The sequence below is a fragment of the Methylobacter sp. genome, from assembly GCF_036845245.1.
Lineage (GTDB): Bacteria > Pseudomonadota > Gammaproteobacteria > Methylococcales > Methylomonadaceae > Methylobacter_A.
This window is the reverse complement of record NZ_DAIUEH010000011.1, coordinates 1-57,671: the sequence shown is the minus strand read 5'-3', so window position 1 is coordinate 57,671 and position 57,671 is coordinate 1. Positions and strand designations below refer to the sequence as shown.

51 protein-coding genes (1 of these 51 running past the window's edge) are annotated in these 57,671 nt (G+C 47.1%); 28 read left to right on the top strand and 23 right to left on the bottom strand.

Features of this window, described 5'->3' with window-relative positions; genetic code table 11:
• A protein-coding gene (gene clpA / locus V7051_RS06855) for an ATP-dependent Clp protease ATP-binding subunit ClpA (protein WP_333874198.1) crosses the window boundary here: on the bottom strand, positions 1-1,823 show its 5' portion. Its footprint begins 451 nt before the window's first position; the window shows 1,823 of its 2,274 coding nt (coding positions 1-1,823); it begins with the start codon at positions 1,821-1,823; the stop codon falls past the left edge of the window.
• A 14-nt stretch (positions 1,824-1,837) separates the two neighbouring features.
• The gene (gene clpS, locus V7051_RS06850) at positions 1,838-2,161 is read right to left on the bottom strand and encodes an ATP-dependent Clp protease adapter ClpS (protein WP_333874197.1); all 324 of its coding nucleotides are present in this window, start codon (positions 2,159-2,161) and stop codon (positions 1,838-1,840) included.
• Positions 2,162-2,360: 199 nt separating this feature from the next.
• On the opposite strand from clpS, the gene V7051_RS06845 reads away from it, so the two are divergent.
• From V7051_RS06845 to V7051_RS06805, 9 genes are all read left to right on the top strand, one after another.
• Positions 2,361-2,822: an NUDIX hydrolase gene (locus tag V7051_RS06845; RefSeq protein WP_333874196.1), complete on the top strand. Its 462-nt coding sequence runs from the start codon at positions 2,361-2,363 to the stop codon at positions 2,820-2,822.
• The gene (mnmA, locus tag V7051_RS06840) at positions 2,815-3,909 is read left to right on the top strand and encodes a tRNA 2-thiouridine(34) synthase MnmA (RefSeq protein WP_333874195.1); all 1,095 of its coding nucleotides are present in this window, start codon (positions 2,815-2,817) and stop codon (positions 3,907-3,909) included. The genes V7051_RS06845 and mnmA overlap by 8 nt, the downstream gene beginning before the upstream one ends.
• Before the next feature lie 47 nt (positions 3,910-3,956).
• Positions 3,957-5,321 (top strand): adenylosuccinate lyase, encoded by a 1,365-nt coding sequence (gene purB / locus V7051_RS06835; RefSeq protein ID WP_333874194.1) that lies wholly within the window; start codon positions 3,957-3,959, stop codon positions 5,319-5,321.
• Positions 5,322-5,390: 69 nt separating this feature from the next.
• Positions 5,391-6,620 (top strand): O-antigen ligase family protein, encoded by a 1,230-nt coding sequence (locus tag V7051_RS06830; protein ID WP_333874193.1) that lies wholly within the window; start codon positions 5,391-5,393, stop codon positions 6,618-6,620.
• Positions 6,621-6,842: 222 nt separating this feature from the next.
• Positions 6,843-7,178, top strand: coding sequence for a small metal-binding protein SmbP (gene smbP / locus V7051_RS06825; protein ID WP_333874192.1), 336 nt, complete (start codon positions 6,843-6,845; stop codon positions 7,176-7,178).
• A 206-nt stretch (positions 7,179-7,384) separates the two neighbouring features.
• Complete coding sequence (locus V7051_RS06820; RefSeq protein WP_333874191.1) at positions 7,385-8,218, top strand: RibD family protein; 834 nt, start codon at positions 7,385-7,387, stop codon at positions 8,216-8,218.
• A 26-nt stretch (positions 8,219-8,244) separates the two neighbouring features.
• Positions 8,245-8,952 carry a rubredoxin-like domain-containing protein gene (locus V7051_RS06815; RefSeq protein WP_333874190.1) on the top strand — a complete coding sequence of 236 codons (708 nt, stop codon included), beginning with the start codon at positions 8,245-8,247 and terminating at the stop codon, positions 8,950-8,952.
• The gene (locus V7051_RS06810; RefSeq protein WP_333874189.1) at positions 8,952-9,962 is read left to right on the top strand and encodes an ornithine cyclodeaminase; all 1,011 of its coding nucleotides are present in this window, start codon (positions 8,952-8,954) and stop codon (positions 9,960-9,962) included. The genes V7051_RS06815 and V7051_RS06810 overlap by 1 nt, the downstream gene beginning before the upstream one ends.
• Positions 9,963-10,134: 172 nt before the next feature.
• Entirely contained in the window at positions 10,135-10,470 is a 336-nt protein-coding gene (locus V7051_RS06805) for a 4a-hydroxytetrahydrobiopterin dehydratase (RefSeq protein WP_333874188.1), read from the top strand.
• Here the strand turns inward: V7051_RS06805 and V7051_RS06800 are convergent.
• Complete coding sequence (locus V7051_RS06800; RefSeq protein WP_333874187.1) at positions 10,465-11,331, bottom strand: arginase; 867 nt, start codon at positions 11,329-11,331, stop codon at positions 10,465-10,467. The two genes, V7051_RS06805 and V7051_RS06800, sit on opposite strands and share 6 nt — an antisense overlap.
• Positions 11,332-11,360: 29 nt before the next feature.
• Between V7051_RS06800 and V7051_RS06795 the strand changes: the two genes are divergently transcribed.
• A complete protein-coding gene (locus tag V7051_RS06795) occupies positions 11,361-11,732 on the top strand; it encodes a thiol-disulfide oxidoreductase DCC family protein (protein ID WP_333874186.1) in 372 nt (123 codons plus the stop codon).
• Here the strand turns inward: V7051_RS06795 and acnA are convergent, their stop codons facing one another.
• Positions 11,733-14,534, bottom strand: a complete 2,802-nt coding sequence (gene acnA, locus V7051_RS06790; RefSeq protein WP_333874185.1) for an aconitate hydratase AcnA — start codon at positions 14,532-14,534, stop codon at positions 11,733-11,735.
• A 501-nt stretch (positions 14,535-15,035) separates the two neighbouring features.
• On the opposite strand from acnA, the gene nhaD reads away from it, so the two are divergent.
• The 3 genes from nhaD to V7051_RS06775 are packed head-to-tail and all read left to right on the top strand — an operon-like array spanning position 15,036 to position 18,813.
• Positions 15,036-16,499, top strand: coding sequence for a sodium:proton antiporter NhaD (nhaD, locus tag V7051_RS06785; RefSeq protein WP_442919633.1), 1,464 nt, complete (start codon positions 15,036-15,038; stop codon positions 16,497-16,499).
• A 35-nt stretch (positions 16,500-16,534) separates the two neighbouring features.
• A complete protein-coding gene (locus tag V7051_RS06780; RefSeq protein WP_333874184.1) occupies positions 16,535-18,112 on the top strand; it encodes a DUF4118 domain-containing protein in 1,578 nt (525 codons plus the stop codon).
• Positions 18,109-18,813 carry a response regulator gene (locus V7051_RS06775; RefSeq protein ID WP_333874183.1) on the top strand — a complete coding sequence of 235 codons (705 nt, stop codon included), beginning with the start codon at positions 18,109-18,111 and terminating at the stop codon, positions 18,811-18,813. The genes V7051_RS06780 and V7051_RS06775 overlap by 4 nt, the downstream gene beginning before the upstream one ends.
• Before the next feature lie 45 nt (positions 18,814-18,858).
• Here the strand turns inward: V7051_RS06775 and V7051_RS06770 are convergent, their stop codons facing one another.
• Positions 18,859-19,002 (bottom strand): hypothetical protein, encoded by a 144-nt coding sequence (locus V7051_RS06770; RefSeq protein ID WP_333874182.1) that lies wholly within the window; start codon positions 19,000-19,002, stop codon positions 18,859-18,861.
• Between the two features lie 517 nt (positions 19,003-19,519).
• Here V7051_RS06770 and V7051_RS06765 point away from each other — a divergent pair.
• The 9 genes from V7051_RS06765 to fumC all read left to right on the top strand — a co-directional run bounded on the left by V7051_RS06765 (position 19,520) and on the right by fumC (position 28,541).
• Positions 19,520-20,086: a hypothetical protein gene (locus V7051_RS06765; protein ID WP_333874181.1), complete on the top strand. Its 567-nt coding sequence runs from the start codon at positions 19,520-19,522 to the stop codon at positions 20,084-20,086.
• Between the two features lie 124 nt (positions 20,087-20,210).
• On the top strand, positions 20,211-21,965 hold the full coding sequence (locus V7051_RS06760) for a tetratricopeptide repeat protein (RefSeq protein ID WP_333874180.1): 1,755 nt from the start codon (positions 20,211-20,213) through the stop codon (positions 21,963-21,965).
• 9 nt (positions 21,966-21,974) lie between these two features.
• Positions 21,975-23,360 (top strand): hypothetical protein, encoded by a 1,386-nt coding sequence (locus tag V7051_RS06755; RefSeq protein WP_333874179.1) that lies wholly within the window; start codon positions 21,975-21,977, stop codon positions 23,358-23,360.
• Positions 23,361-23,365: 5 nt separating this feature from the next.
• Positions 23,366-24,274 carry a DUF2971 domain-containing protein gene (locus V7051_RS06750; protein ID WP_333874178.1) on the top strand — a complete coding sequence of 303 codons (909 nt, stop codon included), beginning with the start codon at positions 23,366-23,368 and terminating at the stop codon, positions 24,272-24,274.
• A gap of 97 nt (positions 24,275-24,371) precedes the next feature.
• A complete protein-coding gene (locus tag V7051_RS06745) occupies positions 24,372-24,527 on the top strand; it encodes a hypothetical protein (RefSeq protein ID WP_333874177.1) in 156 nt (51 codons plus the stop codon).
• Positions 24,528-24,555: 28 nt separating this feature from the next.
• Positions 24,556-24,753 carry a CopG family transcriptional regulator gene (locus V7051_RS06740; RefSeq protein WP_333874176.1) on the top strand — a complete coding sequence of 66 codons (198 nt, stop codon included), beginning with the start codon at positions 24,556-24,558 and terminating at the stop codon, positions 24,751-24,753.
• Positions 24,740-25,246 carry a DNA-binding protein gene (locus V7051_RS06735; RefSeq protein ID WP_333874175.1) on the top strand — a complete coding sequence of 169 codons (507 nt, stop codon included), beginning with the start codon at positions 24,740-24,742 and terminating at the stop codon, positions 25,244-25,246. The genes V7051_RS06740 and V7051_RS06735 overlap by 14 nt, the downstream gene beginning before the upstream one ends.
• Before the next feature lie 16 nt (positions 25,247-25,262).
• Positions 25,263-26,936, top strand: coding sequence for an NUDIX hydrolase (locus tag V7051_RS06730; protein WP_333874174.1), 1,674 nt, complete (start codon positions 25,263-25,265; stop codon positions 26,934-26,936).
• A 201-nt stretch (positions 26,937-27,137) separates the two neighbouring features.
• Positions 27,138-28,541, top strand: coding sequence for a class II fumarate hydratase (gene fumC / locus V7051_RS06725; RefSeq protein WP_333874173.1), 1,404 nt, complete (start codon positions 27,138-27,140; stop codon positions 28,539-28,541).
• Between the two features lie 217 nt (positions 28,542-28,758).
• Here fumC and V7051_RS06720 read toward each other — a convergent pair whose 3' ends face one another.
• The 10 genes from V7051_RS06720 to V7051_RS06675 form a co-directional block, all read right to left on the bottom strand.
• Positions 28,759-29,247 carry a nucleoside triphosphate pyrophosphohydrolase family protein gene (locus tag V7051_RS06720; protein WP_333874172.1) on the bottom strand — a complete coding sequence of 163 codons (489 nt, stop codon included), beginning with the start codon at positions 29,245-29,247 and terminating at the stop codon, positions 28,759-28,761.
• Positions 29,248-29,426: 179 nt separating this feature from the next.
• Positions 29,427-29,633, bottom strand: a complete 207-nt coding sequence (locus V7051_RS06715) for a DUF6494 family protein (protein WP_333874171.1) — start codon at positions 29,631-29,633, stop codon at positions 29,427-29,429.
• Positions 29,634-29,987: 354 nt separating this feature from the next.
• The gene (locus tag V7051_RS06710) at positions 29,988-33,551 is read right to left on the bottom strand and encodes a PAS domain S-box protein (protein WP_333874170.1); all 3,564 of its coding nucleotides are present in this window, start codon (positions 33,549-33,551) and stop codon (positions 29,988-29,990) included.
• Between the two features lie 7 nt (positions 33,552-33,558).
• Entirely contained in the window at positions 33,559-33,999 is a 441-nt protein-coding gene (locus tag V7051_RS06705) for a response regulator (RefSeq protein WP_333874169.1), read from the bottom strand.
• Positions 34,000-34,001: 2 nt separating this feature from the next.
• A complete protein-coding gene (locus tag V7051_RS06700) occupies positions 34,002-35,612 on the bottom strand; it encodes a sensor histidine kinase (protein WP_333874168.1) in 1,611 nt (536 codons plus the stop codon).
• Between the two features lie 91 nt (positions 35,613-35,703).
• Positions 35,704-38,682, bottom strand: a complete 2,979-nt coding sequence (locus V7051_RS06695) for a PAS domain S-box protein (protein ID WP_333874167.1) — start codon at positions 38,680-38,682, stop codon at positions 35,704-35,706.
• Positions 38,683-38,865: 183 nt separating this feature from the next.
• Positions 38,866-39,963: a response regulator gene (locus V7051_RS06690; protein ID WP_333874166.1), complete on the bottom strand. Its 1,098-nt coding sequence runs from the start codon at positions 39,961-39,963 to the stop codon at positions 38,866-38,868.
• Between the two features lie 133 nt (positions 39,964-40,096).
• A complete protein-coding gene (locus tag V7051_RS06685; RefSeq protein ID WP_333874165.1) occupies positions 40,097-41,653 on the bottom strand; it encodes a bifunctional aminoglycoside phosphotransferase/ATP-binding protein in 1,557 nt (518 codons plus the stop codon).
• A gap of 109 nt (positions 41,654-41,762) precedes the next feature.
• The gene (gene rlmA / locus V7051_RS06680; protein WP_333874164.1) at positions 41,763-42,596 is read right to left on the bottom strand and encodes a 23S rRNA (guanine(745)-N(1))-methyltransferase; all 834 of its coding nucleotides are present in this window, start codon (positions 42,594-42,596) and stop codon (positions 41,763-41,765) included.
• Between the two features lie 125 nt (positions 42,597-42,721).
• Positions 42,722-43,054, bottom strand: a complete 333-nt coding sequence (locus V7051_RS06675; RefSeq protein ID WP_333874163.1) for a hypothetical protein — start codon at positions 43,052-43,054, stop codon at positions 42,722-42,724.
• Positions 43,055-43,342: 288 nt separating this feature from the next.
• On the opposite strand from V7051_RS06675, the gene V7051_RS06670 reads away from it, so the two are divergent.
• The gene (locus tag V7051_RS06670; protein WP_333874162.1) at positions 43,343-43,537 is read left to right on the top strand and encodes a hypothetical protein; all 195 of its coding nucleotides are present in this window, start codon (positions 43,343-43,345) and stop codon (positions 43,535-43,537) included.
• A gap of 53 nt (positions 43,538-43,590) precedes the next feature.
• On the opposite strand, the gene V7051_RS06665 is transcribed toward V7051_RS06670, so the two are convergent.
• The 7 genes from V7051_RS06665 to V7051_RS06635 all read right to left on the bottom strand — a co-directional run bounded on the left by V7051_RS06665 (position 43,591) and on the right by V7051_RS06635 (position 50,940).
• Positions 43,591-43,998, bottom strand: coding sequence for a ketosteroid isomerase-related protein (locus V7051_RS06665; protein ID WP_333874161.1), 408 nt, complete (start codon positions 43,996-43,998; stop codon positions 43,591-43,593).
• A gap of 162 nt (positions 43,999-44,160) precedes the next feature.
• Complete coding sequence (locus tag V7051_RS06660; RefSeq protein WP_333874160.1) at positions 44,161-45,825, bottom strand: glutamine--tRNA ligase/YqeY domain fusion protein; 1,665 nt, start codon at positions 45,823-45,825, stop codon at positions 44,161-44,163.
• Between the two features lie 230 nt (positions 45,826-46,055).
• Entirely contained in the window at positions 46,056-46,898 is an 843-nt protein-coding gene (locus tag V7051_RS06655; protein WP_333874159.1) for a 23S rRNA (adenine(2030)-N(6))-methyltransferase RlmJ, read from the bottom strand.
• A 14-nt stretch (positions 46,899-46,912) separates the two neighbouring features.
• Positions 46,913-47,707 carry an RMD1 family protein gene (locus V7051_RS06650; RefSeq protein ID WP_333874158.1) on the bottom strand — a complete coding sequence of 265 codons (795 nt, stop codon included), beginning with the start codon at positions 47,705-47,707 and terminating at the stop codon, positions 46,913-46,915.
• A gap of 115 nt (positions 47,708-47,822) precedes the next feature.
• On the bottom strand, positions 47,823-48,245 hold the full coding sequence (locus V7051_RS06645) for a hypothetical protein (protein ID WP_333874157.1): 423 nt from the start codon (positions 48,243-48,245) through the stop codon (positions 47,823-47,825).
• 118 nt (positions 48,246-48,363) lie between these two features.
• Positions 48,364-49,668, bottom strand: coding sequence for a flavohemoglobin expression-modulating QEGLA motif protein (locus V7051_RS06640; protein WP_333874156.1), 1,305 nt, complete (start codon positions 49,666-49,668; stop codon positions 48,364-48,366).
• A gap of 30 nt (positions 49,669-49,698) precedes the next feature.
• Positions 49,699-50,940 (bottom strand): SLC13 family permease, encoded by a 1,242-nt coding sequence (locus V7051_RS06635; RefSeq protein WP_333874155.1) that lies wholly within the window; start codon positions 50,938-50,940, stop codon positions 49,699-49,701.
• Between the two features lie 197 nt (positions 50,941-51,137).
• Here V7051_RS06635 and V7051_RS06630 point away from each other — a divergent pair, with 197 nt between their 5' ends.
• Positions 51,138-51,842: a YcbK family protein gene (locus V7051_RS06630; RefSeq protein WP_333874154.1), complete on the top strand. Its 705-nt coding sequence runs from the start codon at positions 51,138-51,140 to the stop codon at positions 51,840-51,842.
• A 135-nt stretch (positions 51,843-51,977) separates the two neighbouring features.
• Here V7051_RS06630 and V7051_RS06625 read toward each other — a convergent pair whose 3' ends face one another.
• Complete coding sequence (locus V7051_RS06625; protein ID WP_333874153.1) at positions 51,978-53,726, bottom strand: L,D-transpeptidase family protein; 1,749 nt, start codon at positions 53,724-53,726, stop codon at positions 51,978-51,980.
• A 305-nt stretch (positions 53,727-54,031) separates the two neighbouring features.
• Here V7051_RS06625 and V7051_RS06620 point away from each other — a divergent pair, with 305 nt between their 5' ends.
• The 4 genes from V7051_RS06620 to V7051_RS06605 all read left to right on the top strand — a co-directional run bounded on the left by V7051_RS06620 (position 54,032) and on the right by V7051_RS06605 (position 57,481).
• Positions 54,032-55,432 (top strand): MBL fold metallo-hydrolase, encoded by a 1,401-nt coding sequence (locus V7051_RS06620; protein WP_333874152.1) that lies wholly within the window; start codon positions 54,032-54,034, stop codon positions 55,430-55,432.
• A 257-nt stretch (positions 55,433-55,689) separates the two neighbouring features.
• Positions 55,690-55,989, top strand: coding sequence for a nucleotidyltransferase domain-containing protein (locus V7051_RS06615; RefSeq protein WP_333874151.1), 300 nt, complete (start codon positions 55,690-55,692; stop codon positions 55,987-55,989).
• Positions 55,986-56,399: a hypothetical protein gene (locus V7051_RS06610; protein WP_333874150.1), complete on the top strand. Its 414-nt coding sequence runs from the start codon at positions 55,986-55,988 to the stop codon at positions 56,397-56,399. Before V7051_RS06615 ends, V7051_RS06610 begins: the two co-directional genes overlap by 4 nt.
• 137 nt (positions 56,400-56,536) lie before the next feature.
• The gene (locus tag V7051_RS06605; protein WP_333874149.1) at positions 56,537-57,481 is read left to right on the top strand and encodes a DUF808 domain-containing protein; all 945 of its coding nucleotides are present in this window, start codon (positions 56,537-56,539) and stop codon (positions 57,479-57,481) included.
• Positions 57,482-57,671 lie beyond the last annotated feature (190 nt).

Below are 57,671 nucleotides of genomic sequence, written 5' to 3'. Positions count from 1 at the left end.
GCATTGGTGGTCATAACCAGGATAATGTTACGGAAATCCGCTTTGCGTCCGTTATTATCGGTTAATGAGCCGTGATCCATAACCTGTAATAATAGGTTAAATACATCAGGATGGGCTTTTTCCAATTCGTCCAGCAGCAGTACTGCATGAGGATGTTTGGTAACCTGCTCAGTCAATAAGCCGCCCTGATCAAAGCCTACATAGCCTGGAGGCGCGCCTATCAGTCTGGAAACAGTATGCCGCTCCATGTACTCTGACATGTCAAAGCGAATCAACTCTACTCCCAGCACTTTAGCCAGTTGCCGCGTGACTTCGGTCTTACCTACGCCGGTAGGCCCTGCAAAAAGAAATGAACCGATAGTCTTCTGCGTATCCCTAAGTCCTGCACGGGATAATTTTATTGCGGATGCCAGCGCCGAAATGGCCTCGTCTTGTCCAAAGACCAGCATTTTCAGGTTTTTCTCCAGGTTACCCAGCTTGTCGATATCGTTTGAAGATACCGATTTTGCAGGTACTCGGGCTATTTTGGAGACTATTTCTTCTATTTCAGCAATATCAATGATCTGTTTGCGATCCGCTTCAGCAGTCATGCGTTGTTTAGCGCCTGCTTCATCAATAACATCAATGGCTTTATCGGGTAAATGCCGATCGGTAATATAGCGATCCGATAACTCCGCCGCTACACGTAATGCATCAGAAGAATATTTAACATCATGATGTTCTTCAAAACGTGATTTAAGGCCTTTTAGAATCAGGATGGTGTCCTCAACGGAAGGCTCAAGTACGTCAACTTTTTGGAATCTTCGCGCAAGAGCGTGGTCTTTTTCAAAGACGCCGCGATACTCTTGATAAGTGGTGGAACCTATGCAACGTAACTGGCCGGAAGCCAGGGCAGGCTTAATCAAATTGGATGCATCCATCACGCCGCCGGAAGCTGAACCTGCTCCGATAATGGTGTGAATTTCATCAATAAACAGAATTGAATCAGGTTCTTTGTTGAGTTGATTTAACAGTGCTTTAAGCCGTTTTTCAAAGTCTCCCCGGTATTTAGTACCGGCAACCAGTGCGCCCAAATCCAGTGAGTAAATCACACTGTTCATCAGAACCTCCGGAACTTGCTCCTCAACAATCCGTTTCGCCAAGCCCTCTGCGATAGCTGTTTTGCCAACACCCGCCTCACCAACGAGTAAAGGGTTATTTTTGCGACGACGGCAAAGTGTCTGAATAGTGCGCTCAACTTCCATGTCTCTGCCGATTAACGGGTCGATTCGGCCTTTTAGGGCTTCTTCATTGAGATTGGTGGTGTATTTATCCAGCGGACTGCCCGCAGCTTCAGCGTCAGGGTTGTTTGATTCCGGTGACCGGCTAGTTGACGAATCGTTCTCAGGATCAATTTTTGAAATGCCGTGAGCCAGATAATTGACCACATCCAGCCTTGAAATATCCTGTTTATTTAACAAATAAACAGCGTGGGAATCTTGTTCGCTGAATAAGGCTACAAATAGATTAGCACCGGAAACTTCTTTTTTGTCAGATGCTTGCACATGAAAAACAGCGCGTTGAAGCACTCGCTGAAAGCCCAAAGTAGGTTGAGTTTCCCGTTGGATACCTACCGGAATAAGCGATGTGGTTTCATCAATAAATTGCGTCAGCTGGCCGCGTAGCGCCTTAATATCGCAACCGCATGCTATCAAAATAGGCTGCGCAGAAGCATTTTCGAGCAATGCCAGCAGCAAATGCTCAACCGTGATAAATTCATGCCGTTTATCATGTGCATTTTTAAAGGCATTATTTAACGTAATTTCAAGTTCTTTACTTAACATACATTCTCCACAACCTAGACTTCTTCCATTGAGCACATCAAAGGATGATGATGTTCTCGTGAATAGTCGTTAACTATATATACTTTGGTTTCAGCAACATCTTTAGAATACATTCCGCATACACCGACACCTTGCGTATGTACTTGCAGCATCACCTGGGTCGCCTTTTCTTCGGACATAGCAAAAAAGTCCATCAAAATCTCAATTACAAAATCCATGGGCGTAAAATCATCATTTAACAAGATAACCTTGTATAAAGGCGGTCTCTTCAGTTTAGGTTTAGCTTCCTGGATAGCCAAACCGCCATCTCTATCTTTGAATGGATCAAAATCAGACATAATTACAGTAATAAAATATTTAGGCCTCTAACATAGTGGCAATCTTAGTGAATTTCAACTCTTATGTTTATAACAAAATAAACAAGATCTATGCGACAGCTTAACAAATGCCTCGCACCTTTCTTCCTAAGTCTTTTTTACCAGCATAATATCTCCAAATCTAGTAAAATATTAACTTTAATTATGTCGGAATTCAGTAATGGTTTGGAAACCAAATGTCACAGTTGCCGCAGTGATTGAACAGGACCAGCGATTTTTAATCGTAGAAGAAGAAACCGGCAATGGACTCCAATACAATCAACCTGCTGGGCATCTTGAAGAAGGTGAGGACCTGATTTCTGCAGTCAAGCGTGAAGTACTGGAAGAAACCGCTTGGCAGTTTGAGCCTGAGCACATTGTTTCCATTCAACTTTGGCGAAAAAATCCTGATTCCCTCAGCTTTCTCAGAGTCTGTTTTTCCGGTCGTTGCCATTCACATAACCCAACACAACAATTGGACAATGGCATTATTGCCGCTCACTGGTTAACACGCGATGAAATCGAAAATCAGCGGCATCGTTTGCGTAGTCCATTGGTGCTTATCAGTATAGACGATTATCTTAGCGGGCAACGCCACTCATTATCCTTGCTTAAATCATTTATCGATCTTGACCATGAGTAAAAAAATAATCGTCGGCATGTCCGGCGGTGTCGATTCTTCGGTAACCGCGTTGCTGCTTTTGGAACAAGGCTATCAAGTTACCGGTTTATTTATGAAAAACTGGGAAGAAGACGACGGCACCGAGTATTGTACGGCAATGGAAGACCTCGCCGATGCCCAACAGGTTTGCGATACGTTGGGTATCGAATTAAAAACAGTAAATTTTGCCTCCGAATACTGGGATGAGGTATTTGAAGTATTCTTGTCTGAATTTAAAGCTGGGCGCACGCCTAATCCCGATATTCTGTGCAATAAACACGTTAAATTCAAAGCTTTTCTGAATTATGCGATTGAAGATTTGGGCGCGGAATATATCGCTACAGGTCACTATGCGCGAGTAGCCGAGAAAGATGGCGAATATTTTTTGTTAAAGGGTTTAGACCCGAATAAAGAGCAAAGCTACTTTCTTTACACATTGGGACAAAAACAATTATCACGTACCCTGTTTCCGATAGGGCATTTGCATAAACCTGAAATACGGGCAATGGCGGATAAAGCCGGTTTTGCCAATAGCCGTAAAAAAGACAGCACCGGTATCTGTTTTATCGGCGAGCGCAAGTTCACTGAATTTTTGCAACGCTATTTGCCCTCTCAGCCCGGCGAAATGCGTACTCCAAAAGGACAGTATATTGGCAAACATCACGGCTTGATGTATTACACGTTGGGGCAACGTCAGGGTTTGGGCATAGGCGGCGTTAAAAATGCGCCGGATGAGCCGTGGTATGTACTGGAAAAAGATTTAGAAAATAATATCCTGATTGTCGGCCAAGGGCACGATCACCCGTTGATGTTACATGACACGCTGGAAGCCAGCCAACTCGACTGGTGCAATAACCAGCCGTTGACCAAACCGATACGCTGTGCCGCTAAAACCCGCTATCGCCAAGCCGATCAACCCTGCTATTTGGAACCGATAGGCAGCGACAGATGCAAAGCTGTTTTCGATCAGCCGCAAAGAGCCATTACGCCCGGCCAATCCGTCGTTTTTTACGATGGTGAAATATGCTTGGGCGGTGGCATTATCGAATCCAAAGCTTCCTCTCGATAGGCAAAGCTAACGAATAACAACATACACTTAAATACTCGGACAAACCTATGACCAATTTTGCCCTCACCGCTATTTCTCCTATTGATGGCCGCTATGCTGATAAAGTGGCTGCATTGCGGCCTATTTTCAGTGAATACGGCCTGATTCGTTTTCGAGTGCTTGTTGAAGTACGTTGGCTGCAAGCCTTGGCTAATCATCCGCTGATTACCGAAGTCAGCCCGTTTAGCGAGGCGGCGACACAGCTGTTAAATAACATCGTCAGCGATTTTTCAGAAACCGATGCGCAACGCGTCAAAGACATCGAAAAAACCACGAATCACGATGTCAAAGCCGTTGAATATTTGTTGAAAGAAAAAATTGCCGGTTGTGCGGAACTGGAAAAAGTCAGTGAATTTATCCATTTTTCCTGCACCTCCGAAGACATCAATAACCTGTCTTATGCGCTAATGCTCAAAGAAGGCCGTGAAGTCATCCTGGCGCAAATCGGCGACTGCATCACGGCGCTTAAAACCATTGCTGTGGAAACCGCGGACCAGCCGATGTTGTCGCGCACCCACGGACAATCAGCTACACCTACGACTACCGGCAAGGAGTTCGCCAACGTCGCGGCGCGCATGCTACGCCAGCAAGACCAACTGCAAGCGGTAGCTTTGTTAGGCAAAATAAACGGCGCAGTGGGCAATTATAATGCGCACTGCGTGGCTTATCCTGATGTGGATTGGGCTGAGTTCGGCCGGAGCTTTGTTGAATCTCTGGGGCTGCAATTTAATCCCTACACCATCCAGATCGAACCGCACGATTACATTGCCGAATATTTTCACGCTTTATCTCGTTTCAATACCATTTTGCTGGATTTTGATCGCGATATCTGGGGTTATATTTCGTTGGGTTACTTTAAACAAAAAACCGTCGCCGGTGAAATCGGTTCTTCTACGATGCCGCATAAAGTCAATCCGATTGATTTTGAAAACTCGGAAGGTAATTTAGGCTTGGCCAATGCGATATTCGGTTTTTTAGCCGAAAAACTGCCGGTGTCACGCTGGCAACGGGATTTAACCGATTCAACCGTATTGAGAAATATCGGCGTCGGAATCGCTCATACCAGCATCGCCATACAAGCCAGTTTAAAAGGCATATCCAAATTGCAGATTAATGTTGAAGCGATTGAAGCCGATCTCAATGCAAACTGGGAAGTATTGGCAGAGCCGATACAGACCGTGATGCGTCGTTACGGCATTGAAAAGCCGTATGAGAAATTAAAAGAGCTCACCCGCGGCCACCGCATTACCCCAGAACAAATGCAGGCGTTTATTGAAAAGCTGGAGATCCCGTCTGAAGCCAAGACAATTTTACTGGAGCTGACGCCGCGGACTTACACCGGTTACGCTGAAAAACTGGCTAAAGAAATTTAGTATGCCTTTGGGAATCATAACTATCAGACCAATAGGTCTATTTATTAACCGTGGCGGTAGAGTTTAGTTATGTTGTCGTATTCAATTATTAGCGAAAAGTCGCTGGCTCTTTGCCGCTGGCTGGCCATTATTACAGCCATAGCTTCGCCTATATCCACTGCGGTAACCAGCGTGGCCAGTATTGCAATGTTATTGACCTGGTTAATTTCAGGAGAATCATTCCGTAGTTTAAAAGTCTCTGCTGAGCAGCCCGCAGGTAAAATGCTGCTGCTGTTTTTTGCGTGGCTATTAATAGGGACTTTTTACGCAGATACGAGTTGGATGGAAAAAATTAACACCTTATCAAGCTGGAAAAAATTAGCCTTTACTTTCGTATTATTAGGCTTGTTTTATCAACCTCAATGGAAGCGCTTGTTTATTGGTAGTTATTTAGCCGTCATGATAATTGCCGGATTAATTGCAGTGCCGCTATGGTTGGCTGATATGACAATAAGACCGGAACGAGAGCCCGGTATATTTATGACCAATTATGCGTCACAAAGCATGGCTTTTATTGCAGCGATCGTTTGCAGTGTTTTTTTATTAAAACAGCAACTCTCTTTAAGAAACAAATGCTTGCTTTATGGTGTCATTGCCTTGTTTGCATTTAATATTTTCTTTATCAGTCCGGCGCGTAGCGGTTATGTGGCATTTCCATTTGCAATGATGTTTGCCGCTGGCTGCGTTTATGGCTATAAAAAACTATTACCGATAATCGCTGTTACCGGCAGCATAATGCTGATAGCAATACTTTGTTCGTCAACCTTACAACAACGGACAGAAAAGGGGTTAACAGAAAAAGACGCTTATCAAACCAGCGGAGAACTGACTTCGATAGGCGTAAGGGTTATTTTTGCAAAAAACACCCTTATGTTAATTAAAGAACATCCGGTATTGGGTTACGGCACATCATCATTTAAATCAACTTATGCTCCTTATGCAGCCGCACAATATTCAGATTGGCGTGGAAGCCCTACGTCAGACCCGCACAATCAATATCTGTTTGTTTGGCTGGAAAATGGGCTGATAGGGTTATTGCTGTTTTTGGCCTATATTTATACGGCTATTCGTCAAGGATTGAATAATCCACCCTATGGCGCAATCGCTGCGAGTTTTTTAGTCGCCGTGTGCGCTTCCAGTTTATTTAATTCCCATTTTAAAACTTTCCCTGAAGGTAATTTACTCGCCTTTTTTGTTGGCATTCTATTGTCGCAACATGGCGCTAATGCTGGTGCTAATACTGAGGAAAGTCAGGATTGATAATGTTTAAGAGATTATTTCATGATGTCGCATTTGTTGGTATTTCAACAGTTTTTAATGCATGTGCCTGTATTAAATTTATGGGTATTGCAAAATAAATTACATGAGGTAAAAATATAACTGTCGAGTCATAATAGTTTTTTAAAAGAAAAATAAATGGTTTTGAAAACCTGATATCGACGAACCAATATAATAAACAAACATTAATATGAGGAAAGAGTTATGAAAAAATTAGCATCCGTATGTGCAGGCTTATTACTTCTTTTAAGTACTTCTGTTTTCGCTGAAGAAAATGCCGCTTCAGCATTGGAACACGCCAAACAGGCGGTAGTTCACGGTAAAGCCGGTCATACACCGATGTTGGTCGATCATGCAAAGGCGGCATTGGAAGATGCGTTGTCAGCCTCCATAGTAGCCAAGGGGGTATCAAAGAACCATATAGAAGCGGGTTCTAAAGAGTTGCAAGAAGCCATTGATCTCGGTACCTTAGGTCATGTAGGCAAGGCTACTACGCATGCTGAAGCAGCTGTGGAGCATCTTAAGGCTGGCAATAAATAATATCGATAATATAGCTGTAGAGGAAAAGGGCGAGTTATTCGCCCTTTTCTTTAGATAGTTATTAACTGTCTTAAAGAAAAGGATTTTCTGGTAATTATTCCAGGTTGATTGATATGCTCATGGCACATCATAAAATCCGGCAGTTGGGCGGGAGCGGTTTTTTGCTCTGAACTAAAACCGATTTTTCAAGCGTGAAAGGTATCTCTATGCAAAAGAACCTATTACGGTTGTATCCAGATTTCTGCGAAAAAGTCACCATTAAAGGCCTATATCTTGGCCATCAATTACATAAACTGGGCACAACCGAATTACCCTTTGTTTATGCCAACTTCCTGTCGAGTCTGGACGGGCGAATTGCGGTAGAAGATACCGTTCAACACAGCACACATATTCCCAAACAGATAACGACAGCTTCCGATTTTGGTTTGTTCATGGAACTGCATGCCCAGTCCGACTGCATTATTATCCATGGCGGTTATATGCGGGCTCTGGGCGAAGGACGCTTGGGCAACATATTGCAAGTCAAGGACAAAGACCTCATTGAATGGCGCCGGGATAATGGTTTAAAGCTTCAACCCGCAGTGGTCATCGCCAGCGCCAGCCTGAATTTTCCGGTTCATGACAGTCTCCAAAAACATGAGCAAACCGTTTATATAGCCACCGGACGAAATGCCGATCCGGACCGTATCCGGTACTGGCAAGACTTGGGATACCCGCTGCTTTTTACCGGCGAAGACCTCACGGTTCACGGCGCTCCTTTGATTGATGCGCTAAGCGAGTTGGGTTACAAGACTATTTATCTGGTTGCCGGGCCGCAAATGTTGGACGCCGTCATTCGGGAAAGGCAGTTATCAAGGTTATACCTGAGCATGACCCATCAGTTGATAGGCGGTAAAGACTTCCGTACCTTACTGACCGGGCCGATGCTTGGGTCGGAAGGCAACCTGATGCTTGAAGCACTGTACTACGAACAGGACTCGCCGCCCGGAACCGGCCAGTTTTTCATGCAATTCGGCTTGGAGCGATCCGTCGGCACTTAAACTTAGATTTTTAAGGGGGGAAGTACATGGAACAATGGGTCTGCACAACCTGCGGTTATAACATGATCGGCGATGCTCCTGATGTCTGTCCTTTTTGCGGGGCCCATCGCGATAAATTTCTCAGTTGGGAAGAAGCCGAAAAAGCCTATCGCGTTACCGCCACTCAAATCAATGACAACGTCAGCCAACTGGTCTCGGTACCGAAGCTGGGATTGGAACATGCGGCCTACCGGATTGAAACGGACAATGAGGCTGTCTGGATCGATTGTCCTTCCGCTTTTAATCGCACGCTGGAACCGGTGCGGAAAATCTTTTTTACTCACCCGCATTTTATGGGCGCATCCAATCAATACCGTGAGCTTTGGCATGCAAAAATCTACCTGCATGCTTTAGATGCAGAAAATCCCTTAATCACATCATTCCCAGTCGATGAGCGTTTCAACGATGACTTCGTGATTGATGGTTTGGCAGCCTATCACATAGGCGGGCATACGCCGGGCTATACGATTTACATCTATCAGAATGTGTTGTTTATCTGCGATTACGCATTTCCGCCCGGCCGAAACATGCGCTTGAATCCATTCGGCCCGAAAAGCGAAACTTTACAAAGAGCCGCGCGGATATTGGACATCATTAACCGAAATTCATTAAAAACTGTCTGCGGTTATAACTATGTCTGCGACTTCAAAAACTGGTTATCTGATTTTGAACGGGTTGTTAAATCCTTTAGCTAATGAAGATTCTTGCCGTTACCGACATTCAAAAGCTGATACAGATCTTGAGTTTGGAAAATTTCTTCAAGCGCGCTGTTGCCGCTTTAGAGGAAGATTTCGGTCGTTGGCACGAATTTATTTTATCGCCGCGTCATGGAACCTATTATCCGGACGGCGTGATTGAATTGATGCCCTGTGCCGACCAACAGCACTATGCATTCAAATACGTGAACGGCTATCCCGGCAATCCGCTCAAAGGCAAGCTCAATGTTGTAGCCATCGGCGTGTTAAGCGACGCCGAGAGTGGTTATCCGGTAATGATCAGTGAAATGACTTTCTTGACAGCATTTAGGACAGCGGCGGCGGGTGTGTTGGCTGCAAAGTATCTTGCCCGTGCAGATTCAAAATCATTAGCTATCATCGGTACCGGAGCCCAGGCGGAATTTCAGGTATTGGCATTCTCAGGCTTTTTTCAGCTCGAAGAAGTTCGTTTTTTTGATATTGATCCGCAGGCAATGGTTAAATTCTCACAAAATATGATCGGTCAAAAATTCAGCCTAATTCCGTGCAACAGCATCGTTGAAGCGGTGCGTGACGCAGATATCATAATAACGGCGACAGCCGCCAAGAAACGGCAATCCCTGTTTGAAGCTGACGATATTGCATCTGGCACATACATTTACGCGATGGGCGGCGACAGTCCAGGGAAAACCGAACTATCCGCCGAATTCCTGAAACGGACCAAACTGGTGGTCGAATATAAACCGCAAACCCTGGTAGAAGGCGAGGTGCAACAATGCGGAGCCGATCTTATTTATGCCGAATTATGGGAGCTGGTTTGCAAGAATAAGCCCGGAAGGCAGGACGACCAGGAAATTACTCTGTTCGATTCGGTCGGTTTTGCGTTGGAAGATTATTCAATACTTCGGGTCGTTTATGAACTGGCAAAAGAATATCAATTGGGCACAGAAGCGGATTTAATTCCCGAACTCAACGATCCTAAAAACCTGTTTAGCATATTGGGGCCTTGAGATACTGCTTAAATTCGGCTTACCGGTATTACTGTTCAGTAGATAAAATTCGGCGACTTACGATATCTGTTCTCCAATTGGTGATATTACCTATTGATTCAAGTTATTGATTTTTATAATCTGTATGCATAGCACGCCCCACAGCGAACCTGAGCCCGAACGGAGTATAGCTATGAGCGACCTGACCGGTAAAACATGTGAAGTATGCAGAATTGGCGCACCGTTGGCTACGCAAGCGGAAATTGACGAATTTATGCCGCAACTACAGGGCTGGGAATTGGTTGAAATAGACGGCATCAAGCGCTTACAAAAAACCTTCAAGTTCGATAACTTTGCAGACGCTTTGTCGTTTACCAATAAAATCGGCGCTCTTTGCGAACAGGAAAGCCACCATCCGGCCATTTTAATGGAATGGGGCAGGGTGACTGTAACCTGGTGGTCTCGCAAGATAAAAGGACTGCATGCTAATGATTTTATTATGGCGGCCAAGACCGACGCGTTGCTATGACGTTTCCCCGTAGTACGCTTCGATAATCGCTTTCATCAGGTGCAAGGTCTTATTGTTGTCGTCTTTTTCAGGATTAAACTCGCTGATTTCCAGGCCGCATATTTTCGGATGCCGATTAATCGATGACAGCGCTTCGAGCAGTTCTTCAGCTTTAATACCGCCTTGAGCGGGAGTTTCAACGCCGGGCGCATCGCCAGGATCGATAAAATCCAAGTCGATGCTGATGCCGATAAGCTTACAAGACAGACTGAGTTTATCGATGGCTTTAATTAGCACTGGAGCAAGCCTATCAATCTGTCTGGCAAAAACAATTTCTACTCCAGCTTGTTTTAACAGATCGTATTCCTGATGCTCATAACTTCGGACGCCTATCAGAATGAGGTTTTCTTGCTTGATAAAACAGGAACCGGGATACATCGCCGCCAGTTTTTTATCCGCTTTTCCAAGCAAAGCGGCCAGCGGCATGCCGTGAATATTACCGGATGGCGAGGTAGCAAAAGTATGCGCATCCATATGAGCATCAAGCCAGATCAGGCCGAATTTGTCGGGCTGCTGCAATGCATTGATTACGCCGCCCCAGGTTCCCAATGCGCAGGAATGGTCGCCGCCGATGATCAGAAAAGCCTGGTTTTGTTCTGTCCAGTATTGGGTAAAACGGCTGATCGATTGATTAAGTCGGGATAATTTTTCTTCCTTTACGCCGTGATTTTCAGGATAAACCATATGCCACTGAAGTTGAAGGCGTTTTTGTTCAGAGTTTTGCCGGGTAAACTCATCGTGCAACATTTCCGCCGCATAGCCGCATGTTCTCAATGGTCCGCCCAAACACGATGCTACGCCTAAAGTTTGTACTATAGCCACTTCACTCTCGTTAACCGGAGGCAATCAATATGAATCAGGATAAAGCAAAAATTAACGTTTATTACGATGGAGCCTGTCCCAAATGTGTCAAAGACAGGTCGACCTATGAAAAACTCGCCGGTAAAGCAGGCGAAAACGTCTGTTGGATCGACATCACCGGCCGGGAACAGCAACTGCGTGAAATCGGCATCGATCCGCATAAGGCGCTGACCGAACTGCATGTCCAGGATGAACATCAGCGGATTTTGTCCGAGCTGGATGCGTATATCCTGCTGATGAGCAAAGTGCCGGTGTTGAAGCCGATAGCCTGGCTGATCGGCTTGCCGTTGATTCGCCTGTTGCTTGCCAAAGTCTATCACTGGCAGGTTAACCGAAGGCTCCGGCGTAGCGGACGCTTATGATTAATCCAATAATTTTTTCAAAACTGTGCGCAAAATACCGCCATCCCGGTAATATTGAATTTCAATCGGTGTATCGATGCGATTTACGGCTTTAAAAGTCGTGACGGTTCCATCAGGAGCAGTTGCTGAAACATTAACTTCCTGTTGCGGCGTCATCGCATCGGAAATATCGATAGCAAAGGTTTCCGTCCCGGTTAATTTCAGGCTTTTAGCCGATTCGCCATCGATAAATTGCAGCGGCAGAATACCCATGCCGATCAGGTTGCTGCGGTGAATTCTTTCGTAACTTTCGGCGATGACCGCTTTTACATTTTGCATAAACGGGCCTTTTGCGGCCCAATCCCTGGATGAGCCGGAGCCGTATTCTTTACCGGCAAGAATGCATAACGGGATGCCCGCTTCTTTGTATTTCATCGCGGCATCAAAAAACGTCATCCGTTCGCCGGTCGGATGATAAATCGTCACGTTGCCTTCGACACTGGGAACCAGCCGGTTGCGAATTTGGCTATTCGAAGGCATGTTCCCGCTCATTACTTCGTCGTTGCCATGGCCCGGCTGGTTGGCCGTCACCTTGTCTTCGGCGCCGATAACCAGCTGGTTGCGAATTCGGATATTCGCGAACGTGCCGCGAGCCATGACTTGATCGTTGCCGCGGCGCGAGCCGTAACTGTTCCAGTCTTTTTGTTCCACGCCTTTACTCAAAAGATATAACGCGGCCGGAGAGTGCGGCGCGATCTGGCCGGCCGGCGAAATATGATCGGTGGTAACGGAGTCGCCGAATAGCGCCAATACCTGCATGCTGCTAAGAGGATGTATCTGCTGGCGGCCTGTCGTCACTCCTTCGAAAAACGGCGGTTTCCTGATATAAGTCGAGTTGTCGTCCCATGCATACAGCTCGGTGCCGCTGACCTCCACCTGCTGCCATGCTTGAGTGCCGGTAAACACATCGCGATATTTTTCCCGGAACATTTCCGGCGTTACGAACTGCCTGATGACTTCCGCCACTTCCCAGGGCGTAGGCCAAATGTCCTTCAGGTAAACCGGCTTGCCGTTTTGATCTTCGCCCAGCGGCTCTCGGGTAATATCCAGCGCCGTCGATCCCGCCAGCGCATAGGCAACGACCAGCGGCGGCGAGGCGAGATAGTTGGTTTTGGTCAGCGGATGCACGCGGCCTTCGAAATTCCTGTTACCGGATAGCACTGCCGAGACGACCAGATCCTTTTCCGTTATCGCTTTTTCAACCGCTTGATCCAGCGGACCGGAGTTGCCGATACAGGTAGTGCAGCCGTAGCCGACCAGATAAAAGCCCAGCTGTTCTAAAAAGCCAAGCAATCCGGACTTTTTCAAATATTCCGTTACCACCAATGAACCGGGAGCCAGCGATGTTTTTACATAGTTTTTAACTTTCAAGCCCCGTTCTACCGCTTTTTTCGCAACCAGGCCTGCCGCCAGCATGACCGACGGATTGCTGGTGTTGGTGCAGGAAGTAATCGCGGCGATCACGACTGCGCCATGGGTGATTTTCTCATCGGTATTATTTCTCGATACGATACCGCTACGATCCAGATCATGTTCGAATAGCCCCATGCCCTTGATGCCTGACGGTTCGGTCAGCATTTGCCGGTAGGTTGGCCCTACTTCACTGAGGGAGATGCGGTCTTGCGGACGCTTGGGGCCTGCCAGCGAAGGTTCAACGGTGCCGAGGTCTAGCTCCATAACCTGGGTAAATTCCGGGTCCGGCGTCTCGTCGGTGCGAAACAGTCCCTGTTCTTTGGCATAACGCTCGGTCAGATCGATCAAATCCGCATGACGACCGGTGAAACGCATATAGCTGAGGGTTTCATCGTCGATAGGAAAAAAACTCACAGTCGAACCTTGCTCAGGCGCCATATTGCTCAGCGTGGCCCGATCCGGGATACTCAAGTTAGTCAGCCCGGCACCGTAAAACTCAATAAACTTTCCGACCACGCCAAATTTCCGGCAAAGTTCGGTAATGCGCAGCACCAGATCGGTTGCAGTCACGCCCGGCGGCAGCATTCCGGTCAATTTAATGCCGACCACATCGGGAACCAGCATGTAGATAGGTTGATCCAACATTACCGCTTCCGCCTCAATGCCGCCGACACCCCAGCCCAACACGCCCAGGCCGTTAATCATTGGCGTATGGGAATCGGTGCCGACGCAGCTGTCGGGATAACAGACGTTTTTATCCTTGTTATGGAACACAACCGGCGCAAGGTATTCGAGATTCACCTGATGCACAATGCCGGTAGCCGGAGGCACCACGCGCAGATTTTTAAATGCCGATTGTCCCCATTTAAGGAATTCATAGCGTTCGGCGTTTCTTTCAAATTCGACGGTTTCATTTAACAACAGGGCATTAGGCTTGCCGAAATAATCCACCTGCACCGAGTGATCAATGACCAGGTCGCAGGGTATCAATGGATTGATCTTTTTCGGATCGCCGCCCAGCTGCTTCATCGCATCCCGCATCGCCGCCAGATCCACGAGGGCCGGTACGCCGGTGAAATCCTGTAATATCACTCGGGCCGGCTTGAACGGGATTTCATAGCGGGTGCCTTGCGCCTGCCAGTTGGCGACACTCAAGACATGATCCAGGGTAATTATCTCGTTGTCGCAGTTGCGCAATAATGATTCAAGCAGGATTTTTATCGTGTGCGGCAGCCGTGAGATATTGGCAGCGCCGGCAGTCTCAAGTCGGGGCAGGGAATAATACGAAACCGAACCGATGCTATCCGTTTTCAGTTGTTGATGCGCACCAAATGGATCGTGGTTAGTCATGATAGAAACCTCACTTATGGACTCGAACAGTGGGCTTGCTGCTTAATGTGGAATACATGAGCGGGTTAGCCGCTCATGGTTCGACAAGCCCACCACCAACGGCTTAACCTTAAACTGTCCCGCCTTAAAGTCGGTAGCCGAAAAATGTTAACAACTTGAACAGCTTTTACCCGTATCAATTGTTGCGTCAAGGTTTTTGATTCCATCTTGAGGTAATCGAGAGCTTAATGGGTTTGAAAATTTATTTGAAGTAAATGGTGATCTAAACCGAATTAACTTTTTAGCCCCAGGAGTAATCGACCTACTTTGTCCTCAACTTAAGAGGCAGTCATCAATTTATAAAAGGCCATATTGCCTATTCATAAAGAGTAAGATTGAGAATAATCCACGTCTTTACGCTTTTTTTACATCCCTATCAGTAAAATCAATTGCCGTTTTAAAACCTGAAAGCTGACTGACTTAAGTGATCTTTGACAGGTAAATCATTCAAATTAATTAAGCATGAGGGAAATAATTGTGAATTATGCTGTTCGTATACTGGGAATAATGGCCTTATTGTTACCGGGAATAGTCTTCGCCGCGGGAGAAACGGCGGCCCCGGCATTGCAACGGATTGATTTGACGCATCATTGGGCAGGTTATTTTTCACTTGCAGTGATGGTCACTGCTTATATTGCAGCGATGTTCGAAGAGGCCACTGAGTTGCGTAAGTCCAAGCCGATGTTACTTGCTGCCGGGTTGATCTGGTTTGCGATTATTTTGGTCTATCAGCAACAAGGCAACGACCAGTTTGCCGTAACGGCCTTCAAGAATAATTTGCAGGCTTACATAGAATTGCTATTGTTTATCATGGTGTCGATGACCTATTTGAATGCAATGGAAGACATGCGCATATTTGACGCTTTAAAAGTCTGGCTAGTCGGTATGCATTTGAGTTATCGGCAGTTATTCTGGATTACCGGGTTGCTGGTGTTTTTTATGTCAAGCGTCGTTAACGGTCTGACAGCGGGATTACTGATGGGAGCAGTCGTGGTCGCCGTCGGTAAAAACAGTCCACGTTTTGTTTCGTTAGCCTGTATCAATATTATTGTTGCCACCAATGCAGGCGGCTCTTTCAGCCCATTGGGCGGGATTTCGACGCTGTTCGTTTGGCAGCATGGTATGCTGGGCTTTACTGCGTTTTTTAAATTATTTATTCCTTGTTTGGTAAATTTTTCAGTTCCGGCTTTGGTAATGCATTTCTCGGTACCCAAAGACAAACCGGATATCGACGCTGAACAGGTCCATTTGCTTCGTGGAGCCAAACGTGTCATCTTCCTGTTTGGGATCACTATAGGGTTGGCGGTGACGTTCGACATGAAATTGCATTTGCCCGCGGCAGCCGGGATGATGGCCGGATTATCGTTATTGCAGTTCTTTTATTTTTATTTAAACAAGATCAATAAACAGAATACTCAAAAGCAATCGGAATTTGCTTTGTTTTTCGGTAACGGGAAAAACAAGTCTTCAGCCAGTGAGATCATCCGGTTGGATATTTTTGACAAAGTCGGCCGTCTCGAATGGGATACCTTGTTCTTTTTTTACGGAGCGATGATGGGTATCGGCGGATTGGGCTTTATCGGTTATCTTGATGCGATATCCCACATGCTGTATGGACAGTTAAGCCCCACTTTAGCCAACATCCTGATCGGTCTGTCCTCGGCATTTGTCGATAATGGCACATTGATGTTCGCTGTCCTCACCATGCATCCCGACATACCGCAAGGGCAATGGCTGCTATTGACCTTGACGTTGGGCGTCGGGGGAAGTCTGCTGGCGATAGGCTCGGCGCCTGGGATTGGGTTACTGGGTCAAGCCAAAGGTCAATATACTTTCACCAGCCATATGAAATGGTGTCCGGTTATTTTGTTAGGTTATTTTGCCAGCATCGGCGTACATTTTTTGATCAACTCTAAATCCTTTTAACAGCACGGCTATTCCAGTAGCTTCGGGAGAAAAGTTTGCGTAAAAACGAGCCTGAAAGCGAACAAGATATTCAGCTCTACGAAATGATGTTAAACCGTCGCCGTTGGGATCGATTACAGGGTTACATGGCGGGAATAACCGTGCCCTTTATTTGCACACTGATCGATTGGCCGCTACGTCATGTTCTAGGGCCGGCCAGCATTCTGATGACTTACTTATTAGGGGTGTTTTTAGTGGCGAGCCGGTATGGACGAGGCGCATCCATCATCGCTTCCCTTTTGAGCGCTCCGGTATTCGCTTTTTATTTTGCCTCTCCGATTTTTTCATTTGCGATCAGCGATCTTGAAAACATCATAGGGTTAGGAGTGATGATAGTTGTTGCTAATGTAACGAGTAACTTTTTGGAAAGAGTACAACTGCAAGCAGAAATTTCCAAACAGCGTGAAAACCGGGCCAACGCACTTTATCGTTTAAGTCAGGCCTTATCCGATGCCCATAATCAACAATCAGTCGCCGGAATTGCAGTGAGTCATATCTATGATGATTTCGGTGCTTTGTCGGTATTATTGTTTCCGGATCAGGAGTTTCAGCTTCACTATCCATCCGACATACCGCTCGAACATTCTCTTCGAGGTGTTGACCTACAAATAGCACAGCAAACCTATCAGCAACACACGGCCAAGCAAACCAGCAAGTCAACAGGCCCAATCGCCTATTATCCTCTGGAACGCTCACAAACCATTCAGGGCGTACTGGCTATAGAATCGCCAGCGGGTGCTGATTTGGCGAGTCCGGAATTAATTACTTTTTTCGATACTTTTTTAAACCTGATTTCACAAACGCTGGAACGCCTGAACTTAACCGAGAAGGCCAACAATGCCAACCTTCAAGCCGAAACCGAATCGTTACGCAACGCGTTGTTAAGCGCTATATCGCATGATTTACGCACCCCACTGACACGTATTATCGGTGCAGGCACTGCCTTGGTTGAAAATAACGCGGATTTTTCAGCGGAAGAAAAGCTTGATTTTAATCGAGTAATTCTTGACGAGGCTCAACGCATGTCAGAGTTGACCAGTAAAATGCTGGATATGGCGAGACTGACGGCGGGTGAAATCATTCTCCATCAGGAATGGAACGCTCTTGAAGAAATAGTCGGCAGCGCCTTGAACCGATTGGAGAAAAATATCGGCACTCGTCCGATAAGAACACTCTTGCCCGACCATTTGCCGTTGCTTTGGATAGACGCCGTATTGGTTGAACAGGTTCTGACCAATCTAATCGAAAACGCCATCAAGTACACACCTGCGGGCAGTCCTATCGATATTAGCGCTGAACTGTCAGCTAGCAATTTAACCGTCAATGTATCGGACTATGGGTTTGGTATTCCACAAGGCATGGAAGAGAAGGTGTTCGACAAGTTTTACCGCCTTGAATCCGAAAGCCATCAAGGCGGTGTAGGACTCGGATTAACCTTATGCCGAGCCATTATTGAAGCCCATGGCGGCACCATTCAAGCGGCCAATCAATACGGCAAAGGCGCATCATTTATCATTAACTTACCTATCCATGAGCCACCTACACTTAACTGTTTTGAAGAGATGGCGTCATGACGGACGAGATCAAACCGCTCATTTTAATCATTGAGGACGATCAGCAAACACGTCGTCTTTTGAAAACCAATCTTTGCAATCGAGGTTGGCGTGTCATTGAAGCGGAAAACGGTAAAAACGGTCTTTCACTGGTTAAAAGCGACAGTCCTGATCTGGTAATACTTGATTTGGGCTTACCCGATATAGATGGCATTTCGGTTACCAAACGTTTGCGGCAGTTATCTGATTTGCCGATATTGGTGTTATCGGCCCGCAGTCAAGAGCAAAACAAAATCATGGCGCTGGATGCAGGGGCAGATGATTATTTAACCAAGCCTTTCAGCACCGGAGAACTGCATGCTCGTCTTCAAGCATTGCTGCGGCGTGTGATGCGAACAATAAACAACATGGAAACGTTCCAAACCGGCGAATTAACAGTCGAGCTGGCTCGGCGCAAAGTTTTTATAGCGGGCAATGAAGTGCATATAACGCCCATCGAATACCGCCTGCTCAGCATTCTAGTCCGTCATGCCGGTCTAGTGGTTACCCATCGTCAACTTCTCAAAGAAGTCTGGGGAGTCGAGCATATTCATGATCAGCATTATTTGCGGGTCTATATGGGGCAACTGCGCCATAAACTGGAAATCAATCCCGCTAGACCCCGCTATTTACAGACAGAGGTTGGCGTAGGCTATCGGTTAGTTGATGATGAGGAATGCTAATCAGCATTCACAAGTATTTATAAAACTTCTATTATTAGCAAAAATTCATAACAGCCAATCTTCCAGCTTTAAACCGGGTACTCTGGCAAACTCGCGGGTGTTATGGGTGACAACGGTGAGGTTGTGGGCAACGGCGATGGCTGTAATCTGCAAATCATAGGGGCCGATCGGTGTACCTTGGTTGGTCAAATGGGCACGGATGTTTGCTCACCTTGTTGCATTGCTTGACCCGCAAAAAGGTAAGCTGGGCAACCATTCCAACAAGGTGAGCAAACGGGCGCGATTCTGTTCTTGTCGAGCGCTCTTGGCTACGCCAAACCATAGCGTTTGCGCTGAGCCCTTCGACAAGGCCTTTAGTCACGAGTGTAGCCGAAGAGATCAGCGCGAACGGCAATAGTTCCTTGATGGAATCCAAAAAAACTCCCACAGTTCTCCCATTACATCGGCATAATTTTGTCAGATACTATGCTCCATGTTGTGAGAGTGAATTCATGGAAAAACAAAATAAACGTCAATAACAGGTAATTTAATTTCTATTTTATATTTGAAAATAACAGGTTAATGAGTCAGGTAAATATTGGGAGAAAATTCCGCCAAGAAGAAAGCGGGGTTTGAAATATCTATAAAGTGGAAATCACTCTGGCATAGTGATTTCTACAGAACAGTTAACCAAACAAATCAAACAAAATTGATGGAGAATGCAGAAATGAAAAGATTACCGGAAGCCGTTACCACAAAATTTACCGAATTGTTTGCTGTGCTGCATAGCGCCACGGATGATTTAAAAATGGCGGGCGCTGAAGCCTGTTTAATTGGCGATTTTTCGCAAGTGGCCGCGCTCAATGATTCCTGCCGCAAGTTGCAAGCGTTAGAATCGAACATCAAAGCCACCGTAAATAATTTTGACGCAAAATATACTGCGCAGACGGTAGAGATGACGGGTTTTCACAAAAAGGATAAGCATCGCACCCGAAAACAAGGCGGGCGTTTACGGGTAACCGTTGCCGGTAAAGTCATCGAGCAACAGACCATTGCCGAAACCTTTTTCGAGGCATTGAAAGTTTTCGGCCTGGAGCGGGTGGCGAAGCTGAATAAGACAGTCACCTCGATTCCGCTGATCGCCAGAACACCGACCAGCGACTATCAAAAGCAAAGGCGTTGTGATGGCTGGTTCATAACCACCCACGTTAACAAGGTCTCCGCGACAACGGTGTTGGAAGAAATCGCAGAAGCATTGAATATGCCGGTGAAAGTCGAATGTATTGAGCGGTGATTTGCAAGGATAGCCGTTGGTTTGATAAACAACGGCAACACCAAGCTTATAGGCAATCATCAATCCGATGATTGCCGTAAGCACACGAACCCAACAAAAAAGCACAAAACTAAAGGCCGAGACCATGACCGAACAAAACACCTTGTCAATTTCTGAACTGCAACAACAAGTTAACGCTGGCGATGCACTGGCACAATATGATTTAGCTCGTCACTATGCAGAATGCGAGCATTTTGATTTGGCCTTTGAATGGTTTAGAAAAGCCGCTGAACAAGGTTTTGCTGAAGCTCAATATGAATTAGCAATAGGTTATTTTCATAGAGGTAATCCCCCAAAACTTGTGGAGTGGCTTGAAAAAGCAGCGGAACAAGGTCATGTTGAAGCAATTTCTCGCCTGAAGGAGTTCAAGGATCCTGACTTTTGTGTACAAATAGCAAGCTCATATTCAATAGGTGTGGATGGATTCGAAAGAAATGCAAATCTTGCTTTTAAATGGTTTTTCTACGCAGCTACTCATGGTGGTTCAGCAATTGGAAATTTTGAGGTGGCAAGGCACATTCTCGAAGGAAAGGTAGTAGCTTATGACGAAAAAGGGGCTGTAATAGAAAATGGACTTGATGAGTTTGCTTTTGCAAAACTTAAAAAAGCTGATGAGCTATGCGGGGATATCAAGCAATACGAGATCATAAAAAAGGGGGTAAACTGTCTATTAGCAGCATGTTATGACCAAGGTATTGGAATCAAAAAAAATCGTGAATTAGCTCAATTCCATCGTCAACTAGGTATTGATGAGTCTGATATAAAAAAAGTATATGAGTCATATCTCGACCTCCCATCGCAATTCACAAAAGAATCGCTGGGTGAAATAGTTGCTAATAACTTCGAAGATAATACGGATTTGACACAGAAATTGATTGAACATGCCTTTAAAGATTCTAAGGGTGAGCAAGAATTTAAAAAATTTAGCTTGCTTGCTAGTAAAGAGATAGCTAAAAAAAACCAAGAACTCGAAGCCAAAAATAAACAACTGACAGAAGCACAAAAAGAGCTCGAAGACATGATGTCGATGTTCGCGCATAAATTTCGTAGCCCTTTGGATGCTATTATCTACAACACCACTCACGAAAATCAGGTCAAGCTTTATACCGAAGCAGCGCAAACCATGCGCGGCTTGTTAAATATTTTTAGCATTATTTCCACCGATGCGGAAATCCTCAAAGATAAAATCAAACAAGACCGCCTAGGCAACGGCAGGCTGGCGGGAGTATTCAGCAAGACTTTGGACATGATTTTGCTGCATTTGCTTTCTGTATCAGGAGCGGAAAAAATCCAGCAACATTACATGGCTTATGCCAAGGCACACGGACAGTGTGATGCAGATGTAAATTATAAAAACTGGTGTGAAGACTATTTTGAACTGGAGCAAGCGTTACAAGCCGAATGGGAGCAAAGTTTCGCGCTGTTATTGAATCAATCGGCTACACTGGAACAGCGCCTTGCTTGGTTGGAACAGCACTTTTTTAAATTAAAGTTGATCGGCTTTGAACGTAGCGACATTCAATTTAAGGAATATGGCGTTACCGAATCGTTTTTAACTATACTGCTCAATGAAATATTGGTTAATGCCTTTAAGTATTATTCATCGGCAAGCAAACACCCAGTTATTCTGGAATGGACAGAACGCGATAGTTATCAAGTGTTTATTTGCCGGAATCCCAGCATTCGTAGTGAACGCACGATTATCAAAGGTAGCCATAAAGGGCAGGCTTTTTTGTCCACCTTAGCACGCAAAACAGGCAGCATATTTACAAAACCCACGCCGCAAGATGATTTTGTCGTTGAGTTCGGTATTCCCGATGAACTTTTAATTTCTAAATGAAGGTGAACAATGAGTTATTTTTTGTGGATAGAAGATTTTGAAAACTCGCCCAAAATCACCGCAACTGAGGTGCTTGGCGGTATCAATATTGATGAACAGCAATTTTCGGATCACAAACAGCAGTTAAAAAAGAATTTGAAAGCACAAGGCATTTATATTGAGCTGAGCTTTCAGGATGGTTTGGGTTTTATTCGGCAAAACTTGGGTAAAATTGACTACATCATTCTCGATATAGATTTAGCAGCTTATTCTAAAGGTGATGTGATTAATGATGATGTTTTAGAATTACTGAAAACATTTCAAGATTACCAAAAGCCCGTTGACGAAACAGAAGAAGAGCAACTTCTCGAACAAGAATGTGCAAAATTAAAACCTTTAGCAGGATATTATTTGTATACCGAATTAGTAGTAGAACTGGGCTTTCCAAAACAACATATTTTGTTTTGTTCCAATCACGGTGAAAACTCGATTTCTACGCGAGACGCTTTTAAAACGGCAAAAATGGCTTTACCGACTATTTATGAAAAATCGGCCACGGAAGTGCAGGAATGGGTGAAAACTTGTTATGAAAATCCTTATTCACGGTTGCGACGGGGGATTATCGAAGGTTGTCAATATGTTAAAAAGTTGGTAGGTGATAAATTATATTTCAATGAGTACATTAAGAAGAACGAACGGATTAAACCGGAAGATATACTCAATTATTTAGATGTAACAGAAAATTTTTTACCCTTGCGAGAACCAATAGATAAAACCGCTTTATATAAACTTTTTATTAGAACGCTATCGCATGAATGGGAAGCGGCAGACTCTATAAGAACGGATAAGAATAAAAAAGATGCCACGTTAGCATGGGTTATGCGAAATACACGCCATTGGATAACGCATAATTCAAATTTATTCAGTGATCTTGATGAAAAAATGGTGGCTTATCTGTTTATGGTGAATCTTCGGGTTATGTTCAATTCTGACGACGATACCTTGCAGTGTTATGAAAAAATACTGCTCAATCTGTTTGCTGAAGACGCATTGTCAGACGCACAGTTTAAAACAATAAACGGTAATAAATTAATCCCAATAAGCAAGGCTTACCTTGATATTAATAATATCGTCCTGGATGAAAAGCGTAATGGCATTCTTATCCAGGATGCTTTTTACTTTAATGAATTAGCTAATAATATTCAGCTAAGCAGTTCATCTCTCAGAAATGACAAGCAACTATTCACTAAATTGCTGTACCAAATGTTTTGGCTTAGCACATCCAATCCGTACATTGACAAAAGCAATAAAAGAAATTTTCTGGAAATAAAATTTTGGGATTTTAATTATGCTGAAAAGCCTTATCTAAATGGGCTTGCGCGACATATTTATAATGCTAGTTTTTCAGAAGCTTAACCATTATGTCCGCAACACACAAAACCGAAATACCTGACCACCTCAGGCAACAAGCGCAGAACATGGTCGAACAGGGTTGGGTTAATAATATGGAGGAACTGATTGCAGATCAAATGCTGCGCTATAAATACCTTCCTGTTGATGATTCTTTCAAAGAACCTTTCGATAAAAAAGGGGCGCTCTCTGTTATAAAAGATGGAACAATAAAATTTTCACATGCAAAAGAATTTAACGACCCATTTGACTGTTACCCAGATATAGATAAAGAAGAACTCAGTAAGTATTTTTCTGGGAAAAAAGGATTTCTTAAAAATATTGGTAATGAACTTGGATTATCACCAGCGCAACGCATTCAAGAGAAACCCAAACAAATAAAGAGACTAAAATCATTTAGCAATCCGCTTGAAATACTTAACAATCAAATCGGAATCTGTTCTTTATCAAGAAATCCACTTAATCTGTTAATGTGGGCGCACTATGCAACCAGTCATTCCGGTTTTGTTGTAGAGTTTTCTATTCCCATAAAACCAACATCATTTGATGATCTTCTTTGCCTAGTTCCTTTTCCCGTACAATACAAAAAAGAAAAACCAAAAATAATTAGTCCTAAATCATTTAAAGAATATGTCTTGACCAAAGGGGAAGATTGGGAATATGAACAGGAAGAACGTGTAATTGATTTTGATCGAAGATGTGGAATACATCCTTACGATAGAAAACAAATTCTCAAATCTGTTATTGCAGGCATGAGAATGAGTGATGATGATTTTTCTATACTTAAAAAATCGGTTGATGCTGTGAACACAGAACTAGGTATTAATGTGGTAGTCCACAAAGCAGAACCATTGCAAGGTAAATTCGCGCTTTTCGTCCAAGATAGAGATGATTTTAATATTCATGATAACGAATCATAAGTATTGGTAACAATATTGCACTTATGAGTTGAATCTAAGGGATAAAATAATAAACAGAACCGAAATAGAACAAGCCGTATTAAAAGAAATACACACTTTGCCTTTAGATAAAGTCGAAGCCACATTAAATTTTGTTTTGTCGTTAAAAAACAAACCGATTAAGAAAATACCTTTAGGATTATTGAAGGGCAAAGTGGCATTTTCTATCGAAGGCAACTTTAAAATGACGGATGAAGAGTTTTTGCAATCATGAAAAATTATTTCCTCAATAGGTAATCATCATGTCCACACTTATAAAAACCGAAATACCCGATCAACTTTGGCAGCAAGCGCAAAACATGGTGGAGCAAGGTTGGATTGATAACATGGATGCGCTGATTGCCGAAGCGATGCGCCGTTATATCGAGTCTCATCAACAAACGATCAGCGAACGCTTTATTCGCGAAGATATTGACTGGGGCCTGCATGGAAAAGACTAGGGCTGTCGTCATTGCCGACGCCGGGCCTATTATTCATTTGGACGAACTGCACGGCCTCGACCTTCTGGCCGATTTTGACAAGGTTATTGTTCCGGACACGGTTTGGAATGAAGTGGAGCGGCATCGGCCTCAAGCTTTGGCTTGCTCCGAAGTTAAATTCATTCGCCAACGCGCTTTGCATTTTTCGGCACAAGTGGATGCGCTAACCCCGTTTTACACTTTGCATGTAGGAGAGCAGGAAGCCTTGCATTTGTGCTTTGAATTCAACAATAGCCTGCTTTTGACGGACGATACCGCCGCCCGGTTAGCTGCAAAAAATCTAGGCGTAACGGCACATGGCACACTGGGCGTGTTGGTTCGCGCCATTCGTCAACAAACCCGTTCAAAATCGGACGTATTGGAGTTGTTGCGCGTTATTCCAACACACACCACTTTGCATATTCGCGCTTCATTATTGGTAGAAGTCATTCGCGACGTAGAGAAAAACGCATAATGAAGTTTATAAATTAATGTCTGCTAATCTTATTCAAACACTGATTCCTCAACTTCCCCGCTACGCCGAAGAAGAAGGCGATTTTTACAGCGTTCCGCGCGAAGCATTAATCAGCGCACTTTGTCGTCAGCATCAACTTGAGCGCGCGATTGCTGAAAACACTGTTTATGTAATAGAAACCCTGCTCGATAGCTTGGCCGTATTAAATACCGCCTATTTACCAAAAGGCGAGTGGTGTTTTGTTTCATTTCCCGCGCAATTGTTGGCTATGTCGATATTAACTGCGATGAGCGACAATGAATCACGCTTTTTTGCCGATAATTTTTGGAATACCCAAGGCATAGCCGATGCTAAGAAAAATCAGCAGCGCGAGGTGTTGAGCGTCATTGAAAATAGGCGCTATGAACATCACTCAAGCCATAACGCCAAGCCTATCCGTTATATCTATGTGTCCTGGGGACTTATCAAACTGGACGGCAACATTTTGTTTTATCAACGCGAAGATACTCAAAAGCGTTTTGATAAAAAAGCCGGGGATTATGGCTTAGTCGGCGGGCGGTTGAATCAACACGATGTGCCGGCTGATATGGCGATGCCGGCTTTACTTGCTGAACTGCAATCGGCAAATTCCGGTTTAATTAAAAAAGCCTTGCCGGAAACATTAAAACGGGAAATATCCGAAGAAGTGGGCTTGGTTTTTGAGCTGCATTATCGTTTTATGCCTTGGCGTAGCTTAAAGCCTTATCGGCAAGTTCAAGGGTCTGCGCCTAATCATGCGCTAACCGAATATTATTTGGATATTTTTCAGATTGAATTGACGTTGGAAGGCTATTTATTTCTGCAACAGCAAATCAAGCGCGATGACCGTCTGGCTTGGTTTGCGATTGACGATGTAGCAAACGGCGAAACCGTGGACGGCAAGATTGCTTATGTCAAAGCCTTGGTTGATGATGACCGCTTAGCGTTAAAAACAGGGCTGTTGGCTTTACCGGATAGTTTTGCGACAGGTTATCTATTCGATCCGCCGAAATACGGTTTAACATTGCTTGTTGATGCTGAAAAGCCGCTGTTAGCCGGTGTTTTAGGCAAGGAAAAAGCCATTGATGTGGTTTTAACATCCAGGCAATTAAGCGTTTTATTGGGTTTGGCGGCACATGGTCGCGGTTTTGAGTTTGCGGCGGTTGAACAGAATATTGTCTTTCATTCTTATGGTTGGGTTGATGTTAAAAATAATCCGACGCTGCAAGCGGAATTAAAGCAGTTGGTTGAATTGCTTAAAGGCACTGATTTGATTATTGAAAATCACCGTGATGAGTTGTTTCGCTTATCGATCAATCCTGGTGTGGTTTATTTTGATGAAGCGTTGTTTACTTATTCGGTGCATAAAGCCGACCTAATCGGCACTAAAACAAAAATACCTGTGAGCATTGAAAGAAAAGCCCTTGCTACAGCATTAGGCATGACTACAGTCAAAGCGGAAGCATTTAAAGTGACTTTGGAATTTGCGCATAAATTACAGCAATTATCTGAGAAGCAATTTTCGGCAGACAACGATGAGGCTGTAAAAATAGAAGACAGGTATGAGAAAAATTTACACAAAGAATCCAGGTTTTCGGCATTGGGCTTAAGAAAATTGATACGCCGGGATGCAGGGGTTATAAAGTTTTGTTGTAAATTAGATGTGTTATAAATATTGGAGTGTGCAAGCATGTCGTAACTTAGCCGGACGGGGCATGTTGCCCGTCCGAAACGTTTTGAGTCGGTTCAGTGTAGCTATTGGGTGTAGACAGCGTAAAAAACGTTAGTACCAGGGTTGCAAACCCCGTCCCGCTTGCTTCTGAATTAAATGACTTGCCTATACAGGCAATAACCTAACCACAGAGGGCAACGCATGAAAACAAACACCAGCAATACCCGTACCGAAACCGACTCATTCGGTCCCATACAAGTACCCGCCGACAAATACTGGGGCGCGCAAACCCAGCGTTCTCTGCTTAACTTCAAAATCGGCAATGAACGCTTGCCTCGGCCTTTGATTCGCGCACTGGGCATCGTCAAACATTGCGCTGCACTATCGAATATCGCGCTGAATAACATTGATGAAAAAATCGGCTACGCGATAACGGATGCGGCTCAGCAAGTTATCGACGGCAATCTGGACGACAACTTTCCTCTGGTCGTCTGGCAGACCGGCTCGGGCACCCAGTCCAATATGAACGTCAACGAGGTGATTTCCAACCTGGCTATCGAGCGGCTTGGCGGCGCTATGGGAACTAAAACGCCGGTGCATCCGAACGATCATTGCAACCGCAGCCAGTCCTCGAATGATGCTTTTCCGACGGCCATGCATATCGCCACCGTCGAGCAGTTACACCATTTATTGATTCCCTCGCTTCAACATTTGCATCGTACGCTTTTGGGAAAATCCCAAGCCTGGAGTGAAATAATCAAGATCGGACGAACGCATTTACAGGATGCAACGCCGCTGACATTGGGGCAGGAGTTTTCAGGTTATACCGCTCAGGTGCAACTGGGCATCGAGCGTATTAACGACAGTCTGAAACGGCTGTATCCGCTGGCGCAAGGCGGTACCGCGGTCGGCACCGGCCTGAACTCAAAATCGGGTTTCGGCGACCGGTTTGCCGAAGAAGTTGCGAAATTTACCCAGCTTCCTTTCGTTTCTGCGGCCAATAAATTCGAGGCGCTGGCTGCGCATGACGCGATGGTGGAAATTTCCGGAGTGTTGAATACCATTGCGGTCAGCCTGAATAAAATAGCCAATGATATTCGCTTGTTGAGTTCAGGTCCGCGCTCCGGCATCGGCGAGCTGTCGTTGCCTGAAAACGAACCCGGCTCTTCGATCATGCCGGGCAAGGTGAATCCGACTCAATGCGAAGCCATGACGATGGTTTGCGCGCAGGTTATGGGCAATCACACCACCGTCACTTTTGCCGGGGCGCAAGGGCATTTGGAACTCAATGTGTTCAAGCCGGTCATTATTTATAACGTGCTCCAATCCATCCAGCTTATTGGCGATGCGGCAATCAGTTTTACCGATCATTGCGTTGTCGGTATCGAGCCGAATGTTGACCGTATTGCCGAGCTTATGGAGCGTTCTTTGATGCTGGTTACCGCATTGGCCCCGCGCATCGGTTACGACAATGCGGCCAAAATTGCAAAACTGGCGTTTAAAAATCGCAGTACGCTACGTGAAGAGGCGGTTTCCGGCGGCTTTGTAACTGAGGAGGAATTCGACAGGCTTGTTCGTCCTGAGGAAATGATTTCCCCCAAATAGAGTGAATTTATGTATAAATCATGTAGCTCGGAATAAACCTTTTCGAGCGACAGCGAAAATGGGCGTTTCCGGCAGAGACCGGTTTCGCCGGAAAACGGCCACCTCACGCTACGCTCTTCGGCAAGCTCAGGACAGGCTAGGGTGGTCTTATTCCGGTCTATGCCAATCGTATTTGTGATAGCTATTTTCATCGCCGCACATGAAAAGGCATTTGATGTTATTCAAAAAAACAATCACTCAAATCCGACGTTTTAACCTCTTTGGACATTTTGCCGTCATGGATTATCTGAAAGGCTTTATTGAAATCCGCGTTGGTAAAGCCGCTCGTTAAATGCGCGCACAAGCAATAAAGAGCCGAATAATCATCGCTGTTGCCTGAAGTGCAATTATTGATTCGGTCGGACAGGATACGGATGATAGAAAGAATAAAGCCATCATGCCGCCATGTGACCGGATGGTCTGTCGCATCATCCCCCTGCATAGCAACACCGGATAATGCACAATAGGCAAGGTTAATCAATCCGGCCAATATCTCAACCATGTCGCCCGCTTTAATCGCTTTGAATACCGCGCTGCCTTTATCCATCAGTAACGCCTGATTCATAACAATATCCATGTCGGATAAGCGCTCATTTACCCCATGTTTTGCTTGCGGAAATGAAAAGGCGTTGTGAAATTCTCTAACAAGTTTCAAGTGTTTATTCATGGCTTTTGTCCTCTGTCTGTTATGGCGATTTAGCTTCATAGACTGGGCTGTAAAGGCATGAAGCCTCGCTCGCAATGGGTTACGTCATTTAGTCCAGTTTACGGCCCTGTCCAATATCTCGCCGACTTAAGTCGAATTTATGTAATAACCAGATCAAACTAAAGATTCTTTAAAGCTATTTATTCGAGTGCTATTTTCCCCTCAATGCAATGGTTTACGCCAAGAGCAGGGGCATATAGAGTCATTTTGATGTCTATCGGCTCAGAAGAGTTCAGATTTCCGGCCTCAACAGCTTTGAGAACTGCATGTTCGATTTCGCGTTGCGATGTGATGCCGACATTTTTGAGATATCTTCTGATTTCCATGTTTAACGTGTCTTCATTCATTTTGACCTCCTAAAGGCAAAGTAGATTCGATTAACAGCGATGGAATTCATTTGTGATGGAAAACCGGGTCAGCGGTAATCAAGATTAATGCATCGTATGAACTGTATCATGTCCTGATGCTGAGCATACAGCCAAAAAAAAAATATTTTCGGTCAAAAAAGCCGAGTAGGGCGTCTTAGGCTAAATAATATGCCGCCTTCGGTTAGGGAAGCGCTGATTAAATCCTTCGACAGGCTCAGGACGAACGGTAAGTTGTTGATTCCGCTCGTGGTGAGCTTGTCGAACCATGAGCGGAATCGATTTGTTTAGCGCTTCCTTAGACAACGTTGCTTTATGCAAGAAAATAACAACATTTTACAAAATCCACGTTTTCGGTTTAGTGGCCTCCCGTAACGTTTCCAGCGCGTTCTCATAGTCGAATGTATCAATTTGGTGGCTAAAGTCAGTATAACGGCCGCCCAATTTCGCTCGTAACATTTCGGCGGATTCACGGGCCAGACGGTTGGCGCAGGTGTTATCTTCAGCAAGCAGGCTTTCCAGTTCAAGGATGACCCGATTGATGAGTTCAGGATCCATGTTGCATTCAGTGTGCTTAGTAAAGGCAATTTCCTCAGGCAAGGTCAGGATTTCCCGGATCAGTTGCGTCAACTTAGCATTACATTGCCGGGCCAGTTCTGTGCATTCGGCAAGCGTTGCGTTTTGGCGCAAGGCATTATCCAGCTTGGTAGCCAAGCCTGAAACGTCACTTGCGCCAAGGGTGGCGGCAATGCCTTTCAGGTTATGTATCAGGCGTTGCGCTTCTTGGATGTCGCCGTCGGCCAGCCGTTCCTGTACATGCTTCATGTCCTCGCTATGGGAATCTGCGAACATGCGCAGAAGGCGCTGATATTTTGTGATGTCGCCTCTGAAGAGGGCAAGGCCTGGCGTAGACTTCAGCCCCTGAATTGTTGTCAGCCGGTTCGGAATGCCGGAGTCGTGGACAGGGGCCGCTACCGGCTCAACGGGGTGGGACTCGAAATCGGCAGGTGGATGGCGCCGAGGAGGATGCGGTAGCCAACGCAGTAAGGTGGCGTAGAGGGTCTGCGGAATCACGGGCTTGGCAACAAAGTCGTTCATGCCTGCGTCCAGGCAGATACGTCTATCTTCGTCAAAGGCGTTGGCGGTCATAGCCAGGATCGGCAAGGATGTGTAACAGGGTTCGGCACGGATTGCTCTGGTGGCCGCCAAGCCATCCATATCGGGCATCTGCACATCCATCAGTACCAGATCATAATTATTTCCGCGGAGCTTATCCAAGGCGACGCGACCGTTTTCCGCAGTGTCCACCGACAAACCAACTCCGTGTAGCAATTCCATCGCCACTTCCCGGTTAATGGGGTTATCTTCCGCCATCAACAAGCGAGCACCGGCATAATCCCGGCGTAGCATGACCTCGGCGTCTTCCGATTTTTCCTTGGTTTGGGCAGACATCACGCCATGTCCCCGTCGGAGCCGAACGGTAAACCAGAAGGTGCTGCCTTGGCCCAAGACGCTTTCCACGCCGGATTCGCCGCCCATCATATTCGCCAGACGCCGGGTAATGGCGAGTCCCAGACCGGTACCGCCGTGTTTGCGGGTAGTCGAAACATCGGCTTGGGCGAAAACTTCAAACAACATCGGCAGATTCTCTTCCGCTATACCGATTCCGGTATCCTGAACCTCAAAACGCACCAGCAATCCTTCGTCGGTTTCTTCCAATAGCTTGGTGCGTAACCAGATGACGCCACGTTCGGTGAACTTGACGGCGTTGCCTGCATAATTGAGCATGGCCTGACGTAGCCGGGTTGGGTCGCCGCGCAACCACAGGGGCACGTTATTGTTATCTATTTTGATGATCAACCCTTTGGCTTTGGATTGATCGGCAATTAACGAGTTGATATGATCCAGTATCGCCTCCAGCGCAAAATCGGTTTGTTCCAATTCCAGGCGACCGGCCTCAATTTTCGACAGATCCAGAATATCGTTGATAATGGACAATAGATGTTGGGCGGCGGCATCGATCTTGTCCAGGCGTATGCTTTGTGCGGGCGTAGGCGTGTTTTGGCGCAACAGATAGGTCAATCCGATGATGGCATTCATCGGCGTGCGGATTTCATGACTCATATTGGCCAGGAAAGAGCTTTTGGATTGATTGGCGGCGTCCGCCACAACTCGGGCCGACTCGAGTTCCGCCGTCCGGCTTGCCACCAGTTCCTCCAGGTGGTGGCGATGCCGGTTCAGCTCCTCGGCCAGGATTTTTTTCTCGGTAATGTCCTCCTGAACCGCCACATAATGAGTGATGCGTCCGTCAATCTGGCGGATCGGGTTAATGATGGCAAAGTCTACATATTCAGTGCCATCCTTACGCTTATTGATGAATTCACCTTTCCAGGTCCGGCCGTGAGTGATGTTTTTCCAAAGCGCTGCATAGGTTTCTTGCGGCGATTGGCCAGACTTTAGGATGCGCGGGTTCCGGCCTATTATCTCCTCTTGGCTGTAGCCGCTATTATGTGAAAAAGTCTTGTTAACGTACTCGATGTTACCTTCCAGGTCGGTGATGAATATGCTTTCGGGACTTTGCTCTACAGCTTGGGCAAGTTTACGCAACTGTTCCTCGGCCTGCTTGCGCGCGGTGATGTCGCGGACGACGCCTGCGGCATGCCACTGGCCGTCGAGCTGAATCGCTGAAAGGGCGAGTTCCATCGGAAATTCCTCGCCGTTCCTGCGCAAGGCAGGTAGTTCCAGGGTACGGCCCACCGCAGCGCCTTCGCCTGTGCGGGTGAAATGCGCCAGAGCGGACACCACCATTTTATGGAAGCGGGGCGGTCCGATGAGCTGATGCAGCGGCCGGCCTATCGCTTCGTCCTTGGTGTATCCGAACATCACTGCGGCAGCAGGGTTCCACAGTATGATTTTGCCTTCTTTGCCGTCAATGAGTATGAAGGCGTCGCGAATGCTCTCTGTGGCCACTCGAAAGCGTTCCTCGCTATTGCGCAGTTCTTGCTCGGTCTGCTTTCTTCGGGTAATGTCGCGGTTGGCACCGTGTTGTCCCAGATATTCGCCGTTCTCGCCGTGGATTGGGTTGCAATGGTGACTGATCCAACGCATGCAGCCATTCTTATGTATGATGCGTAATTCTATCTCCCCCTTATCGATATAAGTGTTGTCTGCAAGATGTTGCTGATACGCCGTGCGGTCATCGGGGTGGATAAGGTCCGTCATTAACCCGGAGTCGGCCAGAAACTCCTCGGGAGTATATCCGAGCATCTGTTTGCAGGCCGGAGAGATGTATTTAAAGCGTCCGTCCGTACCGATCCAGAAGATGCAGTCAGTAGCATTATCGGCCAGCAGTCGGTATTTGGCTTCCGATTCCCGCAATGCGGTATGAGCGGCTTCGGCATGGTTGCGTGCGGCTAAAGCATCTTCCATCAGGTTCAGTGCCGCCAGCCTGGCATGGTGCTGATCTTCAAGAGCTGCAAGCTGGCTTTCGTGCAGCGCCGTTTCTGCAGCCAAGCGGGCGCAATGTTCGGTGGCTTCATCCAATGCGCGCCGAATGGCTGGAAGCAGCCGGATCAAGCTATCCTTGAGCACAAAATCACTCATGCCCAGACGCAACAGCTCCACTGCCGTTTCTTCGCCGACACTGCCCGATACCAGGATGACCGGTAGTTTAGGGCGAGACGCGCGGATATATTGCAGGGTAGAGAAAAAGTTCATGCCCGGCACGTTGTAATCCGATAACACTACATCCCATTCGTTCTGCAAAGCGCTGTCCAATTCCGACTCGGTACTGACACGTCGGCACTCGGCCTCAAGGCCATGTTGGCGCAAGTGCCGTACCAGCAGCAGGAAGTCGGCGGGAACATCCTCAATGATTAGGATTTTTAATGGTTTGCTCATTACGGTTTTATCGCTCCGGCGGGGGGTCGTTGGTCGCCAGCCAGTACACTCCCAGTCGGGCCACGGTCTCGGCAAATTCAGAAAAATCCAGCGGCTTTCGCACAAAGCTGTTGGCGCCGTTCTTGTAGCTCTTCAGCCGATCCTGATCTTCGTCGGATGACGTCAGGATAACAACAGGCAACAACGCTGTGCGGATGTCGGCGCGCAGCTGTTCCAAAACCTCCAGGCCGGACAGGCGCGGCAAGCCGATGTCGAGCAGCACCACGGTGGGCAGGTCGGGACCTTCGCGTTCGGCATACTGGCCTTTCCTGAACAGGTAATCCAGCGCCTGCCTGCCGTCGCGGACTACGTCCACCCGGTTGGCCAGATTGGCGCGATGCAGGGCACGTAGCGTAAGCATCTCGTCTTGAGGATTGTCTTCTACCAACAAAATAACTTTGCGATCCATTATCAAGTCTCCTTATTTGCGGGTACGGCTGATAAAGTAAAATAAAATGCCGCACCCTTATCCGGTTCTGCTCGCGCTTCGATGGTTCCGCCGTGACGTTGTATGATGCGTTGCACAGTGGCCAGGCCAATCCCGATGCCGGGAAATTCTTCCTGGCGGTGTAGGCGTTGGAAAGGTTGAAACAATCGATTGGCATGGGCCATGTCGAAACCGGCGCCATTGTCGGCGACACAGAAACGGCGTAAGCCATCCTGTTCCTCGGCGTATACGCGGATGCTGGGCGCAGCCGCGTGTGCAGTATATTTCCAGGCGTTATCAAGCAGGTTGTGCATTATCATTTCAACCATGCGGACATCGCCATAGGCCAGAAGCCCTGTTTCCACCTGTAGTGCTATTTGCCGTTCGGGAGCGCTTTGCTTCAGCTCGGCCAGTAGCCGCTCAGAAAGGGCGGAGAGGTTCACGGCATCATGCCGTAATTCGCCCCGTGTGCTGCGCGAGAGCACCAGTAGAGCATCAATCAGGTCTCCCATCTTACGGCCGGCAATGTCAATCTGGTCCAGATAAACTTTCGCCTCGCCCTGTAACTGCGAACCGTAATCCTCTATCAGGGCATGGCTAAATCCGCACATGGCCCGTAGCGGAGCGCGTAGGTCATGGGATACCGCATAGCTGAAGCTGTCGAGCTCGTAGTTGGCGGTAGTGAGTTCAGCCGTGCGGGCAAGCACACGCTGCTCCAGGTCGGCGTTGAGACGGCGGATTTCCTCCTCGGCTCGCTTGCGCTCGGTGACATCGCGGGCAATTTTTGAAACGCCGACGATTCGGCCGTCCTTGTCCCGAATGGGGGAGATTGTCACGGACACGGCAATGCGTCCGCCATCCTTGCGAACCCGCTCCGTCTCGTAAAGCTTAATAGCTTCACCTTGCCGGATGGCGTCGAGCAACCTCTCTTCCTCGGCCCAGTTCTCGGGAGGAATGAGTACTAACACGGATTTCCCCATGATCTCCTCTGACCGGTAGCCGAACATGCTTTCCGCAGCTCGGTTCCAACTGGTAATGGTGCCGTCCAGTGTCTTGCCGACGATCGCATCTTCGGAAAACTCAACGATAGCGGCCCTGATCGTTCGTTCTTCCTGCAAGTTTTCTTCCGCTGCCTGCTTTGCCAGTCTTAGGGCTTCCTCGACATATTTGCGCTCGGCGATTTCGCCTTGTAGCTCTTCGTTTATCTGCCGCAACTGTTTAGGACTGGGAAGGTTCAAGGCATGAGGGATTAATGGCCAAAGCGCGATGGCTGTCATCACCGATACGAACGCGGTAGCCGCTTTTAGCAAGGCATCCAGGCCATACAGAGGCAGCCATAGGACGATTGCACCCATCAGATGAGTCGTGCCGCAAGCCAAGATGAAGGCTGCAAACATCCACAACAGCCACCGGTAAGGAAAGTCCTTGCGTTGTCGCGCGAAATAGGCCAGCGCCAACGGCATCGAAGAATATGAAAGGAAAATCAAGACATCGCTGACAACGTAGGTCAATACCAGCAATGGCGACCAACTGAGGCAATAGCCGTGAGGAAGATAACCGTTTACGGCCAGAAGCCGACTTAATTCGTCGATCATGGGGCAGTCCTCCGCAGGCAATCATCTGGAGTATGCCCGCCCCATATATGATATGGCTGCCTTGGCGCTTGGTTTCGGAACAAGCAGCCGGTCATTGCGCTTTATCCTGGTTCGCTTGCGTCGGCAAAGTATCGAGAAAAGCCAGTGGATAGACTTGCTCCTGCCCCAGTTGGAGGGAGAGTTCGTTAACCTGTTGTTTCAACGCAATCATGTCCAGCTCGCGACCCACTGAGGCACGGTTGAAGCGCTCCAGCTCCGCATTGCGCTGAGCCAGCTCATGGGTTTGCTGTCGTAGCGTTTCTTCAGCGGCCTTGCTTGCGCTGATGTCGGTGATGGTGCCGATCATCCTGAGCGGAGCTCCTTCGGCATCGCGTTCGACCGCCCGGCCTCGGCCACGCATCCACTTGACTTCCCCGGTAGCAGTGACCAGCCGGTAGTTGAATTCGCTGGCCGGAGTTTTGCCTTGCAGGTGCGCTTCGATTGTTTCCAGCACATAAGCGAGATCATCGGGATGAACCGTGCGTTTGAAAAAATCGAAATCCGGCGTCACTTGGTCCGGTCGGTAGCCGGTTATTTCGTAGTAATGTGGCGTTAGATAGGCCAAGCCGCTACGTAAATCCCAATCCCAGAGACCGTCGTTAGCGGCGTCAAGAGCCAACTTAAGGCGTTCCTCGCTGATGCGAAGTTGTGCTTCGGCAGTTCTGCGTTCGGTAATATTGAGGATAAAGCCGATGATCGCCGGACGACCCTGATAGTCTATGGGACGCCCATGCGCTTCAACATCAATAGTGCTGCCGTCGGGGTGCAGGCCGGAAAAAACGTAATGCAGATCCACAATCTCTCCTTCGATCCGCCGCCGCACATTTTCCACAACTCGTTCGCGGTCTTCCGGGATAACCAGGTCGGTAATAGGCACGCTGTCGATCAACGCTTCCGGAGAGTCGTAACCGAAAATGGCGGCAAACCCCGGATTCGCATAGCGGATGCGGCCATCCTGAAGAATATAAATTCCGGCCAGGGATTGCTCTACCAACGCGCGAAAACGGCTTTCGCTCTCGCGCAACGCCAACTCGGCCAGCTTATGTTCGGTGATGTTTTCGGTCACGATAATAACCTCGCCGCGACTGGGCGAGTAGATCATGAATGAGAACCAGCGATTGAGCTCGCACAGGTAATGTTCCCAGCGTGTCGATACGCCGGTCATCGCAACTCGGCCGAAAATATCGAGCGATTCGGCATTGTTTTCGCAATAACCGGGAATGACTTCGCTAATTTTGCGTCCGGCCACCGCTTCGTTAATGCCGGTGACAGTGGCGAATGCCGGATTGGTCGAGATATATTCTATGTCTACCGGCGTTTCTTCCTGAAAAATGATGCGGGCATGGACGACGCTGTTCATCATGTTATCGAACAAGGAGTGGTAACTTAGTTCAGTTGTATGTAGGGCCGCCTCGGTTTGTTTACGCTCGGTAATATCCCGGGAAATACCGAAAGTGCCGATAATGTTGCCGTCGTTGTCGCGTAGAGGCCCTTTGGTAGTAAAGAAAACCCTTTCGCCTTGCAATGTGTCAAGCTCTTCTTCCCGGGTAATCGTGCGGTTCTCGGCGATTACGCGACGGTCGATGCCCATCAGCATCTCGGCTTGTTTGGAAGGGAAGATGGAACGGTCGTCGCGGCCCAATACCTCTTCGACAGGCTGGCCGACGAACAGGCCGGCAGCTCGATTGAACAGGAGATATCGGCCCTCCCTATCTTTGGCAAAAATGGCATCGTCAGAGCTGTCGCTAATCGCGGAAAGCAGGTGCAGTGCGCGCAGCCGTTCTGCTTGGGATTGCTGCACGGCCTGAGATATGGCCAATTGTTGATTTTGCAACAACAAATAAAAACCGGCGCCGGCCATGAACAGGGCCAGTAAGCCGACCAAAGCGCTCCAGGCGGCATTTTCTATGGCTCCGGTATAAAGCTCAGACTGGTCCAGCTTGGTTACCAGCAACCAGTCTGTACCGGTGACGGCATGTGCCACACCGATAACCTGGATGCCTCGGTAATCGATGCCTTGCACCGGATGGTCCGGCGAATTCCTTACTTGGGTAATAAATAGTTTTTCCGTTGCCACGGTTGTATCTGGTTGGTTCGCGGCCTCTTTGTGATGCTTTAGTTCGCTAACAAAGAGCACCCGGCCGTCATCGCGCTGTAACAACAGAGTCTCGCCACTGGCGCTGGGCACCGGCCAGGTTTGTAAAATGGGGGAAAGCAAGTTAGTCAAAGCGGCGTGCAGGATGACCAATGGCGGAGGGCCATGTATGGCCGCCAAAGGAGCCATAAAATCCAGGTACATGTCGCCGGTGGCATCGCGATACGGGCCAACTTGCCGCACCTTGCGCTCGGCTGCGGCAAGTTGCGCCTCGGTCTGGAATGTCTGGGCAACGATAAACGGCGACTTGCCGGTTTCCCATAATTTCTCGGCTCTTGGGTTGAGCAGCATGATACTGTCAAACCCTTGGCTTTGGCGTAATTGTTCTAGCTGTGCTTGCAGTCTTTCGCCGCTCTGCTGATTCCCGGATTCTTGCCAACGGCGGTACTGTTCGGTGAAGAAATCGCTGGTTTGAACAAAGTCTGCATCATTTTGTTTTTCTTGGAGCAAGTCGGTAATTTGCCGGGCTTTGAGTTCGGCAACGGCCTGTAACCGGTCAATTTCCTGTTCTTTATGGTGTAGAAAGGTGTTGATGGTATTCAAGGTTGTGAGTGCGATGATTATCACCGCCAGCGATAGGAAGGGCACACTTAACCAAAGCGAATCCGCCGCAGTGGTTTTGGCTATGGCAATATCGTCATGCCGGCGTTTCATCAGGCCGTAAAGAAGCAATGACGTTACGCAGACGTACAGCCAACCTTTGAGCATGCTGGCCAAAATGATCTGGTTCGGATCGCTGAAGATGATTTGTACCAATTTGTCGGATAGCAATATCCACCCGGCAGCGAACATGGCATAGACCAGGACAACGGCCGGAATTCCGCTACGACCGGCGGGTTCCTGTTGGGATTTCTGCGGGTTAGTATCGCTTGGCATGGCGGCTGATCGGATCGCTAGAGTTTATGGTGCGCAACTGCTTCAGTCTCAGTGAAGTTGAATATTACAGACACGATGCTGCCCGCTTCGGTATCAGGGGGGCTCTTGCTTGTGATGACGATGATCTCTTCATTGCCTATCCGGTTTTATTGTTTTATGGTGAATAAAAGTCAGCACTCTGCCTTAGTCCGGGATCGGGTCGCGATGGTTATCGGCAATATCGCAGAAAATGCTGAAATGGGCTAGAAAGATATCGGTGATGTCCGGATCGAAATGTTGGCCGCGTCCGGCTGCAATGATGTTTTGAACGTCATCGTAAGCCATGGGATTCTTGTAAACTCGCCGGGAAATCAGGGCATCGAAGACATCCGCCAGAGCCATGATTCGAGCTGAAACCGGGATGGCGTCCCCGGCCAAGCCGTCAGGATATCCTGTTCCGTCCCATTTTTCGTGATGCCAATTGGCGATTTCCTTGGCCAGAGAAAGAAAATCCACCGGTTCGGCTGCGTCCCGCTCGGCTAACTCAATCGCTTCGCGGCCGAGCTGGGCATGTGTTTTCATGATTTTCCATTCTTCCGGCGTTAGTGGGCCGGGTTTTTGCAAGATAGCGTCGGGGATGCCGACTTTGCCGATATCATGCAATGGAGCCGAACGGGTCAGCAATTGGATATAGCGATCACTCAATGTCGATGCAAAGCGAGGATGCGTTTGCAGATCCTGGGCAAGTTGCTGGACATAGTTCTGGGTACGCAGGATGTGGTTGCCGGTTTCAGGGTCGCGCGTCTCCGCCAAATGCGCCAAGGCCCGGATAGATACCTTTTGGATCAATTCGTTTTCGACCATGCGTTTGGCAATTTCGGCTTCCAGATAGCCGTTCTGGTCTCGCAGCCAATCGCGAGCCTGTTTCAGCTCCAGCTGGGTGTGAATACGAGCCAGTACGATGGGCGGCACGATAGGCTTGGTGATGTAGTCCACCGCGCCCACGTCCAGGCCATGCAACTCGGCTTCCATATTGTCCATAGCGGTTACAAATATGACCGGGATGTCGCAAGTGGCGGGATTGGTGCGTAGTTGCTCGAAGACTTGGTAACCGTCCATTTCAGGCATCATCACATCCAACAGAATCAGGTCTGGGCGTGGTGCGGTGACGGCGATACGCAATGCTTTCCGGCCGGAAGTGGCGGCACGCACTCGGTAGATGGGCTGCAATAATTCGCTGAGAACGGTGAGGTTCTCAGGGGAGTCGTCAACGATTAATATCGTTTGGGTTATCTCTGGCATGGATAGTCCATAATGAGTCCGGCAATGTTTTTAGCTTGCAAAAAAGCTCTGTCGACTTTAAAAATTAGAGTGTATTAAAAAATGACGCTGATTATCTTGTTTATTAGACCTTATTTAAAAGAGTCGTGCCGAGTTATTGCAAATAACGGTCAAAATTAAGCAGCACGTTTTCCAGGGCGTCGTCGTTTTCGGTATTAATCTCGATTACTGCCGGTTGTTCCTGTTCCGACAGCGGCTGTGCCGATTGCTGCTGATGGCGCAGGACGGACACCGTCGCTTCTGATGCGTCGTTTTGCCGTTGCCTGATACGCCTGCATAATTCCTGATCCGATGCCTGAAAAGTAATGATATGAAATGACACGCCGCAGTCGTCCGCAAGCTGTTGAAAAAGGTTGCGTTGTTCGCTTTTAAGAAAAGCCGCATCAATAATTGCCGGAAAACCGGCTTCAAGCACGGTTTTGGCAAGTTCTTTAAGATGCTGATAGGTTTGTAGACTTGCTTCCTGAGTGTAAAGCCCGTCATCAATATCGCTGCCGGTTTGCATTAATGCCTGGTAACCGAACAGACGTTTGCGTTCTATATCTGAGCGTATCTGGAACGCGCCGATTTTTTCGGCAAGTTGACTGGCTATTGTCGATTTGCCGGAACCTGAATAACCGTGGGTGATAAACAGGACGGGGCGGCAATGTCGGGTAAAACGCTCGGCCAGGTCGGCGAAAGTCGCGTATTCGTCAAGCGCCTGTTTGGCAGCGTTATCGTTACCTTGTTGTTGCGCCATGCGCAATAAGGATACTTTAGCCCGTACCAGAGCACGATAAACCAGATAGTAACGCAATAAAGCCAGTCCTTGATAATCGCCGGTGTGTTGCAAATAGCGATTAAGAAAGCGGTATGCATAGCGGTCGTAACCAAAATGCAGCAGGTCGATGAACAAAAAAGCGACTTCACTGATCACGTCTACCCAGCGCAGCATCGGATTAAATTCGATGCAATCGAACAGTATTATTTTGCCGTTTATGACAGTCATGTTGCCCAGATGTAGGTCGCCGTGACATTCGCGCACATAGCCGTGCAGTTTTCGCCGCTGCATTAAATCGGTCAGATGAGGCCCTTCGCTATCGGCCCATTGCTTAATATGTTGCAGTTGCTGTTTTTGGGCATCATCGAACAGCAAAGGCCTGATATGTTCGAAATTCTCGTCAAACCAATGCTTGATATTGATGCTGTCGCCATAAGGGGAGTTTTCATCCGTCCGTTCAATGGTTTGATGAAAACCGGAAACACTATCGGCAAGTTGATCGATCTCAGTTGCGTTCAATTGCCCGAGCCTGGCGTATTCGCTGAGCAATTGTCCTGACGGAAAGCGGGTCATTTTGACCGCATATTCGATGGCAATACCGGTTCCGCCCAGTTGAGGTTGTTCCGGCGTTCCGGTTATCGGTACGACCTCCAGATACAGGTCGGCAGCCAGGCGCCTGTTTAATCTTAATTCTTCATGACAGCAAAAGCGGCGTTTTTCCAATGTGGAAAAATCAAGGAAACCGAAGTTAACCGGCTTTTTGATTTTGTAGGCGTATTGCCCGGTCAGCAACAGCCATGAAATATGGGTTTCAATGAGTTCGCAGGCATTAGCTTCAGATAACGCTTTGATTAGGGTGAAGCTTGAATTCGGGGCTGTATTATTGCCCATGTTTATAATCTCCAGCACATTCTATGGTTAGATGTTATTACGTTCATGGTATCAGGGCAATGCCGGAAGAGCAGGGCAGTAGAAATAGGTAATTGGGGTAGAGCTCAGGCTAAGGTTTTAATAGGGCCAGCGTTAAAATAAAATCGGTTTCTATTTCGAGTTCCGCAATATCTTTAATGGTTTGCCGGACGCTTTCATTGGCTCGCCACGCAAAAGGCGTCATTTGCAGTAGGGCGATTCTTTGCTGAGAATTAGGGGCGATTTTATAGCTGATGCGTTGCATGTCTATGCGCTCAAAGCCATGCGGCAGTTCGCTTTCCAAGGCATGTTCTTTGACCTCGGCATAGATAAATTGTTTCAATTGCCACAGATGTCTCGGGCCCGGCGTTACAGTCAGTAAGAATCCCGACGGTTTCAGCACCCGTTTGAGTTCATCATCATTTGACGGTGCGAATACTCTCAGCACAAAATCGAAATATTGATCCGCATAAGGCAGCCGGTTTGAGCTGGCCACTATAAACCGGGCATTAGGCTGTTTCTTCGCGGCAGCGGCTACGGCAAATTTGGCAATATCAATGCCGTGTAACATCATGGTGCTTGAGCAGTCGGCTTCAATTTTCCGGCTGTAGTAGCCTTCGCCGCAGCCCAGGTCCAGCAGATGTTTGGGCTGGTTTGCATTGATCATCATCGCCACCGCTTTGGCCATCGGTTTATAATAACCGGCTTCCAAAAACTCGCGTCTGGCTTGCATCATTTGCTTGTTATCACCGGGTTCTGCGGAATGTTTATGTTGTACCGGTAAAAGATTTAAATAGCCTTCCTTCGCAAGATCAAAGTGATGATTGTTATCGCAAACATAACTTTTAGCCGATGGATTCAGCTGTAGCAAAGCCGAGCAAATCGGGCATATATAACAGGAAACCGGATGGTGAATTTGGTGCATTGTAAGCTGGAGACTTTTACCCGGCTAGGCCGTGAAAAGTGTTCGGTGGGTGGAACGATTGTTTTTAATGAAAGACAGGATCAATTTAAGTTAACCCTGTCCCAATAAATTGTCGAATCTAATGATTAGATTGACTTGTAAAAGCCTAATGCTTTGTTTAACTCAGCAATAGCTTTTGGTTCATCTGCACTTTTACCGATGATCTGCGCTTTAATAATGCTTGCAAGTCCTTCTTTTACCGCAGCTTCGTGGCCTACGATTTCATCAGAAGCGCTACGTGCTGCTTTTTCGTGTGTATAAGCGGCATTGAAATCATGTTTGCCGATTTCAGCGATCGCTTCTTCAAGATGTGCAATAACTTCAGTGGCTTTTGCATCTTCAGCCAAAGCAACGGTGCTTGCACCTAAAGAGATAGCCATAGTGAAAGTGAGTACTGCTTTTTTGATTAAATTCATCATATACCTATGAAGTGTTTTGGTGTGATTTCCAGATACGGTCTGAAAATTAATAATCGAAAGGAAACTTACCTTTCATGACTATCATATACGAATAACCTATTCCTTATATAGGCAATTTTAAATTAAAGAAATATGTTTTCAGTCAAATAGGAAAGGGCTATTTGATTGGTATTTATTCAAGTTATTGTTTTATATTTGTTATTCGCTGTTTTTAGGGCGGGAAAGTAAATAAATGGAGGCTTGCGATTTTTATCGGCCAGTCTTTAAGTTTTCGTTAAAAGAGTACCGATGACAAAGAACTGGGAGGTGGCACTGAAGCCCTTTATCTCCGGCAGGGCGCCAAAGCGCGATTACCTCATCATGCTAAATGGCGGCAACGTACTGGTAAATTTCGCTACGGGGACTTTGTTTTTTGAACAAATTCGAGCTTCACAAAGAGAGTTCATGGATGGCTTAAGCGAATTTTTCTTGATAATTATGTAGATTGAACTGGAGTAGCACCAGCTCAATCTACTATGCCGAATAGTTACAAGTAACTATTCGCTAACCTGGGCAATCCAGTCTTGTAGGTTGTAATAGTTGGTAATGCGGGCAACTTTATTGTCGCGGATTTCAAAAAAAGCACCGGCAGGCAGGCGGTATTTTTGGCCTTGTGCGGCAGGCAAGCCTTCGTCGGTTTTAATGTATTCGCCCAGCACTACAAATTCTGCGGCGGCGCGCTTGCCGTCGGCTGTCGCCATGATGACCATATCGACCAACTGTTCTTTGTAATTGTTGTTCATACAGGCCATGAATTGAGTGAATGCTTCCTTACCGGTTTCACGTTTGCCTTGGTTGATGTCATGGATGACATCGTCGGTCAGCAGGTTAAGGAAAGTATCCATGTCACCGCCGTTGAATGCGGCATAGTATTGTTCTATCAGGTTGATGCTGTCTTGGTTCATAGTCGTTTCGTCAATAAGTTAAAATAAAAAATAATTGAGTGGGGCATGCCGTGCGCGCCTTTTTATTCATAGTTGGCGCGCACGGCACGCCCTACGCTAAGTAATATGGATGCAATTTAGTTAGTCGCGTTGCTGAGTTAGAAATGATACGGCCATATTTTATCAATCTTTTTCCCAGTTATCCCGCAACGTCACAGTACGGTTAAACACCAGCTTGCCATTAACGCTGTCTATCGCATCAAAGCAGAAATAGCCTGTTCGTTCGAACTGGTAGCGGCTTTCAGGCTGCGGATCAGCCAGGCTGGCTTCGACTCTGCAATCGGTCAGGACTTCCAATGAATCGGGATTTATCACATCGAGAAAGTTTTCTTCATTGTCAGGGTTAGGCACGCTGAACAAGCGGTTATACAGACGCAGTTCCGCCTGTTGCGAGTGTTGCTCGGAAACCCAATGGATCACGCCTTTGACTTTACGCCCTTCGGGGTTTTTACCCAGCGTGTCGGGGTCATAGCTGCAACGCAATTCGGTAATGTTACCGTCGGCATCTTTAATGATTTCGTTGCATTGGATGACGTAAGAACCGCGCAAACGAACTTCGCCACCTTCCACCAAACGTTTGAATTTCGGCGGCGGCACTTCGGCAAAATCATCCCGCTCGATCAGAATGACTTTGGCAAAAGGCACGATACGTTTGCCAAGCTCGGGCTTTTGCGGATGGTTGCTGACTTCAAGCTGTTCGGTTTGGTCTTCAGGATAATTTTCGATGACCACGCGCAAAGGCTGTAAAACCGCCATGGCTCTGAGTGCGTTTTCGTTTAAATCTTCGCGGATACAGTATTCCAGAACGCCCATTTCGATCCATGAGTTTTGTTTGGTCAGACCGATGCGCTCGCAAAAATCGCGTATCGATTTGGGCGTAAAGCCTGCGCGGCGCAAGCCGGCAATAGTCGGCATACGCGGGTCGTCCCAGCCGTTGACGTGTTTTTCGGTGACCAACTGGTTGAGTTTGCGCTTGCTGACAATGGTGTATTCCAGCTGCAAGCGGGCAAATTCGATTTGTTGCGGATGGCAAGGCGTCTTAACTTGATCCAGCACCCAGTCATAAAGCGGACGGTGATCTTCAAATTCCAGCGTACACAACGAATGGGTAATGCTTTCCAGCGCGTCGGAAATGCAGTGGGTGTAATCGTACATCGGATAAATGCACCAGTCGTTGCCGGTGCGCTGGTGATGTACGCGGCGAATCCGGTATAGCGCCGGGTCACGCATGTTGATGTTGGGTGAGGCCATGTCGATTTTGGCGCGCAGCACATATTGGCCGTCGGCAAATTCACCGGAGCGCATGCGTTTAAATAAATCGAGGTTTTCCGCTATCGAACGGCTACGGTCCGGACTTTCTTTGCCGGGCTCGGTCAAGGTGCCGCGATAGGCCCTGATTTGTTCGGCCGATAGACTGTCGACATAGGCTTGGCCTTGTTCGATCAGCTGCACGGCATAGTTGTAAAGTTGTTCGAAATAATCAGACGCGTGGCGCAATTCCGACCATTCAAAGCCTAGCCAATGTACATCGCGCTTGATTGATTCCACATACTCGTCGCTTTCTTTTTCAGGATTGGTATCGTCAAAGCGCAAATTGCAGCGGCCGTTGTTTTCGGCGGCAATGCCGAAATTCAGGCAGATCGATTTTGCATGACCGATATGCAGATAGCCGTTAGGCTCAGGAGGAAAGCGGGTGACGACTTGACCGTTATTTTTGTTGTCTTTGAGATCATTGGCAATGATCTGACGGATAAAGTTCGACGTAGGTTGGTTATCGTTTGTGGACATTGTCTGTATTGGGTACGTTATTGAAGTGGATTTGTATGTCGGAAATTGTAATTATGCGTAACACTCTGGAGTAAAACAGGCTTTGCATGTCCAAAGCAAGCCTTGGACTCCATTCGCGCAGGAGTTCAAAGCTTGCTTGGAATAGTCACATCTATCGAGACCAAATGTTGCAATTATACATTGAATAGTCGCTGTGCGGCTATCCGGCAACTGCTACCTTCTGCGTTTATTCAATTGTCAGCCAAGGTCTGTATCCGGTAAAAACCTTCGCCGTTATTGCCCAAAACATCGGCCAGCCAGGGCAAAACCTGTTTCATTTCAGCCGCTAAAGTCCAAGGCGGATTGATGACGATCATGCCGCTGGCGGTCATGCCGTGTTCGTCGCTGTCCGCGCGTATACCCAGTTCAAACAGCTGCACATTGTTGATGCCGCTGGCTTGGATGGCACGTTCCAGCTTCTGGTTACGGCTGCGGTCAATGACCGGATACCAAAGCGCATAAGTGCCTGTGGCAAAACGCTTATGCATGGCGACCAGCGTTTCAACAACCTGCTGGTAATCGCTTTTGATTTCATAAGAAGGGTCGATCAATATCAATCCACGGCGTTCGAGCGGTGGCAATAACTTCAAGCAGTCTTTTAAGCCATCGGCATGAAATACTTTAATGCGCTTGTCTTTATCGGCTACCGTATTTAAAAGTTTTATTTCGGTGTTATGAAGTTCGAATAAACACAGACGGTCTTTGTCGCGCAGCAATTGTTTGGTAATTAACGGCGATCCGGGGTAACGGGTTAATTTGCCGGAACTGTTAAAGCGCTTGATAAGGCTGACATAGTGGGCAACGCAGTCAGGTAAATCGTTACGTTGCCATAATTTGGTTACCCCGTTGTCAAATTCGCGGTTTTTTAGTGCATATTCACCGTCCAGCTCATATTTACCGGGGCCTGCATGGGTGTCGATGCAGCAAAAAGGTTTGTCTTTTTTTGTTAAGTAGTCAAGGTTTTGTATCAGGATGATATGTTTTAAAACGTCGGCAAAATTGCCTGCATGAAACGAATGTCGGTAGCTGAGCATGATGGGTTTGATTTTTAGAGTATTTTGTCGAATATCATCATGCCTATTTCAAAAGCAATCAGCCAGATAATGATCCATTCTAATATTGTTGAATGTCTGTGTTTTTGTTCGTCCGCCAGCATTTCGAATAATTCATGGATGGTTTCCAGCTTTTTTGACAATACGCCGGTTCGCGGGGCTATTTCCAGGTATTTTGCGGTGATCCCGTAAAAAGCTTCATATTCAGGATATTCCCAAAAGAAGTCAGGCGTATCCAACAAATCATAATTCAAAATAATGTCGCTTTTGGTTAAAAACAATTGTCCGCGGATTTTTGCGATCTTATGGCGGCTCAAGTTGATTTTTCCGGTTTCAGCTAATGATTTTGGAATATAGCGGGTGTTGTTGATAGTTGTCAGGGCATTGGTTTCAAAAGACGCCAGCTTAATCGATTGCGCCATACCTTGCGATAATGCAAAGATCAAGATAGGGTCTGAAGATTCGATTTCAATATGATCTTCAATAATCCGTGTACCTGGGCAATCGAGAGCAAAGGTGAAGTGGTCTTCCTCCGGAGAAGTCAGTGGATTTTCCGCATGATCCAATAATAACTGGTGTAGTTTAGCCTGCTGTTCCGAATTGACATTCCAATGCACCACAGCGCCGTAAGCAAAGACAATCGACCAGGAGTGATCGTTTTCAATCAGTAATGCACCCTTGATAATTCTTATCAGCATCGCGTCGGACAGCAGGCCTGCTAAGGCGCTAATATCGAAACCTTGCGCCAGGCAATAGGCTGCACATTTCTTAATGGACTGGTTTTCAGACATAAAATGCTCTCAAAAGTTAATAGCGCTGAAGTGCTGACGAGCTTCGATTTTAATCCTCAGGTTATGTATCAACAGATACGGTTTATATCTGTTGATGTTATTAAAAACAAAGTCTTTATTGATCGGCAATTTTTACCAGCCAGCCGTTTTCGCCATTGCATCTTGGAATCTTGGCGTTAACCTTGATGTTGATTCTCGCCGTTGTGTTAACCAATTCGGCGGGTAACTTGCCTTTTACCAGATAAAAAGATTCTTTATCTTCCGTAGTGACTTCGACAGGAATCGTTTTTACGGTGACTTTAATTTGCTCAGGTTTTTCCACGTTAAACGCATAAAAAGAGAACGGCGATCCCGGTGCAACGGTTGCTAAATTGGCCGGTAAAAACTTGGTCAGCTGGGGTTTAACACAGCCGTTTTCGCCACCGCCACCAGAACCGCTGCTTCCGCCGTGTCCGCTATGATGCTCGGCAGCATAGCCCGTACTGATACTAAAGCATGAAATTATAAAAAAGAGGGGTAGTAGTCTGGGTGTTTTCATTGGATTACCTTTTAATTATTATTTTTGTTGTGTTCAGTATAAGGCGGGCTCTTGCTACGCTATTAAAATGCGGCTGAAACCGAATACGTGGCCAATTATATTCATAAATAACGTTTCATCATAAAACATTGGAATAGTCTTGTTCCAGCTGCCGGAAATTCATTGACGACATAAAACGGCTGAAACTCAGCCAGGATGAAAGCCCCATCAGGTCTTTGAATTGAGGCGGCAGAAAGCGTGGCGCTATCACGGTGCCTTCTTCAACCAGGTCGACTAACACCTTCATATCTTCGATCATGGTTTTGCCGCAAAACAGCAGTGGGATACGATCCGGTTTGCCTTTGCTAACTGCCAGGCGCATGAAGTTATAGGTTAGCACGAAGCCTTTGATGTAAGTCAGGTCTTTGGTAAACGGCATGCCGTCGGAACTGCTGCCCCTGAATACCCGGCTGCTGAGCGTATAACTTTCTTCACTGTCCAAGCCTTTATCCTTAAAGAAATAAAATATGTCCATAAAGTCCGCACCTTCTTCGGCCAGCGTGATCGCGCGCACTCGATTGATCAGGCGCATCAGCCGGTTAGGCGTGGAGCTGAAGGTTAAAATTTCCATCAATACCGCCAAGCCTTCCTGGGTGATAGTTGCGGAAGGCGGACCTTTGCCGAGAAACGTACAATAAGGTTGAGCCAAACCGTTCAACGTAGTACCCAGATGCACCCATATTTCGTGAACTTCAAGCACGCGTAAATCGCGCATATTGAACAACGCATCGGCGCGTAATTTGATGTAATCGGTACCGGCTGCGGCATCGGCGACGATACCGTCGCTGAGCATGGCGCGCAGGCCTGCGCCGGGAAATACGGCTTCTATCTTTTCGTTAAGGATGGCTACGGCATCCATTGCGCTGATAGTTTTGGCTTCTTCGTTCAGGAAGTCCAGTTTTAGCAGTTGCGACAGGGTTGCTTCCATCATGCTGCCCAGATCGGCAATGGTCGGATCGCCGACATGGAAAACGTCCTGGGATGAGCCGTATAATTCCTGGGAAATATTGGAAAAAGTCGGTTTTCCCCTGGCCTCCAGCATACGCACGACGTCCAGGTATTCCTTGCAAATTCGGCGCATGATCACGCTGAGCGGGTTCAACTGGCCTAGTTTGCGCATTAAATCGCGCTCAATCTGGTAAAACTCGTGTTTCTTTTCGTTCGGATCAAAGCCCAAAGGGCGTTTTTGATAATAATCCGGTGTGACTATCGGTGATCTTTTGCAGTTTCCTTCAAAAAAAGCCTGTTTGATATTATCGTCCCATTTGATCGCGTCAAGTATGCGGATCGGTTGTTGAGCTTTGACGATCCGATCCGATAGCGTTTTGACTTCGGTCAGATAAGCGGAAGGTTTAATCGCTTTTTTGCGCATATTGTCATCCATTAGCATTTCAGTATTTAAATGATAAAGCGGCTAGTCGTAACAGCAGCGAAACCACATCCAGTATACCAATAGATTGATAAAGCCCAACGGAATTCCAATGCGGGCAAATTCAAAAAAGCCGAGGGTAGCCTGATGTTTTTCCGCATGCTGAATAATAATCACATTACTGGCGGCGCCCAAAATCAGCAGATTGCCGGCGATAGTGCTGCCGGCTGCCAGAGCCATCAGCGATTCAGGACTCGGATTAGTCAGCATCGGCAAATACAGCGCCACCAGCGGCACATTGGAAACCAGCTGGCTAAGCGAGGCGCTGAGCAACATGATAGCCGGAATGGTAGTCAGGTCTATGTGCAACCTATCAACCTGCTGCTGCATCAGGCCGGATTGCCAGACGCTGGACATCAATACAAACATGGCGGCAAAAAACAGTAAAGTTGACCAGTCTAGACTTTTTAATAAGCGCAGCCGGGCAGAGCTGAATAAAATTGGCGGCAGGGCGGCAATAATGGCGATATGGCTTAATTCGAGCTGCACAGTGCTGTGGATAGCGGACAGAATGATGTTAAGCGTTATTGACCCGATCAATAAAAATAGGGAAGCTTGAGCCAGTTTGGCCAATTTTTTATCCAATAGTTCGGCCGGACTATGGGTAAGCGGTATAGCAGTAATAAATTGTTGCCGGTAAAACAGCCGTAAAATCAGATAAGTGACAATCAAATTAAGCAGTGTGGGGATGGCGAGCGCTTTAAAAAAAGTCGGAAAAGGGGAAGATAATCCACCTTGGCTGGCAATCAGCAGATTCTGGGGGTTGCCGATAGGGCTCATTACGCTGCCGATGGTAATGGCATAAGCCAGGGTTAATAACAGCAGCTTATTGTTGATGTTGTGTTCTCGAGCCAGGCGCAGCACCAGCGGCGTGCCTATGATAGCGATTGTATCATTCATCAGCAGGGCGGAGCCCAAAGCCGCACCGAACAAAATACCGCCAACCAATTGCGGCACCGATGTCATCTTGTTCAATAAAGGATAGGCGAGCACGTACAAGTATCCGCTGGCGACCAGCGCCTGGCCGATAACAAACATGCCGAACAGAAACAGCATGACATTTAAATCGATAGCCTTTAAAGCGTCGAGCCCGCTAATCTCGCCGCTAGCCAGTACCACCAGCGCGGCAACGGTCATTGATTGCCAGATTTTGATATTAAAACGACCGATTTTACGCACGGCGATCAACACAAATACCGCAACCAGAGACAGTATCGATATATTCATTTTATTCCTGATGATGGATAGTCTTTGCTATTTTACAGATAAATATTAATATATTTAATATGTTACGCGTGCAGTGCGGAAAGCATAGGCTGAGAATATGAAATTTCAAGTCATTTAAGATTAATTTAAGATTAAATGATGAGAATAGACACATCTGTCTTAATCCGTATAAAGCATGAACAAGAGCGTAACCGACTATGAATGAAAGTGAGACCATTTCATCACGACGAAAGTTTCTGAAAAATATGGCTTACGGCTCCTTGCTGATGGCTGGAGGCGTCGGAGTCGCAAACGCTAAAGTTAGACATATCGCTTCACACACAGTACTTGCTCCGCATTCTCATTCGGGCAATCATAATTCACGTGTCCATGACACGCTGCACCAGCATCTGTCCTCCTATAAGCCTTCATCCAGTGTAGATAGCTATAGCCTATTTGATCGGAACTCTCCGTCTCATAAAATGCTTGCTTTCCATAATACCCATACAGGGGACCAGTTGGCGCTGACTTATTTTGAGCAAGGTCGTTATATCAAAGATGCGCTTCACGAAATCAATCATTTGTTTCGTGACTACCATGACGGTACTGTTCATCCTATCGATCCGGCATTACTGGATCAGTTGTATGATTTAAAACACACTCTCGAAGTAAGAAAACCTTTTCATATCGTCTCCGGTTATCGATCGCCGGCTACCAATGCCGATCTACGTAAACATAGCGATGGTGTTGCCAAAAATAGTCTGCATATGGAGGGCAGGGCGATTGATATTCGTATTGAGGGTTTAGATACCAGAAGAATTAGAAATGCAGCGCTGGCCATGCAACGTGGTGGCGTCGGTTATTACGGAAAATCCGATTTTGTGCATTTGGATACGGGTAGCGTAAGAGCCTGGATCGGCTAGATTTATCTGGAAGACACAAACAGCGGAGCATCAGCTTCGTAACCAACCTTAAGATATAAAAAAAACACGAAGTTTAGAAATAAAACTTCGTGTCCTCATTAATTCTCCTACACCGCTTCATCCATGCCACTATGGCTATTTGATTGCCGCTTCCGGTGTCGCATTCCTACTGATAAAAAGCGATTGGTCGGACAGGTCGTCCGGTTTGCTTAGGGCTTCCAGCAGCACAGCATCATGGCCATAAATATCCGGGTAAAACTCTAACTTGTCATATTGATCGAAAAAAGCGGTAGTATAAAAAAATAATACCGGTATCGGCTTTTTCAAAATGACTCTCTGCATTTTTGGCGTGTTCATAGCCAGCTGTATTGTCTCGGCGTTCCAGTTGTCCTGATTTTTAAGCGCAAACTCAGCCAGTTTTTGAGGGTTCGCAACCCGCACGCAACCATGGCTAAAATCCCTTCGTGATTTGCTAAACAAGGCATTGGCAGGCGTATCATGTAAATAGACGTCATCTTTATTGGGGAAAATAAATTTCACCTTACCCAATGCGTTCTTTCCACCCGGACGCTGCCTGATCCTTAACTTACCTTCTTTAAGCAGATGCATGGTTTGTTCGTTAAGCGCCGTAGGCTTTTCACCGTCGCGGAAAACAGAAACCAGTTCCATGTTTTCTTTCTCAAGATAATTTCTGTTTTGAATTAACTTGGGCAATATTTCATTTTTTATGATGCTGTAAGGCACGTTCCAGTAAGGCATAAAATCAATAAAGTGCATTTCCGCCATCAATACCGGAGTTTGGGTTTTTAGGGCATTACCGACAACGACCCTCATGTTGACTATATTGACATTCGGCTGATCAATTACATCAAATGCCCATAATTGAAAAGCGGGGATATTAACGATAATTGATGCGCCGACATTGAGCTCCGGTAACCAGCGCAGTCTTTCCATAGCCAATTCGATTTGTGTCATTCGATAGCTCAAAGGTGTATTGAATGCGGACACCGAACCTTTTCCGATATTACCGTCAGCCGTAAGTCCATGCCGCTTTTGAAACTTCTTAACGCCGGCAACAATAGCGTCACTGTATAGCGATAATTTTTCAGTGCCGATAACTGTTTTATCTTCAGGTAAATCGCCTACGATGGTTAAAAATCGGCGTAGCTCGGCAATTTGCGGATGGGATCCGCCGGGGTGCAACGTTTCAGTTGCCTCGAATTTAAAAGGCGGCGCGCTTGCGGCAAGCTGGCGGTAATTAGCCAATGCGGCTTTTAATTTTTGATATTGATTTAACTGAGGTTCAACCGAAAGCGGTAATTGAGCCAGAGTGTTTTGCGCCAGACTGTTTTTAATCAATAAGGGCAAATCAATCAGCTTTTTTTCTCTTAGCTTTAAGTTGAAATTTATGCCTTGCGGATTTACCCGGCCATAATGCAGATCATGCAGGAAGCGCAGCAACGATATACTAAGCGCCGTATCATATAGCGCCAATTCTTTATAGGAATCCGGCTTAAGCTTTAAGGCCGGCTGTAGCTTTTGCCGTAGCGTTTCAGTATCGTAATTTCTGGATTTTAATCCGTGATCCGCCGCGTTTGCCAATAAGTTAAGGGCATCGGTGATGTTCTTTTCCGCGTTAGCGTTGCCCAGCCACAGCAACTCGTGGTTCGACATCTTATACAGGGACTCAAGATCGTCGGTACGGTTCGGGAAATTGGGCAGCATCAGGTAAGGATGCTGTTTTGCCGCAATAATCGCGGTAATTTCCTGAGCAACGCCGGGCTCCTGATTGACGGTTTCTTCGGCGAGCAACACCTGCATGGGGAGCGCCAGGAACAGAAATATCAGCAATCGGGGCATATAATGTTTTATGTTCGTTTTCAATTTACTTCTTCGCTGAACGTTCGTGATATTAAGTTTTGCAGTTGGATTACTACAAACCTCACTTTTAATAAGATAATCAGTCTTTTTGAGGTATATCTTGATAATATAATTTTAACATCACTGGGTCGTTCAAGGAAATTTGGCGTCTATATAGATAAATATTTGTTCCTGCATTACTCTCGCTCACTATGCCGAACGCAATGTTATCTCTCCAATTTTATGAACAGGTAGGATGATGCAGCAGTATAGCGGTGTGTCGAAATGGCTACATCATTGATTGAGTTTCACTCACTACAAGGCAGAATATGACAAGTCTCACTTTTTTAGGCGCAACAGGGCAGGTTACCGGCTCCTGTTATTTACTGGAAACCGACTCCAGCCGCATATTGCTTGATTGCGGAATGTTTCAAGGCTCAAGAGAAACAGAAAAACAAAATGAAGCCGATTTCCCGTTTGATCCGGCCGGCATTGATGCGGTGGTTTTGTCCCATGCCCATCTCGACCACTGCGGGCGCTTGCCCAAGCTGGTTAAAGATGGTTTCAAGGGACCGGTATTCCTGACCGAGGCTAGTTTTCCGCTGCTGGAGTTGATGCTGATGGATGCAGCCCATCTGCAATTACGCGATACCGAATGGGAAAACAAGCGCCGGGAACGCGCCGGTAAACCGCTACTTGAACCTTTATATACCGAGGCGGATGTCAAGGCGTTATTGGAACTGCGTCAGCCGATAGCCTATGGCGTGGAAAGCAAAATATTTCCGGAGTTGAGTGTTTCCTTTCATGAAGCGGGACATATACTTGGTTCAGCTATCGTGCGTTTACGCATCAACGATAATGGTAAAACCAAAACACTGGTTTTTTCCGGCGACTTGGGTAACCCGAATTCACCGTTATTGCGTGATCCGACTGTTTTAACCGAAGCCGATGTATTGTTGCTTGAATCTACTTACGGCGACCGCGACCATAAACCGTTGGAAAACACGCTGGATGAGCTGCGCGAAACATTGGCGGAAGCCGCAAAGAGCGGCGGTAATGTCATTATTCCGGCTTTTGCCGTGGGCAGAACTCAGGACCTGATTTATTGGCTGGGTAAAATTCAGCGCCAAGGCGGACTGCCGCAACAGCAGATTTATCTGGATAGCCCGATGGCAATCAGCGCCAGCAATATCTACGCGGACAATGCACATTTATTCAATATCGACGATCCCGAATTTACCAAGGTTGCGCCCGGCGGCTGGCAAGCCTGGTTGCCGGGTTTGATCTATTCGGAGACCGCCGAAGAATCAATGGCCGTCAACCGTATTGCCGGCGGCGCGGTTATTATTGCCGGTAGCGGCATGTGTAACGGCGGGCGCATCCGCCATCATCTTAAATACAACTTGTGGCGGCGCAATGCCCATATCGTCATCGCAGGCTTTCAGGCCGAAGGCACTTTGGGCCGGGCCATTGTCGACGGTAAAAAATCGTCTCTAAAAATATTGGGTGCAGATGTCAATGTAGCGGCCAATGTGCATACGTTGGGTGCGTTAAGCGCTCATGCCGATCAAAGCCAGTTATTGCAGTGGGCGGGGCATTTTAAAGAACCCAAGCCGAGGCTTTACCTGATTCATGGCGAGAAATCGGCGACTTTATCGTTGCAGACTTGTTTTAAGCGCACCGGGTGGAATGCGAATATTCCAAAGGTCGGGGAGAAGATTACTATCTGATGTTACGCATTGCCCAAGAAAAGCACGAAAGAACAGGAGGACGGTTTTTTCTGCATACGTACGGCACGCCCTACCTCTAAATATGGGATGCAGGGATAAGCTTAACTACTTAATCGTTATTTTTCGTAGTTCACATCTTTCCTTTGGATGCGCGTAACATCCGTTGCTATTTAAATGGAGCAGGGTTGGTTTTAAATTGCAAAAGCGTTACTGATACAATGCCTCACCAGTAGGGTTCCTAAAAATGAGAATAACTGATGCGCCTTAGACCCCAAAATATCGCCGCCTTACGCGAAGCAATCGGTTCCATTGCGCCGGATGCGGCAGCCATACGTTTGTTCGGTTCCCGATTGGATGATGAAGCACGCGGCGGCGATGTCGACCTGATGATTGATTTCGACCATCCCGTTGAACATCCTGCAGCGCTTTCGGCACGCTTGGCTGTTCGCGCCTCGCGTGCAATCGGCGGCAGACAGGTTGATGTCTTATTGCGAGCCCTCAATCTGACGCAAAGCGCTATACACCGAATTGCCCTGGAAGAAGGCGTACTCTTATGAGCAAATTCGCTCCGCAGCAAGAAAGGCTGCTATTTCTTGCCAAGGTTGCCAGACGCGAGATTAAACATTTGCAAAGCACCGATAACAGATTATTTGCCCAGCCACTGACGTTGGTCTTGGTTGCGCAACTGGATAGCGACGAAGATTTGGCCGAAAGAGTAGAGGCCTTTATCAGTCGGTTCGGACGGCTTCAGGACACATTAGGCGACAAGCTTTTGCCCAATTTGCTCGGGTTCGTCGGCGAACGTACCGCCACGGCAGTGGATAACCTGGATCGTGCCGAGCGCCTGGGCTGGATCAAGTCCAGCGATGGATGGAACCCCGAAAGCTCAGAAATCAAATGGTGCTCGAATATATCGAAGCTCCGGAAGTGCTTGTTGACGCGATCAATTTGGGGCATCCGCGCGTAGAGGATTTGGTTTATGCAGCCACACGGATGTTAACCGAAATCGAGAGCCGTATATCAGGCAATATCCTTATTTAACAGGATGCAGGCCGTAAAAAGTCCGGTATCTTTTTATCAATATTTACCCTATAAGAGCCCAATATGGCCGGAACCAGTCTTTTAGCTTTACTCGATGATATTGCCTCAGTCCTGGATGACGTAGCGCTGATGACCAAGATGGCGGCGAAGAAAACAGCCGGTGTATTGGGCGATGACTTGGCGCTGAATGCCGAGCAGGTGTCCGGTGTCCGGGCGAATCGAGAACTGCCGGTGGTATGGGCGGTCGCGAAAGGCTCGCTGAAAAACAAACTGATTTTAGCGCCGAGCGCGCTGGCGATCAGTTGGGCAGCACCATGGCTGATTATGCCGCTGCTCATGGTGGGCGGCGTCTATCTGTGTTTTGAGGGCTTCGAGAAATTGGTGCATTCGTTATTACATGCTCATGATGACGCTCGCCGTGCTGAACTGGCTGCGGCAGTAGCCAATCCCGAGATTGACTTGGTGGCGTTTGAACAGAACAAGATTAAAGGAGCCGTTCGTACCGACTTTGTATTGTCGGCGGAAATTATCGTGATAACACTGGGCGCGGTCGCAACTGCGGCTTTTGCGACCAAAGCGGCCGTGGTTGCCGGTATTGCTCTAATTATGACCGTAGGCGTATATGGCCTAGTGGCAGTCATCGTGAAACTGGATGATGTCGGGCTCTACCTGTGCCGAAAGTCCGGTTTAGGGCTATGGACAAAAATCCAGCATAAAGTCGGCCGAGTCTTTTTGCATAGCGCACCGTATCTGATGAAGTCGCTGGCAATTGTCGGTACTGCTGCGATGTTTATGGTGGGCGGCGGAATTCTGATGCACGGCATTCCCTCAGCACATCACTTTATAGAGCATCTTGCCCAAAGCGCTAATATTGTGCCCAACATCGGCGGCATGTTGGAAACCCTGGTTTCCTCACTGCTCAATGCGCTTGCAGGCATTGTTTCTGGTGCGCTGGCCCTGGCCGGTGTGATGATGGCTGAGCGTATTTACAAACACTGTCAACAGTAATATCAACCTGAGCATAGTTAAAAGCTCAGGCCGAACAGTTAAGCCTGAATTAATGAAATTGAGCTTAAATTAATAGCATTGAACTTAATCGTTGAAAGCCTTAAATCAAGCGCCTATCACACCTTCCCAAGCTCCCGAGACTGTGAAAGTATTCATGTGGGAGGGGCTTTAGCCCCGAAAGTCGGGGCTA

Coding starts and splice junctions, on each gene's coding strand:
- nhaD (WP_442919633.1), top strand. CDS start 15,036: ATGAGGGAAATAATTGTGAATTATGCTGTTCGTATACTGGGAATAATG.
- V7051_RS06760 (WP_333874180.1), top strand. CDS start 20,211: ATGACCGAACAAAACACCTTGTCAATTTCTGAACTGCAACAACAAGTT.
- V7051_RS06675 (WP_333874163.1), bottom strand. CDS start 43,054: ATGATGAATTTAATCAAAAAAGCAGTACTCACTTTCACTATGGCTATC.
- V7051_RS06810 (WP_333874189.1), top strand. CDS start 8,952: ATGAAGATTCTTGCCGTTACCGACATTCAAAAGCTGATACAGATCTTG.
- V7051_RS06830 (WP_333874193.1), top strand. CDS start 5,391: ATGTTGTCGTATTCAATTATTAGCGAAAAGTCGCTGGCTCTTTGCCGC.
- V7051_RS06630 (WP_333874154.1), top strand. CDS start 51,138: ATGAATGAAAGTGAGACCATTTCATCACGACGAAAGTTTCTGAAAAAT.
- acnA (WP_333874185.1), bottom strand. CDS start 14,534: ATGACTAACCACGATCCATTTGGTGCGCATCAACAACTGAAAACGGAT.
- V7051_RS06605 (WP_333874149.1), top strand. CDS start 56,537: ATGGCCGGAACCAGTCTTTTAGCTTTACTCGATGATATTGCCTCAGTC.
- V7051_RS06615 (WP_333874151.1), top strand. CDS start 55,690: ATGCGCCTTAGACCCCAAAATATCGCCGCCTTACGCGAAGCAATCGGT.
- V7051_RS06710 (WP_333874170.1), bottom strand. CDS start 33,551: ATGAGCAAACCATTAAAAATCCTAATCATTGAGGATGTTCCCGCCGAC.
- V7051_RS06815 (WP_333874190.1), top strand. CDS start 8,245: ATGGAACAATGGGTCTGCACAACCTGCGGTTATAACATGATCGGCGAT.
- V7051_RS06660 (WP_333874160.1), bottom strand. CDS start 45,825: ATGTCCACAAACGATAACCAACCTACGTCGAACTTTATCCGTCAGATC.
- V7051_RS06750 (WP_333874178.1), top strand. CDS start 23,366: ATGTCCGCAACACACAAAACCGAAATACCTGACCACCTCAGGCAACAA.
- V7051_RS06695 (WP_333874167.1), bottom strand. CDS start 38,682: ATGCCAAGCGATACTAACCCGCAGAAATCCCAACAGGAACCCGCCGGT.
- V7051_RS06735 (WP_333874175.1), top strand. CDS start 24,740: ATGGAAAAGACTAGGGCTGTCGTCATTGCCGACGCCGGGCCTATTATT.
- V7051_RS06820 (WP_333874191.1), top strand. CDS start 7,385: ATGCAAAAGAACCTATTACGGTTGTATCCAGATTTCTGCGAAAAAGTC.
- smbP (WP_333874192.1), top strand. CDS start 6,843: ATGAAAAAATTAGCATCCGTATGTGCAGGCTTATTACTTCTTTTAAGT.
- V7051_RS06690 (WP_333874166.1), bottom strand. CDS start 39,963: ATGCCAGAGATAACCCAAACGATATTAATCGTTGACGACTCCCCTGAG.
- V7051_RS06705 (WP_333874169.1), bottom strand. CDS start 33,999: ATGGATCGCAAAGTTATTTTGTTGGTAGAAGACAATCCTCAAGACGAG.
- V7051_RS06715 (WP_333874171.1), bottom strand. CDS start 29,633: ATGAATGAAGACACGTTAAACATGGAAATCAGAAGATATCTCAAAAAT.
- V7051_RS06845 (WP_333874196.1), top strand. CDS start 2,361: ATGGTTTGGAAACCAAATGTCACAGTTGCCGCAGTGATTGAACAGGAC.
- V7051_RS06650 (WP_333874158.1), bottom strand. CDS start 47,707: ATGTCTGAAAACCAGTCCATTAAGAAATGTGCAGCCTATTGCCTGGCG.
- fumC (WP_333874173.1), top strand. CDS start 27,138: ATGAAAACAAACACCAGCAATACCCGTACCGAAACCGACTCATTCGGT.
- V7051_RS06665 (WP_333874161.1), bottom strand. CDS start 43,998: ATGAACCAAGACAGCATCAACCTGATAGAACAATACTATGCCGCATTC.
- V7051_RS06805 (WP_333874188.1), top strand. CDS start 10,135: ATGAGCGACCTGACCGGTAAAACATGTGAAGTATGCAGAATTGGCGCA.
- V7051_RS06730 (WP_333874174.1), top strand. CDS start 25,263: ATGTCTGCTAATCTTATTCAAACACTGATTCCTCAACTTCCCCGCTAC.
- V7051_RS06775 (WP_333874183.1), top strand. CDS start 18,109: ATGACGGACGAGATCAAACCGCTCATTTTAATCATTGAGGACGATCAG.
- clpS (WP_333874197.1), bottom strand. CDS start 2,161: ATGTCTGATTTTGATCCATTCAAAGATAGAGATGGCGGTTTGGCTATC.
- V7051_RS06700 (WP_333874168.1), bottom strand. CDS start 35,612: ATGATCGACGAATTAAGTCGGCTTCTGGCCGTAAACGGTTATCTTCCT.
- V7051_RS06740 (WP_333874176.1), top strand. CDS start 24,556: ATGTCCACACTTATAAAAACCGAAATACCCGATCAACTTTGGCAGCAA.
- V7051_RS06720 (WP_333874172.1), bottom strand. CDS start 29,247: ATGAATAAACACTTGAAACTTGTTAGAGAATTTCACAACGCCTTTTCA.
- V7051_RS06635 (WP_333874155.1), bottom strand. CDS start 50,940: ATGAATATATCGATACTGTCTCTGGTTGCGGTATTTGTGTTGATCGCC.
- rlmA (WP_333874164.1), bottom strand. CDS start 42,596: ATGCACCAAATTCACCATCCGGTTTCCTGTTATATATGCCCGATTTGC.
- mnmA (WP_333874195.1), top strand. CDS start 2,815: ATGAGTAAAAAAATAATCGTCGGCATGTCCGGCGGTGTCGATTCTTCG.
- V7051_RS06655 (WP_333874159.1), bottom strand. CDS start 46,898: ATGCTCAGCTACCGACATTCGTTTCATGCAGGCAATTTTGCCGACGTT.
- V7051_RS06670 (WP_333874162.1), top strand. CDS start 43,343: ATGACAAAGAACTGGGAGGTGGCACTGAAGCCCTTTATCTCCGGCAGG.
- V7051_RS06620 (WP_333874152.1), top strand. CDS start 54,032: ATGACAAGTCTCACTTTTTTAGGCGCAACAGGGCAGGTTACCGGCTCC.
- V7051_RS06640 (WP_333874156.1), bottom strand. CDS start 49,668: ATGGATGACAATATGCGCAAAAAAGCGATTAAACCTTCCGCTTATCTG.
- V7051_RS06755 (WP_333874179.1), top strand. CDS start 21,975: ATGAGTTATTTTTTGTGGATAGAAGATTTTGAAAACTCGCCCAAAATC.
- V7051_RS06610 (WP_333874150.1), top strand. CDS start 55,986: ATGAGCAAATTCGCTCCGCAGCAAGAAAGGCTGCTATTTCTTGCCAAG.
- V7051_RS06645 (WP_333874157.1), bottom strand. CDS start 48,245: ATGAAAACACCCAGACTACTACCCCTCTTTTTTATAATTTCATGCTTT.
- V7051_RS06685 (WP_333874165.1), bottom strand. CDS start 41,653: ATGGGCAATAATACAGCCCCGAATTCAAGCTTCACCCTAATCAAAGCG.
- purB (WP_333874194.1), top strand. CDS start 3,957: ATGACCAATTTTGCCCTCACCGCTATTTCTCCTATTGATGGCCGCTAT.
- V7051_RS06795 (WP_333874186.1), top strand. CDS start 11,361: ATGAATCAGGATAAAGCAAAAATTAACGTTTATTACGATGGAGCCTGT.
- V7051_RS06765 (WP_333874181.1), top strand. CDS start 19,520: ATGAAAAGATTACCGGAAGCCGTTACCACAAAATTTACCGAATTGTTT.